At 61.1% G+C, this 57,671-nt stretch carries 47 protein-coding genes (2 of these 47 cut by a window edge); 17 read left to right on the plus strand and 30 right to left on the minus strand.

The window, feature by feature from the left end:
- Positions 1-81, minus strand: the 5' portion of a protein-coding gene (locus BM036_RS12590) for a patatin-like phospholipase family protein (RefSeq protein ID WP_320108773.1). Its footprint begins 2,178 nt before the window's first position; the window shows 81 of its 2,259 coding nt (coding positions 1-81); it begins with the start codon at positions 79-81; its stop codon lies beyond the left edge, outside the window.
- Positions 82-114: 33 nt separating this feature from the next.
- Positions 115-726, minus strand: a complete 612-nt coding sequence (locus tag BM036_RS12595; RefSeq protein WP_091852698.1) for a hypothetical protein — start codon at positions 724-726, stop codon at positions 115-117.
- Positions 727-987: 261 nt separating this feature from the next.
- Between BM036_RS12595 and BM036_RS12600 the strand changes: the two genes are divergently transcribed.
- On the plus strand, positions 988-1,356 hold the full coding sequence (locus BM036_RS12600) for a hypothetical protein (RefSeq protein WP_091852701.1): 369 nt from the start codon (positions 988-990) through the stop codon (positions 1,354-1,356).
- A gap of 13 nt (positions 1,357-1,369) precedes the next feature.
- Here BM036_RS12600 and BM036_RS12605 read toward each other — a convergent pair whose 3' ends face one another.
- From BM036_RS12605 to BM036_RS19915, 9 genes are all read right to left on the minus strand, one after another.
- Entirely contained in the window at positions 1,370-4,150 is a 2,781-nt protein-coding gene (locus BM036_RS12605) for an ATP-binding protein (RefSeq protein WP_091852704.1), read from the minus strand.
- Positions 4,150-5,799 (minus strand): GGDEF domain-containing protein, encoded by a 1,650-nt coding sequence (locus BM036_RS12610; RefSeq protein WP_091852707.1) that lies wholly within the window; start codon positions 5,797-5,799, stop codon positions 4,150-4,152. The genes BM036_RS12605 and BM036_RS12610 overlap by 1 nt, the downstream gene beginning before the upstream one ends.
- Before the next feature lie 92 nt (positions 5,800-5,891).
- Positions 5,892-6,854, minus strand: coding sequence for a tyrosine recombinase XerC (gene xerC, locus BM036_RS12615; protein WP_091852710.1), 963 nt, complete (start codon positions 6,852-6,854; stop codon positions 5,892-5,894).
- 40 nt (positions 6,855-6,894) lie between these two features.
- Positions 6,895-7,605, minus strand: coding sequence for a DUF484 family protein (locus BM036_RS12620; protein ID WP_091852833.1), 711 nt, complete (start codon positions 7,603-7,605; stop codon positions 6,895-6,897).
- Positions 7,606-7,684: 79 nt separating this feature from the next.
- On the minus strand, positions 7,685-8,620 hold the full coding sequence (dapF, locus tag BM036_RS12625) for a diaminopimelate epimerase (RefSeq protein ID WP_091852837.1): 936 nt from the start codon (positions 8,618-8,620) through the stop codon (positions 7,685-7,687).
- Between the two features lie 7 nt (positions 8,621-8,627).
- Positions 8,628-9,881 (minus strand): diaminopimelate decarboxylase, encoded by a 1,254-nt coding sequence (gene lysA, locus BM036_RS12630; RefSeq protein WP_091852713.1) that lies wholly within the window; start codon positions 9,879-9,881, stop codon positions 8,628-8,630.
- A gap of 12 nt (positions 9,882-9,893) precedes the next feature.
- Positions 9,894-10,040: an LPS translocon maturation chaperone LptM gene (lptM, locus tag BM036_RS12635; protein WP_091852716.1), complete on the minus strand. Its 147-nt coding sequence runs from the start codon at positions 10,038-10,040 to the stop codon at positions 9,894-9,896.
- 117 nt (positions 10,041-10,157) lie between these two features.
- On the minus strand, positions 10,158-13,034 hold the full coding sequence (locus BM036_RS12640; protein WP_091852719.1) for a class I adenylate cyclase: 2,877 nt from the start codon (positions 13,032-13,034) through the stop codon (positions 10,158-10,160).
- 393 nt (positions 13,035-13,427) lie between these two features.
- Entirely contained in the window at positions 13,428-13,616 is a 189-nt protein-coding gene (locus tag BM036_RS19915) for a hypothetical protein (RefSeq protein ID WP_143066610.1), read from the minus strand.
- 152 nt (positions 13,617-13,768) lie between these two features.
- On the opposite strand from BM036_RS19915, the gene BM036_RS12650 reads away from it, so the two are divergent.
- Complete coding sequence (locus tag BM036_RS12650; RefSeq protein ID WP_091852725.1) at positions 13,769-14,416, plus strand: EAL domain-containing protein; 648 nt, start codon at positions 13,769-13,771, stop codon at positions 14,414-14,416.
- A gap of 42 nt (positions 14,417-14,458) precedes the next feature.
- On the opposite strand, the gene argH is transcribed toward BM036_RS12650, so the two are convergent.
- A complete protein-coding gene (argH, locus tag BM036_RS12655; protein WP_091852728.1) occupies positions 14,459-15,853 on the minus strand; it encodes an argininosuccinate lyase in 1,395 nt (464 codons plus the stop codon).
- 91 nt (positions 15,854-15,944) lie between these two features.
- On the opposite strand from argH, the gene BM036_RS12660 reads away from it, so the two are divergent.
- From BM036_RS12660 to BM036_RS12685, 6 genes are all read left to right on the plus strand, one after another.
- Positions 15,945-17,018: a sensor histidine kinase gene (locus BM036_RS12660; protein WP_091852731.1), complete on the plus strand. Its 1,074-nt coding sequence runs from the start codon at positions 15,945-15,947 to the stop codon at positions 17,016-17,018.
- Entirely contained in the window at positions 17,015-17,749 is a 735-nt protein-coding gene (locus tag BM036_RS12665; RefSeq protein ID WP_091852734.1) for a LytR/AlgR family response regulator transcription factor, read from the plus strand. Before BM036_RS12660 ends, BM036_RS12665 begins: the two co-directional genes overlap by 4 nt.
- Positions 17,750-17,855: 106 nt before the next feature.
- Positions 17,856-18,797, plus strand: a complete 942-nt coding sequence (gene hemC / locus BM036_RS12670) for a hydroxymethylbilane synthase (RefSeq protein ID WP_091852840.1) — start codon at positions 17,856-17,858, stop codon at positions 18,795-18,797.
- A complete protein-coding gene (locus BM036_RS12675) occupies positions 18,778-19,611 on the plus strand; it encodes a uroporphyrinogen-III synthase (RefSeq protein ID WP_091852736.1) in 834 nt (277 codons plus the stop codon). The genes hemC and BM036_RS12675 overlap by 20 nt, the downstream gene beginning before the upstream one ends.
- 2 nt (positions 19,612-19,613) lie before the next feature.
- Positions 19,614-20,738 (plus strand): uroporphyrinogen-III C-methyltransferase, encoded by a 1,125-nt coding sequence (locus BM036_RS12680; RefSeq protein WP_091852739.1) that lies wholly within the window; start codon positions 19,614-19,616, stop codon positions 20,736-20,738.
- On the plus strand, positions 20,735-21,961 hold the full coding sequence (locus tag BM036_RS12685) for a heme biosynthesis HemY N-terminal domain-containing protein (protein WP_091852742.1): 1,227 nt from the start codon (positions 20,735-20,737) through the stop codon (positions 21,959-21,961). The genes BM036_RS12680 and BM036_RS12685 overlap by 4 nt, the downstream gene beginning before the upstream one ends.
- A gap of 470 nt (positions 21,962-22,431) precedes the next feature.
- On the opposite strand, the gene BM036_RS12690 is transcribed toward BM036_RS12685, so the two are convergent.
- Positions 22,432-23,175 carry a putative 4-mercaptohistidine N1-methyltransferase gene (locus BM036_RS12690; protein WP_091852745.1) on the minus strand — a complete coding sequence of 248 codons (744 nt, stop codon included), beginning with the start codon at positions 23,173-23,175 and terminating at the stop codon, positions 22,432-22,434.
- A 24-nt stretch (positions 23,176-23,199) separates the two neighbouring features.
- On the minus strand, positions 23,200-24,549 hold the full coding sequence (gene senA, locus BM036_RS12695) for a selenoneine synthase SenA (RefSeq protein WP_091852748.1): 1,350 nt from the start codon (positions 24,547-24,549) through the stop codon (positions 23,200-23,202).
- 357 nt (positions 24,550-24,906) lie between these two features.
- Between senA and BM036_RS12700 the strand changes: the two genes are divergently transcribed.
- On the plus strand, positions 24,907-26,298 hold the full coding sequence (locus BM036_RS12700) for a sigma 54-interacting transcriptional regulator (RefSeq protein WP_091852843.1): 1,392 nt from the start codon (positions 24,907-24,909) through the stop codon (positions 26,296-26,298).
- Positions 26,299-26,307: 9 nt separating this feature from the next.
- On the plus strand, positions 26,308-27,372 hold the full coding sequence (locus tag BM036_RS12705) for a transporter (RefSeq protein ID WP_245742614.1): 1,065 nt from the start codon (positions 26,308-26,310) through the stop codon (positions 27,370-27,372).
- A 43-nt stretch (positions 27,373-27,415) separates the two neighbouring features.
- On the opposite strand, the gene BM036_RS12710 is transcribed toward BM036_RS12705, so the two are convergent.
- The 6 genes from BM036_RS12710 to BM036_RS12735 all read right to left on the minus strand — a co-directional run bounded on the left by BM036_RS12710 (position 27,416) and on the right by BM036_RS12735 (position 34,661).
- Positions 27,416-27,913, minus strand: coding sequence for a hypothetical protein (locus BM036_RS12710; RefSeq protein ID WP_091852751.1), 498 nt, complete (start codon positions 27,911-27,913; stop codon positions 27,416-27,418).
- 2 nt (positions 27,914-27,915) lie between these two features.
- On the minus strand, positions 27,916-28,608 hold the full coding sequence (locus BM036_RS12715; protein ID WP_091852754.1) for a C39 family peptidase: 693 nt from the start codon (positions 28,606-28,608) through the stop codon (positions 27,916-27,918).
- A 13-nt stretch (positions 28,609-28,621) separates the two neighbouring features.
- Positions 28,622-28,972 (minus strand): hypothetical protein, encoded by a 351-nt coding sequence (locus BM036_RS12720; protein ID WP_245742615.1) that lies wholly within the window; start codon positions 28,970-28,972, stop codon positions 28,622-28,624.
- Positions 28,973-29,024: 52 nt separating this feature from the next.
- The gene (locus tag BM036_RS12725; RefSeq protein WP_091852757.1) at positions 29,025-29,984 is read right to left on the minus strand and encodes a hypothetical protein; all 960 of its coding nucleotides are present in this window, start codon (positions 29,982-29,984) and stop codon (positions 29,025-29,027) included.
- Positions 29,985-30,366: 382 nt separating this feature from the next.
- On the minus strand, positions 30,367-33,489 hold the full coding sequence (locus tag BM036_RS12730; RefSeq protein ID WP_091852760.1) for an efflux RND transporter permease subunit: 3,123 nt from the start codon (positions 33,487-33,489) through the stop codon (positions 30,367-30,369).
- Entirely contained in the window at positions 33,489-34,661 is a 1,173-nt protein-coding gene (locus BM036_RS12735) for an efflux RND transporter periplasmic adaptor subunit (protein ID WP_091852763.1), read from the minus strand. The genes BM036_RS12730 and BM036_RS12735 overlap by 1 nt, the downstream gene beginning before the upstream one ends.
- A 152-nt stretch (positions 34,662-34,813) precedes the next feature.
- On the opposite strand from BM036_RS12735, the gene BM036_RS12740 reads away from it, so the two are divergent.
- Positions 34,814-35,437, plus strand: a complete 624-nt coding sequence (locus tag BM036_RS12740) for a TetR family transcriptional regulator (RefSeq protein ID WP_091852767.1) — start codon at positions 34,814-34,816, stop codon at positions 35,435-35,437.
- 23 nt (positions 35,438-35,460) lie between these two features.
- On the opposite strand, the gene BM036_RS12745 is transcribed toward BM036_RS12740, so the two are convergent.
- Positions 35,461-37,233 (minus strand): SLC13 family permease, encoded by a 1,773-nt coding sequence (locus BM036_RS12745; RefSeq protein ID WP_091852769.1) that lies wholly within the window; start codon positions 37,231-37,233, stop codon positions 35,461-35,463.
- Positions 37,234-37,398: 165 nt separating this feature from the next.
- Here BM036_RS12745 and BM036_RS12750 point away from each other — a divergent pair, with 165 nt between their 5' ends.
- Both BM036_RS12750 and BM036_RS12755 read left to right on the plus strand, forming a co-directional pair.
- Positions 37,399-38,697: a YjgN family protein gene (locus BM036_RS12750; protein ID WP_091852772.1), complete on the plus strand. Its 1,299-nt coding sequence runs from the start codon at positions 37,399-37,401 to the stop codon at positions 38,695-38,697.
- The gene (locus BM036_RS12755; protein WP_091852775.1) at positions 38,678-39,769 is read left to right on the plus strand and encodes a M48 family metallopeptidase; all 1,092 of its coding nucleotides are present in this window, start codon (positions 38,678-38,680) and stop codon (positions 39,767-39,769) included. Before BM036_RS12750 ends, BM036_RS12755 begins: the two co-directional genes overlap by 20 nt.
- A gap of 108 nt (positions 39,770-39,877) precedes the next feature.
- Here BM036_RS12755 and BM036_RS12760 read toward each other — a convergent pair whose 3' ends face one another.
- On the minus strand, positions 39,878-41,467 hold the full coding sequence (locus BM036_RS12760) for an isocitrate lyase (protein ID WP_091852778.1): 1,590 nt from the start codon (positions 41,465-41,467) through the stop codon (positions 39,878-39,880).
- A 182-nt stretch (positions 41,468-41,649) separates the two neighbouring features.
- A complete protein-coding gene (locus BM036_RS12765) occupies positions 41,650-43,620 on the minus strand; it encodes a CASTOR/POLLUX-related putative ion channel (RefSeq protein WP_091852781.1) in 1,971 nt (656 codons plus the stop codon).
- A 102-nt stretch (positions 43,621-43,722) separates the two neighbouring features.
- Here BM036_RS12765 and BM036_RS12770 point away from each other — a divergent pair, with 102 nt between their 5' ends.
- Positions 43,723-44,703: a ChaN family lipoprotein gene (locus BM036_RS12770; RefSeq protein WP_091852784.1), complete on the plus strand. Its 981-nt coding sequence runs from the start codon at positions 43,723-43,725 to the stop codon at positions 44,701-44,703.
- A gap of 21 nt (positions 44,704-44,724) precedes the next feature.
- Here BM036_RS12770 and BM036_RS12775 read toward each other — a convergent pair whose 3' ends face one another.
- Positions 44,725-45,792 carry a beta-N-acetylglucosaminidase domain-containing protein gene (locus BM036_RS12775; RefSeq protein WP_091852787.1) on the minus strand — a complete coding sequence of 356 codons (1,068 nt, stop codon included), beginning with the start codon at positions 45,790-45,792 and terminating at the stop codon, positions 44,725-44,727.
- 146 nt (positions 45,793-45,938) lie between these two features.
- On the opposite strand from BM036_RS12775, the gene BM036_RS12780 reads away from it, so the two are divergent.
- Positions 45,939-47,006 carry an acyltransferase family protein gene (locus BM036_RS12780; protein WP_091852790.1) on the plus strand — a complete coding sequence of 356 codons (1,068 nt, stop codon included), beginning with the start codon at positions 45,939-45,941 and terminating at the stop codon, positions 47,004-47,006.
- Between the two features lie 21 nt (positions 47,007-47,027).
- Here BM036_RS12780 and BM036_RS12785 read toward each other — a convergent pair whose 3' ends face one another.
- The 3 genes from BM036_RS12785 to BM036_RS12795 all read right to left on the minus strand — a co-directional run bounded on the left by BM036_RS12785 (position 47,028) and on the right by BM036_RS12795 (position 51,265).
- The gene (locus BM036_RS12785; protein ID WP_218144811.1) at positions 47,028-47,855 is read right to left on the minus strand and encodes a TlpA disulfide reductase family protein; all 828 of its coding nucleotides are present in this window, start codon (positions 47,853-47,855) and stop codon (positions 47,028-47,030) included.
- An 88-nt stretch (positions 47,856-47,943) separates the two neighbouring features.
- Positions 47,944-49,029 (minus strand): ATP-binding protein, encoded by a 1,086-nt coding sequence (locus tag BM036_RS12790; protein ID WP_091852793.1) that lies wholly within the window; start codon positions 49,027-49,029, stop codon positions 47,944-47,946.
- Between the two features lies 1 nt (position 49,030).
- Positions 49,031-51,265, minus strand: coding sequence for an ATPase, T2SS/T4P/T4SS family (locus BM036_RS12795; protein ID WP_091852851.1), 2,235 nt, complete (start codon positions 51,263-51,265; stop codon positions 49,031-49,033).
- A 225-nt stretch (positions 51,266-51,490) separates the two neighbouring features.
- On the opposite strand from BM036_RS12795, the gene BM036_RS12800 reads away from it, so the two are divergent.
- Together BM036_RS12800 and BM036_RS12805 are read left to right on the plus strand one after the other, a co-directional pair.
- Positions 51,491-52,774, plus strand: coding sequence for an MgtC/SapB family protein (locus tag BM036_RS12800; protein ID WP_091852796.1), 1,284 nt, complete (start codon positions 51,491-51,493; stop codon positions 52,772-52,774).
- A 142-nt stretch (positions 52,775-52,916) separates the two neighbouring features.
- Positions 52,917-54,083 (plus strand): NAD(P)/FAD-dependent oxidoreductase, encoded by a 1,167-nt coding sequence (locus BM036_RS12805; protein WP_091852799.1) that lies wholly within the window; start codon positions 52,917-52,919, stop codon positions 54,081-54,083.
- A 210-nt stretch (positions 54,084-54,293) separates the two neighbouring features.
- On the opposite strand, the gene BM036_RS12810 is transcribed toward BM036_RS12805, so the two are convergent.
- From BM036_RS12810 to BM036_RS12820, 3 genes are all read right to left on the minus strand, one after another.
- Positions 54,294-55,148, minus strand: a complete 855-nt coding sequence (locus BM036_RS12810; protein WP_245742616.1) for a porin — start codon at positions 55,146-55,148, stop codon at positions 54,294-54,296.
- Between the two features lie 35 nt (positions 55,149-55,183).
- Positions 55,184-55,843 (minus strand): YccT family protein, encoded by a 660-nt coding sequence (locus BM036_RS12815; RefSeq protein WP_143066611.1) that lies wholly within the window; start codon positions 55,841-55,843, stop codon positions 55,184-55,186.
- A 338-nt stretch (positions 55,844-56,181) separates the two neighbouring features.
- A protein-coding gene (locus BM036_RS12820; RefSeq protein WP_091852805.1) for a choice-of-anchor I family protein crosses the window boundary here: on the minus strand, positions 56,182-57,671 show its 3' portion. 175 nt of this gene lie beyond the right edge of the window; only the last 1,490 of its 1,665 coding nucleotides appear in the window; its start codon lies beyond the right edge, outside the window — the gene reads right to left on this strand; its stop codon occupies positions 56,182-56,184.

Below are 57,671 nucleotides of genomic sequence, written 5' to 3' on the forward strand. Positions count from 1 at the left end.
CATGGCCGTGAACAAGGCCATGAGCAAGGTGATGGCCAGCACAAGCGGGCCAACCGCAGGCAGACGGGCAGGATGAATCACTTGGTCACTCCCTGATAATCGTCCGGGGCGAAGTCAGTGCTTCCCGGCCTCCGGCGATTCTTCCAGTGACAGGTGGCTGACGTCCGGAACAACCGGTGGTGGCAATTCCCGTTCCACGCCCAGGTCGGAGCCGGCTGGCGCGATGGTCCACTCATCCAGGTGTTCGAAAACCGGCCTCGGGGCTTCCCTTTCCTCCGCCAGGCGGGTGCCGACGGGATCCAGGCCCAGGCTGGATCCGGCCAGGACCTCATCGGCCCTCTCGCCGGCAACCGGCAGACGATCACCAGGCTCAATGCGCGGACCCGGCTGCCTGGCGGGGGCCTGGCCGGCACCCGCAGCGGGTGGCTCTTCGGAGCTCGCTGACGGCTGTTCCATCCGGGCCGGCGAGGCAGCTTCCGCTGACGCTGGTGCTGGCTGCTCCGTCGCCATGGGCTGCACATAAGCCACCATGCCATGGCGGGCGAGAACCGCACGGTATTTTTCGGCCTGCTCCTGCTCCAGCCGGTTCCGGATGACGACCGGACGCCCACTGAACATCCGGTCAACCTGCTCAACGGAAGCCTTGAACAGGGTGCGGGCATTATTCCGCGCTGTCTGTACGTCGGTGCCGGGCTGACACTCACCCCGGAAAATCAGTTGAAACATGGTTGTTCCTTTCAATTTCCGTAACTAGCTGTAGTCTAGCGCCCGTACCCATAAATCGCATGTCCGGACTCTCCACTTTTGGCGCATATACCAGGCGCAAGCCTATTCAGCCATCGATTACCGAGAGGCAATCGAGATCCTGGTCCTGGATTTGTAAAAACTTGAAAAATGCGCAAAAAAATGACGGCGGCCAGCTCCAGCTTCTGCAATACTTCCTGTAACAGAATGTAACACGACACAATCCCTTGAGGAGATTTACGAATGGTCCGCCATTCCGCACTGCTCACCCTGGCCAGTGTGCTGATCAGCTTATCCGCCACACCAGTCCAGGCAGAGAATATCGACCTGCTGATGACCCGGCTGTTTCCGCACAATGAACTCACCTACATCGGTTTCGACAGTGTGGAACGAGAAGACATTCCGGTGGCCTCCGGAGTCGACCGTAAATACCTTATCGTGGACTTCCGCAGCAACGGGGAAAACTCCCGGGAAAAACAGATTGCCCGTGTTCACCGGATCTGCACCACCTTGCTGACCAATAAAGACCTGATCAGTGACCTGTCACAACAGGGCTACGACATGGTTTCAGTCGCCTTTGACCGTCACTCCCAGTACGACTGCCTACCCTGAACCAAACCGGCGCCTATCGATCAGCAGGCGGCTCACTACCGAGCAACCCCGGGAATGACTCCAGCGCGTCGTTGATAGCATCCAGGTTAAACGCGTCCACGTCGGCCATGAGTTTCTCGGCGTAGCGGGTAACCGCACGGGACCGGTAACGCTGGCCCCAACTCAATACCCGCGCCGCAAAGTATCTCATCTGCTCGGGGTCGCCGCTTTCACGCACCGTGGACCATTCATCACCGAAATCTTCCTTCAGCTGTTCCTTGAGCCAGCTGCGCTCTTGCATGTCCAGCGTTTCGGTCATGGGAGTCTGGTCAAGTTGGGGCTGTTCCTCCGGCTCGTCTTCCATGGGTACGATCTCTACATCCGGCAGCACGACGACAAAGGTTGATCCCTTGTCTTCCCGGCTCTCCACGCTGAGCTCGCCACCCATCATGCGCACCAGCTTGCGGCTGATGGCCAGGCCCAGCCCGGTGCCGCCGTATTTACGGCTACTCTGCCCTTCCTGCTGCTCGAAAGCATCGAAGATCCGCTCCTGCTGGTCCTCGGCGATACCAATACCCGTGTCTGTCACCGCAATACTCAGGGTGCACAACTCCCGCCCATCATCCTGCCGGGACTCGGAAACTGAGGCCCTGACCGCTACCCCGCCTTCATGGGTGAACTTGATGGCATTGCCCACCAGGTTGAACAGCACCTGCCGCAAGCGGGTTTCATCCAAGACCATGCCGGCAGGCATATCTGACTCGACGCTGACCTCCAGGCTGACGTTATGCTCCCGCGCCCGAAGATCGAAGATATGCCGTACATCCTGCAGCATCCGGCGCAGGCTGACCGGGCCGAATTCCAGTCGCATCTTGCCCGCCTCGATGCGGGACAGATCCAGGATGTCATTGATGAGCATCAGCAGGCTGCGGCTGCTCGCGCGGATCGCATCCAGGTAGTGCTTCTGTTGCGGGTCGCTGACGGTTTTGCTGAGCAGGTCGCTATACCCGATGACCGCATTCATCGGGGTCCGGATCTCATGGGACATGTTGGCCAGGAACTCACTCTTGGCGCGGTTCGCGCTCTCCGCCTCCCGGGCAAGCCGCTCTGCCTCCAGCTTGGCCGCCCGTAACTCGTCTTCACTGCGGCGCAGGGCATGTTCCGACCGGATGCGCTCGTCCACTTCCCGGGACAGTTTCCGGTTCCAGTACAGGAAGATCAGCACCACTACGACGGCAATCAGGACCACCCGCTTGATGGCGGTGTAATCCTCTTCCTGCGCAAGGTCCAGGTAGACCCAGCGATTGTATATTTCATCCTTTTCGGCGGTGCCAATATTGCCCAGCCCCTTGTTAAGGATCCGCACCAACTCTCCCCGGTTACGGTTCACCGCCATCCGGAACTCGTATTCATAGGGGGTAATGCTGGTAATGCGAAGGTTGGAGAGCCCCAGCTCGGCAACCGTGTAACTGACCCCGGGAATATGGGTAACCATGACTTCAAGATCGCCATTGGAGAGGGCCAGCAAGCCATCCTGCACCGTGTTGACCGGGTAGATATTCAGGTCCGGGTGGTTAATCAGCAGGTAGTCGTGGGCGGCATGCTGGCTGACGACCCCGACCCGCTCTTCCCGCAGTTCCCTGAGATCACCGATAAACCGGCCGTCTTCCCGGATAACCACCACGATGGGCAGCGTCAGGTAGGTACGGGTAAAAAGGAAGTCTTCTTCACGGCGAGGGGTACGCGGCAGCGCAGGCAGGATGTCTATATCCCCGTTTAGCAGCATACGTTCCGCCTCGGTCCAGTCAGACACGGTCCGCTTCTCCAGCCGGCTCCCCAGGTTGTCACCCATACGCTGCACCAGGTCCGGGACCAGTCCCCGGGCACTGCCATTCTCAGTGAACTCGAAGGGTGGCCAGTTCTCCCGATAGGCCACCCGCAGGGGGCCGTGCTGGCGTAGCCACTCCTTCTCAATGGCGCTCAGGGTGAGACCATCGGCCGGGCCCGCCTCTACCACGGCCTCTGGCAGCCAGGCGGAGCGAATTTGACGGTGCTCAGTGTGGGAGATGGCTGCAATGGTCTTGTCGAGAACCGGCAGCAGCTGCGCTTGCTCCTCCCTGACTTCAAGAACCACATCCACCGGATGCTGATCCAGCAGCGCAACCAGCGCCACGCCATTGATCAGCGCAGACTGAAGATAATCCACCACCACCGGTACCGGGCCGACAAAAGCGTCGGCCTGGCCGGACAACACCATGGACACCGCCTCGCTGACCGACGTAACCGGTACCGGGGTAAAGTCGTTGACAGCATCCAGCAGCGCAAACTGGTTGGCGTCCTTGCCCACCAGCGCTACCCGACGACGCTCCAGGTCCGTCAGATTGCGGATGCTTGCATCTCCCGGGTCCGAGAAAACGCCATAGGTAACCTGCATCAGCGGCTGGCTGCGTCGCCAGCCCTCCGGGACGGGTGCATCGGGGCGTCGGGCGCTGATCCGAATGGCAGCTTGCCCCTCAGTCCAGGAAGGCGTGTCCCGGCCCGACGGTAATGGCTCCACCTCCAGGCCCACCCGCAACTTGGCGGCGATCAGCGTCAGGTAATCCACATAGGTACCGGCGAGCCAGCCCTCGGCGGTAGTAAACGCCAGCGGTGTCTGATCGGCGAAGACCGCCACATTCAGGGTTTCGATTTGCTCAACCAGGGCCAGCTGATCGGCACCCAGAACCGGCCAGAGTGTCGGCGGCTGGGGATCGGCTCCGGCCGGGAAGGAAAATGCCAGTATCAGCAATACGGCGAGCGGGGCCTGAAGCTTCATCACCAGGTCAGCCCCCTGGCACCGACAACCCGGTTGCGACCATCGGACTTGGCCTGGTACAAGGCCTTGTCGGCCTCGTCAAACACCCGATCCGGGGCACTGCCTTCCCGGAACCAGGAAACCCCGGCGGAGAAGGTCACCGCCACCGGTCTGCGCTGAAAGTGGAAGGGCATCTCCGCCACATGTTGCCGCAAGCTGTCGATCACCCGGATGGCCTGGTCCAGGGAGGTTTCCGGCAGCAACACCACGAACTCCTCACCGCCATATCGGGCGACAAAGTCGGTCGTTCTGAGGCGTTCCCGCAGCGCCCTGGCCACCAGCTGGATAACCCGGTCACCGGCCTTGTGGCCAAAGGAGTCGTTAACCTGTTTGAAATTGTCAATATCCAGCACCGCCAGGGCGACCGGATGGCCGTAACGTTGCCAGCGCTCGTGCTCAAAGCGAAGCCGCTCATCCCAGGATTCCCGGTTGGGCAGTTGGGTGAGGATATCGGTCAGTGCCCGCGCGCGCTCCTGCGCCAGCTGTTCACGAACCTGCTCACAATGGGTCTCCATGGCCACCAGTTTTTCACGCATGGCTTCCATCTGGTCTGCCAGTTGCTCATCCCGCTCCTGCTCCCGGACCCGGTAAACCTGTACCGTACTGGCAATGCGTTCGATATGGCGCGACACTGACGCGCGCAAGCCTTCCAGGTCTGAGTGCTGCACCAGGGAGTGCCCCAGCTCACTGAGTTCACCCTGTACCGTCTGCTCCATTGCCTCTGCCGCTGACTGCCGGCCGGCCATGGCATCGGTCTGGTCAGTAACGTGCACGTGCAACGACGATAGTCGTTCATCGAGCCGCTGAAGAAAGCCCTGGAATTCCCTCTGGCTATGACTGACGACGGCAATCACAAGGTCCGCCGTCTCGTCCAGGCTCTGGCGCAACAACGCCCAGTCCTGCTGGTCCGACAGGCGGGCCTTCAGTAGCGCCGCCCGGCGATGGGTGTCTGGTGGCAATTCCACCTGATGCATCACCCGCCCCATCAGCTCACCCACACGACGCGCGATTCTCAGGCGCTGGGACTGGTCATCATCCTCCGGGGGAAGGTTATCAGCCGTTTCCAGGTCCAGTTCGCCATCTGGAGGCGCCAAGTCACTGGCCTGGCTCTGCGAGCGTTCTGATGCACCGCGCTGGAAAAACCGCCCCAGCAGCCCCGGGCTACGTTCACCGCCGGTACCATTTCCGGGAAGGGCCTGCTCGACTGCGTCGGCGAATGACTCAATCCAGGGCAGCAACGCTTCCCTGGGTAGCCCCCGCGGGCCCAGCTCCCGGGACAGGCGCTTGAGATCACCGGCACCGGCCAGGCTGCTGCGCCCTGCGGTGTCCAGCAGCCTTCCCAGAACCCTTGCAGCGTCGCGCCGCTCACGTCCGACATGGTCATCCAGGCGCTCCAGCTCACTATCAAGCCGCTCCTGGAACCCCCGCAGGCGATCAGGACTTCGTTCCTGGCCTCGCAGGTACTGTCGCAGCTCCGAAAGCACCTTATCGAGCTGGCTGTCCAGCCCCTGGGACACCAGGCTGGCCCGGGCCAGCAGCCGCTCCACCTGGTAGCGAAGCTCGGCTTCGCTACCATCGTCGGAGGAGGGTTGGCTTTTGTTCGATGTCATGCTCGGTCCTGTGTCGCCTTTACCGGTTGTTGTCACTTACGGGTGGAGTGGTGCGTGGGCCGACTAACCACCCGGGGCACCGCTGGGGAGTATTATGGTGCATCCGGGTCGCCCTGTGCAGCAGGTTCGGTCCGGGAACGCCGGCGGGCACGGGGATGGGCCCGGTCATAGACCTGGGCCAGGTGCTGGAAGTCCAGGTGGGTATAGACCTGGGTGGTGGCAATGTCGGCATGGCCCAACAGCTCCTGTACGGCTCTCAGGTCACCACTGGATTCCAGCAGGTGACTGGCGAAGGAATGCCGTAACAGATGCGGATGCAGGTGCTGGTCAGCACCACAGCGCTGGCCCCAGCGATCCAGCCGCTGCTGGACACTGCGGGTGCTGAGGCGGGAACCCCGCTGACTGACAAACAATGCAGGCTCGCCATTTGCGGCCAGCGCCGGGCGCTGCCCCAGCCAATCGCGAAGGGCCGCCTGGGCCTTGCGCCCCACTGGCAAGAGTCGCTCACGACTGCCCTTACCCAGCACCCGGACTTCCGCTGCCTTCAGGTCAAGGTCCCGCAGGTCCAGCCCGGTCAGTTCAGACAACCGCAAACCGGAGGAGTAGAACAGCTCGAACATGGCCAGGTCCCGCACATCCAACGGGCCTTCCGGACTGGTGTCGAACAGGTGAGCGAGCTGGTCCGCGTCGGCGGCCACCGGCAGGCGCCGGCCGCTGCGGGGAGCTCTCACATCCAGCGCAGGATTACTGCCCAGCCGGTGCTCGCGGATCAGGTAATCAAAGAAGCGCCTGATAGCGGACAGGGCACGCGCAATACTGCGGCCGGACAAACCCTCGCGGTTCAGGGTGGCCGCATAGCGACGCACATCCGCCACCATCAGCTGGTCCCACCGGGTAAGGGTCGCCACCTGAGACGACAGCCAGTCCATCAACCGGGTCAGGTCACGTCGATAGGCGCTGCAGGTATGGGGGGACTGCCGGCGCTCGGCAGCCAGGTAATGAAGAAACGCCTCCACCGGCTCCAACAGCTGGGTTTGCGATTCACTGCCGGTCATTGCTCGGTCCCCGGGGTTAGCCGCTCCCGACCGCACCCCATCAGCGGGATTCGGCCACCGCATCGAGCACCGGCTCTACCTGGCGGTGGCGTTGCAGCATGGGCGGCAGCAATCGGCTCAGGGTATCACTGATGTAGGACAGGAAGAGGGAGCCCATGCTCTGGTCAAAATAGCCCGGCTGACAGCTGCCCACTGCAAACACCCCGATCAGACGGTCCGTACGCAGGGGTACCAGCGCCACCGACGCCACCGGCTCGTCACGGCCGGGGAACAGGAAGTTACGGTCTGCCTCACGGAACTGACCGCACACGGCCCGGTCGCCATCGAGAAGGGCGCCCAGGTTTTTTTCCGCATCCGCTTCGGAAACAACATGCAGTGCCCCCGTTGTACTGCCGGCAGGAAGCTCGCCACCCACCAGCATCACGGAGGCGGCATCCAGGCCGAAATCACCCCGGATGCTGTCGTCGATGGCGGCGGCCATTTCGGTCAGGTTGCGGGCTTCAATCACCTGCATCAGCAGACGTTTGCTCTTTTCAAACAGCCGGTCGTTCTGGCGGGCAATGGAAACCAGCTCTACCAACTCGTGGCGCAGGGTATCCCTCTGTTCCCGGTACAGGTGCACCTGGCGCTCCACGAGGGAAATCGCGCGCCCGCTGTCGTGGGGCAAGGTCAGTGAGCGCAGCAGCTCATCCCGGCCGACGAAGAAATCCGGATTATTCCGCAGGTACTCGGCGACCTGCTCGGCGGTCATGGTTGCATCCACTGGAGGTTCCCCTGTTGTTGCGACGGCCTTCTGGCGGGCCGGTGACTGTGTATCGGCCGACGGGGCACTACCGGTTGCCCGGCGACCTGCGTTCCGGCTGACGACCCGAAGGCCGCCGGTTTCTCCGGCGCTGGTTCGGTTCGGCGGGCAGGCGGATCTGGCCATCAAACACCCGTGCGGTCGGTCCTTCCATCATAACAGGGGCCCCCTCCCCCTGCCATTCGATGACCAGGTCACCCCCCGGCAGTGTGATGCGCACCTGATTATCCAGCAATCCCCGCAACTGGCCGGCCACCACAGCGGCACAGGCACCGGTGCCGCAGGCCAGGGTTTCACCAGAACCCCGCTCGAACACCCTCAGCCGGGCGCGGCCACGATCGATTATCTGAAGGAAGCCGATATTGGCCCGGGCCGGAAATCGCGGGTGACGTTCCAGCAGCGGTCCGAGGGTTTCCACCGGGGCCTTGTCCACGTCATCCACCAGCAGCACGCCATGGGGATTGCCCATGGAGACGGCGGACAATTCCACCGACTGGCCATCCACATCTATGGGATAAACTACCTGACGCTCATCTGCGGCGAAGGGGATGGCTGCGGGATTCAGTTCCGGAACGCCCATATTAACGGTAACCCAGCCCTCACGGCCTACCCGCAACTCAATGACGCCTCCGGCGGTCTGCACACGAATAACCCGACGGTTGGTGAGCCGCTGATCCCGCACAAAGCGCGCGAAACAACGAGCCCCATTGCCACACTGCTCCACCTCGGAGCCGTCCGCATTGAAGATGCGGTAGCGGAAGTCCACGTCCGGCAAACCCGGCGGTTCCACCACCAACAACTGGTCGAACCCTACACCAAAGTGTCGGTCCGCCAGCTTGCGGATCATCTCCGGGCGCAAGCGAAATGGCTGGCTGATGGCGTCAACCACCATGAAATCGTTGCCCAGACCGTGCATCTTGGTGAAGGACAACAGCGGGCCCTGGCTGCGTCTTGCTCCCGTCATCGCATCCTCACTCATCGGGCAGGCAATGTTCGTGGCGAAGCTGGTCCTCCAGGGTTTCCCGCTCGCGAACCACGTAGACCCGGTCTCCGTCCACCATAAGCTCCGGTGGGCGGTTACGGCTGTTGTAGTTGGAACTCATGACAAAACCATAGGCACCAGCGGAGCGGACTGCCAGCAGGTCTCCCGGTGCCAGCGCGAGACGACGATCCTTGCCCAGAAAGTCGCCGGTTTCACAGACCGGACCGACCAGGTCCCAGCTCTGCTCGGCTACATCAGTGCGGGGTTGTACCGGAATAATGGCCTGCCAGGCGCTGTACAGGGCCGGGCGGATCATATCGTTCATGGCACCGTCGATAATGGCAAAGTTACGGTGTTCGGTGCACTTCAGGAACTCCACCCGGGTCAGCATGATGCCGGCATTGGCGGCAATCGAACGCCCCGGCTCAAGCACCAGTTCCAGCTCCCGATCGCCGATACGCCCCAGCATTGCCCGGATATAGTCCCCGGGGGATGGCGGCTGCTCCTGGTCATAGGTGACACCCAGGCCACCGCCCATGTCCAGGTGGCGAATGGTGATGCCGTCTTCGGCCAGGGCGTCAACCAGCGCAAGCACGCGGTCAAGGGCATCGAGGAATGGCTCCACGGTCGTGAGCTGGGAGCCAATATGGCAGTCAACACCCTGCACATCCAGGTGCGGCATGGCTGCAGCGCGGGCATAGACCCTGGGCGCATCGGTAATATCAATTCCGAACTTGTTTTCTTTAAGCCCCGTGGAAATATAGGGGTGGGTGCCCGCATCAACATCCGGGTTGACCCGCAGGGAAACCGGCGCCTTGACCCCGAGGTCGCCGGCTACCGCATTGAGACGATCCAGCTCGGCGTCTGACTCTACGTTAAAACAGCGAACGCCAACTTCCAGCGCACGGCGCATCTCATGGGGCTGCTTGCCCACCCCGGAGAAGACAATCCTGGACGGATCACCGCCGGCCCGGAGCACACGCTCAAGCTCTCCTACCGAGACAATATCGAAGCCGGCGCCCAGCCGCGCCAGCACGTTCAGGACCGCCAGGTTGCTGTTGGCCTTGACCGCGTAGCAGACCAGGTGTGGGCGACCGGCAAGCGCCTCGTCGTAGGCGCGGTAGTGATTCTCAAAGGCTGCACGGGAATAGACATACGCAGGCGTACCGAAGTCCCGGGCAATGTCGGCCACGGCCACCTGCTCGGCAAAGAGCTGGCCGTCACGATAGCTGAACTGATCCATGAAAGGGTCCTGTTAACGGTTTTCGGTGTCGCCGCCGGCCCGGGACTCTATGGCAGCCGGTTCGGCGGGGGGGCGCTCCAGCGGACCTTTCTGGCCGCAGCCGGCGCTCAGCCCCGCCAGCAGCGCCATTACCACCAGGCAAATTGCAGTTCTCGGCATCGCAAATATCCTGCGTCATCCGGCGGCGGGCCCAGCCATCAGCAGGCCTGGCCACACCATGAAAGTAGCCGGCTAGTATACCTGACCGGCGTCCGCCAGAGCGAGCCTCCGGTACAGTCAGGCGCGGGCCAGGGCCTCGGTCAGCTCCCGTTGCAGCCGGTGCCGGTACCAGACGTACTGGCAGGTCTGCAGCTCCTGCTGCCACATCTGCGGGTCCAGGTCGTTGGGCAGGTGCAGGTCCGTCAGATGCACCGGGTAGGAATCACCACCTCTGCGTCGCTGGCGGATGTAATCGGCAACTGCCGCCATCTGGAACTCGCCATATTCCTCAACGGTGAAAGCTTCCTCGTCGCAGTACAGGTCAAACCTGATGCTGCCATCCCCCTGCTGAACGCCTGTGGCCTGAAGTTCCATGGCCTCCAGTGACAGGGACTCCGGTGGCAGCGGTGTACGTTCAAGGCGGGCCTCGCCGGCTTCCAGCACCACTTCGGCACAAACCAGCTCCGTGTCTTCACGGGCGCTGCCCGCCATTTGCCGGAGCCGGCGCTTCTCAGCCAACTTTTCAAGGAACCGCATCAAAGGTACCAGTGCTTGCCGGCGGCTACCGGAACGAGGCTGGCGCCAGCCATACAGTGAGCCGGTTTCATCCGCCACCCAGAACCGCAGCCACTTGCCACTCTGCTGCCAGAACATCTGGACCACATCTGGCTGGCAAGCCCGGCAGACCTCCCTGAAGGCGGGATCTTCCTGCAGCGCGTAGCGATCTGGAACAACCGGCGAGTAGACCTGCTGGGGCCGGGCCAGGTAATCCATGAGTTCCCGGTCGTTTGCCAGCCCGGTGAAACCCGGCTCGTGCCCGTCAAATCGCAGCACAAACCAACGCTGGTCCACCTTGATCAGATAACGCAGGGGGTGCGGTCCTGCGCCACCGGCAAAGAACTGACGAGTCACATCGTCCACCAGTTCCCGGATGCGACGGGTAATCGCTGCAGCGTGGCTGCCCCCGGCACACCAGACCTCGACCCTCGGTGGTCGCGCCGGCGACCTGGCCACCAGCGCAAGCATGTTCTTGAGGCACTGAAGCAGGGCATCACCGGTCAGATAGCGTTGCAGGCTGACTTCATGCCAGGTGTTCAGAGACACCTGTTCGATGGTGGCCACCAGGTTGTCGCGACCACCGCTGAAACCGAGGGAGTCGTGGCGTCCACTCAACTTGTGCAGCCCACGCTCGGTCAGACTGGCCTGTGGGTCCACCCCCACATTGACCAGAAGCAGGTGCACCTCGGGCCGGGCCGGTGCCATCAGGGCGTCCCTGCTTGCCGGCGTCAGGGTACCAAGGTGAGAGCTTACAAACCTGGCCATACTCCGCAGATCGCTGACACTCAGTCGGGTTCCACCACTGTCCCCATCAGGGACTTCCTGGCGCATATTGAGCCTTGTGGCCGGCGTCAGCAGGCGGTTGCAGTGACACCATGTGACCAGTTCCACCAGGCTGCCCGCCTTGCGGATGACAGGCTGCCCGTCCACCGCTGACTGGGTGTCCAGGTTGCGGAACAATCGCCAGCCATCAGCAGCGACTGCCCGCCCCGGCGATAGGCCATGCCAGAAAGCCAGGTTCTCCTCCGCCAGGGACGGGGCAATGCCCGGGTTGACCAGTTCAACCTTGCCGGCCTTGCGCTGGAAGGCGGCATACAGCTTCCGCCCGAGCAGGTTCAGGTCCACCGCGCTGATGGCCGAGGGCGCAGAACCGGTTCGCGCCATACGGGAAAGTAACCGGTAACTGTGGGTAAGCTCGGACACAACGCGGCGGCGCAGGGCCATCACCTGCTCAACCCGCCACTGGTGGCGGTTATCCAGTTCGGTGAGGGTGTCGCGCCCCCAGCCCCACTCCGTGACCAGCTGGTCGAGTATCTGGCCCTGCCAGTGACCCGACATCTCCGCCGCACGGGTCAACGGAAGCCCGCTTTTCAGGTATAACGCCCGCCGGACCAGGTCCAGCCGGCCCGGCGCTTCCATTGCCAGCAACCATTGCTCCAGGTGGCGGTACAGCATCACATAGGGGTCTGTAGCGTCGATATCCGCACTGCCCTCGTAAACCGCCCGCTTGAACCGTGCGGACAACAGGCCCTGATCCCGGTCCCTGGCGTAGCATTCGATCAGCAACAGTTTAAGCAGGGACTTCCAGGGCGACTCAATTCCCTTGTAAAGCTGCCAGACACCGGCACCCAGAAACTCACTTACCGGAACCGAGGGCACGGCCCCGAAATCCAGGTATTCATCAGAGCGTACAAAGCGGTTATCCAGCAGGAACCGGGTGAGCTCCTCATAGCGCCCCTCCTCCTGCGCCGGGATCAGCCACCAGAGCGGATAACGTCCACCAAGGTGTATGGCAGTGCGGTAGAACTCATCCAGCAGCAGGTAGTGCTGGGCACTGCCACAGTCTTCGGTACTCACCTCCGCCGCACCCCGGCCCTGACGGAAGTCCTCGGCACTGAAAACGAACAGGTTAAGCTCCAGGCCGAACTCTGCCGCCCACCCGGAAAGCCGCAGTGCTTTCTGGCGAAGCGCCTCCAACCGCTGTGGGGGCAGGTCCGGGCGATGGCAAACCCAGACATCCAGGTCACTCGCCACAGAATGTCCCAGGGAGCCTGGGCTGCCCATCAGGAACAGCCCGGTCAGTTCAGCAGTGGTTTTGCGCGCTCCAGGGCGGAACGAACGGGCAATACGCTGGGCAGCCTGCACGGCCTTCTCAGACGGCTCATACCGGTCCAGCCCATGGGCACACTCGCCGGCATGGTAGCCCGGCAAGGCGGGATGGTTGAGGTGAAACACCAGGGGAAGCAGGTCAAGCACGATTTGCTGGTGCCAGGTCAGCGCAGAGCGGGCACGGTCCAGCCGAATCCGGTTAAGGGCGCAAAAGCGAGAAGTGATCGCTTTCAGTACCTTGCGATCGACACCTTCAGAAAAATCGACAAAAACAGGCTTATCCTGCACGCTTTGACTACACTCCGGAACTGAGACGTTTTCTTTCCGTGTTTAACCTGTACAATGTGACGGGCTTGGCACATGGACAGCCTACCAGACTACGCATCGCAAAGGTCACGGTTGACCCTCAATCAGGTACCCGGCTTTGGGCGCCAGAGAATAATAAGAGAAAATCTTACAGGAGTACTCTGACGTGAATGAGCTCGTCATCTGCCGCCACCGCCCTGGTGCCGGCGAAGGTGTGACGACCGTTCTGACAATCGGCCAGGACGGCAAGGTAACAGGAACGGACCCCAACCTGTCGCTGGTGCTGGGTTACAGCAACAGTGAAATCGACGGCCGCCCCCTTAAACAGTTGATAGCCTCCCCCGAGGACAATCCACTGAGCCCGGACTATGCCAGCTACCATGACAGCGGCCGGCCACTCACCGTCACTTTCCGCCACAGCGGCGGGTACTTCATGGCAGCCAGGGTCGTCGTCCGCAAGGTCAGCCATGGCAGGACGTCGCCACTGGCAGCGTCAGCCACCACCCGGCCCGTGCCGAAAAAGCCTGTCACAGCCGCGCCCCGCCCCTCAGACCGCGAAGACATCGCCCGCACCAAGGCCCTGCTGGCTCATATCAGGGAATGCCTTGCCACGGGAGGATTGCCCCTCGAGTACCAGCCCATAAGGGCCATGAATCATCCTGACATCGGGCTGGGCCTGGAGATACTGGCACGGTTGCGGGGCACTAACCGGGACGATGCTGACATGCCCCCCCCGGGAATTCCTGCCCCTGATCGAACGATTCGAGCTGTCCCGCAGGCTGGACCGGCAGGTGATCAAGCAGACACTCTGCCACCTTTACCGCCACCCGGACCTGGCGAGCGCCCTGGGGTACTGCGGCTTCAACCTGTCCCGCGGCTCCCTCCAGGATCGCACCCTGCCCGCCTTCATCGGTCGGGCTCTGGAAAAAACCGGGCTTGATCCGGCGAGCCTGTGCTTCGAGATTCCCGCCCAACATGCCATCAACTTCACGGCAGAGTGCCGGCAGCTCTGTCGCATGCTTCGACAACTGGGCTGCAAAACAGCCCTGGATGGTGCTGGCACCAGTATGGAAAGCTACCGCCTGGCCGGCCGGCTGCCGGTCGACTACATCAAGCTGGCTCCCGAGCTGTTGGACGGACTCCACGATGAGCCCACCCACCTGGTGATGGCGGAAGCGCTGCAACGCATCGCCAACACCACCGGCAAGGTCACCATTGCAACCAGCGTTGAGAACGATATTGCGCGCCGGCGGGTACAGACCCTGGGCGTGCATTTCATCCAGGGGCGCCATGTCAGTGCACCCCGGCCACTGAAGCAGCTTGTCAGCGACACCGGCGGACAGTCAGCAGGCGCCATCGCCTGATTCCACGGGGCGTCCCTGCCCCTTCAATGGCTGTTCCCGGAATCAACCCAGACGTGCGCGTGCCCTGCCTGCGGCCGCGCTGACCTGATCCGGGGCCGTACCGCCGAGGTGATCACGGGCCTGTACCGAACCTTCCAGTGTCAGCACATCGAAGACATCCCCATCAATCGTGCCGGAGAACTGCTGCAGCTCTTCCAGGGTCATTTCCGAGAGGTCTTTTTTCTCTGCCACACCCAGTGCCACGGCCTTGCCTACGATTTCGTGGGCATCCCGGAAAGCGACGCCCTTTTTCACTAGGTAATCGGCCAGGTCGGTAGCGGTGGAGAAACCCCGGCGGGCCGCCTCACGCATATTGTCCGCCTTCGAGGTGATGGCCGGCACCATGTCAGCGTAGGCCCGCAGGCAGCCCTTGACGGTATCGACGGTGTCGAACAGCGGCTCCTTGTCTTCCTGGTTGTCCTTGTTATAGGCCAGGGGCTGGCTCTTCATCAGGGTCAGCAAGCTGATCAGGTGGCCATTGACCCGGCCGGTCTTGCCCCGCACCAGTTCCGGCACGTCCGGATTCTTCTTCTGGGGCATGATGGAGGAGCCGGTGCAGAAACGATCCGGCAGGTCGATGAAGTCGAACTGGGCTGAGGTCCAAAGCACCAACTCTTCGCTGAAGCGGGACAGGTGGGTCATCAGCAGCGCCGCGAAACTGCAGAACTCGATAGCGAAATCCCGGTCACTGACCGAGTCCAGGGAGTTCTCGGTGGGCCGGTCAAAGCCCAGCAGCTGTGCGGTCATGGCCCGGTCGATGGGATAGGTGGTGCCAGCCAGCGCAGCGGCGCCCAGGGGCATGACGTTGACCCGTTTGCGGCAGTCCTGCAGGCGTTCTGCGTCCCGCTCCAGCATCTCGGCCCAGGCCAGCAGGTGATGACCGAAAGTGACCGGCTGAGCGGTTTGCAGGTGGGTGAAGCCCGGCATTATCGTGTCAGCCTCGCGTTCCGCCAGGTCCAACAGACCGGCTCGCAGACGGGTAAGCTCCTCGGCAATGGCATCAATCTCGTCACGCAGGTACAGGCGGATATCCGTGGCCACCTGGTCATTTCGGCTTCGGCCTGTGTGGAGCTTCTTGCCGGTGATGCCAATACGGTCAGTGAGTCGGGCCTCGATATTCATATGGACGTCTTCGAGGCTCACGGACCAGGGAAACTCCCCTCTTTCGATCTCGGCGCGGACCGCTTCCAGGCCTTCGATGATCTGGTCCCTTTCCTCGACGGTCAGCACCCCCACCTCGGCCAGCATGGTGGCGTGGGCGATGGAGCCGCGGATGTCGTGGTGGTAAAGGCGCTGATCAAAGGCCACGGAAGCCGTGAACTTCTCCACAAATGCGTCGGTTGGCTCGCTGAATCGGCCGCCCCAGGGCTTTTCGGAACTCTTGTTCGGATCGGTCATGGTGTATCTTTCCTGCTGACTGCCCGGCAGAATGGTCCGGGTGCGAAAAATGTGAGCGGATTATAACACCCCGGAGAGGACTCTCACCCGCATGACCACCGGCCATAGTAAAAATCCGGACCAGGACAGTTCTAACGGGGGCGTGTCCGGCTTTTTTGTGCCGGACCTCTGCCGGGTACGCTCGGTATTCATGCTGGTAATCAGCAGCGAACTGATGGTGATGCTGCTGGCCATGGCCCACGCCCGGGGCCAGTGGATCGACTGGAACTACTTTGGCCTCGTGTCACTGCTGGTGCAGTGGACCGTTCTCACCAGCGCCGCCCTGATCTGCCTCGCCCGACCCTGGCTGACAGGCCTGACAACCACCCGCGCCACCCTCGCCATGGTGATCCTGGTCATCGCTGACGTGTTGTTATTCAGTGGCGTGGCAACCCGTTTCCTCTACCCCGGGGAAACCGCCGCCCAATGGCAGGCCGTGGGGAAAAGCCTGCTCATTGCGGTGATCGCCACCCTGATGGTGCTGCGCTATTTCTATCTTCAGCATCAGTGGCGCCAGCAGAAACAGGCCGAAATGACCTACCGGCTGACCGCACTGCAGGCCCGCATTCACCCCCACTTCCTGTTCAACAGCATGAACACCATTGCCAGCCTGATCGGCACCCGCCCGGAGCAGGCGGAAGATGCGGTACTGGACCTGTCCGAACTGTTCAGGGCATCCCTTAACACCAGCGAACGGCTGGTCCCGCTGAAGGAAGAACTGGCCCTGTGCCGTCGCTACCTGGCACTGGAGCAGCTACGCCTCGGCGAGCGACTTAGGGTGGACTGGCGCACCGATGATGCCCTGAATGACCAGGCGATCCCGCCCCTGACACTGCAACCACTGGTGGAAAATGCCATCTACCATGGCATCCAGCCCCGCCCCGAGGGTGGCACGGTGGTTATTGAAAGCCAGCGCAGCGGGCAGTACGTTTACCTGCTGGTGCAGAATCCGAAACCGGACAGCGGCGCCAGCAATCATCAGGGCAACCGGGTAGCCATCCGTAACATCCAGGCCCGCATCCAGGCCCTGTTCGGCGAAACCGCGGTGCTCAAGCACAGCCATCAGGGTGAGCTTTACACGGTGACCCTGAGACTCCCCTGGCAAACCACAGGCACAAGCCGATGAACCAGCTACGCGTACTCATTGCCGACGACGAGCCCCTGGCCCGGGAACGGCTGCAACGCATGATCGAAGGGATCGAGGGCTACCAGGTCGTCGCGGAGGCAGCCACCGGCTCCGAGGTGCTTACGGCGGTGGCCGGCCATACTCCCGATGTGGTGCTGCTGGACATTCGCATGCCGGGGGGCGACGGGTTGGACGTGGCCGAGAGCCTTGCCACCCAGACGGATCCGCCCGCCATCATTTTCTGCACCGCTTACGACGAATACGCCATTCGCGCCTTCGAGGTGCAGGCGGCGGCGTACCTGCTCAAACCGGTACGCCAGCAGGCGCTGGCGGATGCCCTGGGGCGGGCGGAGCGCCTCAACCGGGCACAGCTGCAGGCCCTCAGGGCCCGACCGGACGAGAGCCATCACCTGAGTGTGACCAGCGCCCGGGGCACAGAGCTGGTGGACATGACCCAGGTGAGGTATTGCGAGGCTGACCAGAAATACGTCACCCTGCACCATGATAAGGGCGAAACCCTGACGGACCTCAGTCTCAAGGCCCTGGAGCAGCGTTTTCCGGACCAGTTGCTGCGCATCCACCGCAATACCCTGGTGGGCACCCGCTATGTCCGCGCCCTGGAGCGACTCGATGACGGCACATGCCAGCTCCGACTGACCGACCTCACAGACACCCTGCCGGTCAGCCGGAGGCATGTTGCACGGGTCCGTCAGCGGCTGCGGGAGCTCTGAATACGGGACTTTTCGAGGCTGGCGCGTTAGGCTTGTTGGCAGCTTGTCATTGGCTTCGGATTAACCGCTCAGCCACCAATTCTCACCGCTCAAGAACATGGATATCATGGCAAAACGTACACTGCGTATCGCAACCCGTAACAGCGCCCTCGCCCTCTGGCAGGCGGAATTCATCAAGGCCGAACTTGAGCGCCTGCACGACAGCGTGGAAGTGGAGCTGGTGGGCATCAAGACCCAGGGTGACAAGATCCTGGACGTCCCGCTGGCAAAAATTGGTGGCAAGGGCCTGTTCGTCAAGGAACTGGAAGAAGCCATGCTGGACGGCCGCGCCGACCTGGCCGTGCACTCCATGAAAGACGTCCCCATGGGGTTCCCGGATGGCCTTGGCCTGGTAGCCATCTGCGAACGGGAAGATCCTACCGATGCCTTCATCAGCAACGATTATGAAAGCGTTGAAGCGCTTCCCCACGGAGCCGTGGTGGGCACCGCCAGCATGCGTCGTGAAGCCCAGCTGAGAGCCTATCGGCCGGACCTGGACATTCGTACTCTTCGTGGCAACGTCAACACCCGCCTCGCCAAGCTGGACGCCGGCGAATACCAGGCCATCGTACTGGCGTCTTCCGGCCTCAAGCGTCTGGGGTTCCATGATCGCATCCGCTATACCCTTCCCGACACACTGTCACTGCCGGCTGTAGGCCAGGGCGCCCTGGGCATCGAATGCCGCCTGGATGACAAGGAGCTGATCGACCTTCTGGCGCCACTGAACCACAAGGATTCCTGGGACCGGGTCAGCGCCGAGCGCGCCCTCAACCGGCGCCTGGAGGGTGGCTGCCAGGTACCCATCGCTGCCTACGCACTGCTGGAAGACAATGACACCCTGTGGCTACGCGGCCTGGTGGGTGCCGTCAACGGTGAGCAGATTCTCCGCGCAGAGGGCCGCTGCCGTCGCGAGGACGGGGAAAAACTGGGCCGGGAGCTCGCCGAAGATTTGCTCAGCCAGGGTGCTGACCGGATTCTCGCCGATATCTATGGCCACACCCCGAAGTAACACAAGCCAGCCCCTTACCGGCGCCCGCGTACTCATCTGTCGGCCGGAACCTCAGGCCAGCCGGCTGGCAGGCGCCTTTGAAGCTGCAGGCGCCAGCACCCGGGTGCTGCCTGCCATCGAGAGGGTGCCACTGCCGGAAACACCCGAGGCCCGCCAGGTTATCCTCGACCTGGACCTGTACCAGCACGTGATCGCCGTAAGCCCCTACGCGGCCAGCCAGTTGCTGGAGCGTATCGATACCTGGTGGCCCCAGCTACCGGTGGGTGTTCACTGGTATGGTGTCGGGGCCGGCACCGCAGCGGTCATGGCCCGGGCCGGGCTGGCCCCGGAACACCCTCCCACCGGCTTTACCAGCGAAGCGCTGTTGCAACTACCTTCTCTACAGAACCTGGAACACGACAAGGTACTCCTGGCCCGGGGCGACCAGGGTCGCGAACTGCTTCGGCAGACCCTCGAACAGCGGGGCGCGCGGGTCACTGTACTACCCCTTTACCGGCGCCAGCAGCCGACACCTCCGGCAACGGTTGTTGAGGCCTGCCTGGACCACTTCCGGCCCGACGTCATCGTTGCCCTTTCCGGGGAAACATTGAACAATTTCATCGCACTGAGTGAGAATAGCAGCCATAATTACCGGGACAGCCTGCTCCTCGTGCCCGTCGACCGGGTGGCCCGCCAGGCCCGGACTGCCGGTTTTAAACGGGTGGTGTGTGCCACCGGCATGACCGACGAGGAAATCGTGGAACGGGTGATTCACTGCTATCCTCGTCAACAGGCCGGCACCACCCGCCGCCCGGAACGCCCTGACCGTCAGTAAGGATGCCCGTGACAGAATCCAACAATCAGCTGCCCGCCACCGTACCCGATACCAACACGCCTCCCGGGGGCAAGACCTGGCCTCTCTGGATCGTCTGCCTGATCCTGCTGGCCGGGCTGATTGCCCTTGCGTTATGGAGCTGGCAGCAGTGGCAGGTCCAGCAGCAACTTGAACAGTCCCTGGAACATGTCAGCGAGCTGAACCGCCAGCTGGACCAGCGTCTTGACCAGGGCTCCAGTGACCGCAGTGAGCGTCTCCAGTCCGTAGAAAACACCCTGCGCGAGCAGCAGCAAACACTGGGGGAACAGCAGCGGCAGATCGACCACAATGCCCGCGAACTGCTGGATGCGGGCAATCGTACCCGCACCGACTGGCTGCTGGCAGAGGCGGAGTACCTGCTGCGCATCGCCAACCAGCGGTTGCTGATAGAGCAGGATATCCGGGGGGCCCTCGCCGCCCTCAATTCCGCCGACGAGGTACTCCGGGAAACCGATGACGTGGGTGTCTACCCGGTTCGTGAGCAGTTGTCGAAAGAGATCATGGCCCTGCGCAGCGTGACCGATGTGGACCGCACTGGCCTTTACCTTCGACTGGAAGCCGCCCGGGAGGCTGTCAGCCAGCTAACCGACCAGGCCCTGATCGAAGAACGGGCCCCCGGCTTCAGCGCTGACCAATCCAGCCAGGATGACACCGCGACCACTGAAGAAAACACGGCAGCCAGGGCCTGGCAAAGAGCGAAGGACAGCCTGAAAGAGGTGGTATCCATCCGCCGACTGGACGAACCGGTCAAACCCCTGTTGTCTCCCGACCAGAGCGCCTGGGCCCGGCTGAACCTGCAGCTGATGCTGGAGCAGGCCGAACTCGCGGTACTGCGGGGGCATGACGACCTCTACCAACAGGCGATGGAGAAGGCCGTCACCTCCCTCGAGGACTGGTATGACGGCACCGATAACCGGGTAACCGCCCTGCGGGAGACCCTCGCGGAACTGAAAGACCGGGAAATCAACCCGGAACTGCCGGATATCAGCCAGTCCCTGTCCCTGCTCAAGGGGCGTATCGCTGGCCGGCACGTCAACAACGAAGCGCAGATGGACGGCGATAACAGCAACGGAGGCGACGAGTCATGATGCGACTGGTGATTATCCTCGTCGTTGCGCTGTTGCTCGGCCTCGGTCTGAGCCTCGGGCTGCAATACGACCTGGGATACATCCGCATCAGTCTGGGCAACTACCTGGTGGAAACCAATTTCTGGGTAGGCGTGGTGCTGCTGGTGGTTCTTACCCTGGCCCTGATGCTCCTGATCTCTGCGGTACGACGACTGACCCGCGGCACCGGTGCGGTTACTCACTGGCTCGCCCGCAGTCAGAAACGCCGGGCGCGCCGCCGGACCACCGAAGGTCTGCTGGCGCTGGCTGAGGGTAACTGGCCCCACGCCCGCAAGAAGCTCGAATCTTCTGCAGAGCAGGCGGAGACCCCGCTGATCAACTACCTGGCCGCCGCCCAGGCCGCCTCGGAAGCCGGCGACCACGACGCTGTGGATGAGTTGCTGCGCAAGGCCTTTGAAAGCACTCCCGGCTCAGACCTGGCGGTGGGCATTACCCAGGCCCAGCTGCAACTGAACGCCAACCGCCTGGAGCAGGCTCTGGCTACCCTGGTACGTTTGCGAAAACAGGCCCCCCATCACCCGTTCGTTCTCAAGTTGCTGAAGAACACCTACCTGAGACTGGAAGACTGGCGGGAATTGTCCAAACTGTTGCCAGAACTGCGCAAGCGCCAGTTGGGAGATCCAGCAGAACTGGACCGGCTGGAACGGACGGTTTGGCACAACCTGCTACACCGGGCTGCCGAGGAGTGCCGGCGGCAAGGTAACCAGGATCTTTCCACTTTGACCCGGTTGTGGGACGAGCTGCCGAGCTCCATGCGCCGAGACGAGCATACCATCCGGGTGTATACCGAATTGCTGGCGAAAGCCGGCCAGGAGGCCCAGGCAGAGACGCTGCTGCGGAAAGTACTGCGCAATCACTGGAGCGACGAGCTGATTCACCTTTATGGACGCATCTGTGGTTCCAAGCCGGATGAGCAATTGCTGGCAGCAGAGCGTTGGCTGCAGGACCGGCCCAACAATCCGGAGCTGTTGTTAGCCCTGGGTCGCCTGAGTTTGCGTAATGAGTTGTGGGGCAAGGCCCGGGAGTATTTCGAGACCAGCCTGCATTTGCGTCGCAGCCAGGAGACGTTGGCGGAGCTGAGCCGTTTGAATGCCCATATGGGGGATGAGGACGCCAGCATGCGGCTTATGCAGGGCCTGGTCAGGGAAACCGGGCTGCCTGAGTTACCCATGCCGAAGGCCTGATTGTTTCATGCAATCTGGAGTGGGGGTCTGGGACTGCCTGGGTTTTGACTGGGCATTTTGGCTTGGTTGCCTGGGGCTGCGGTGGGGGACCTTTTTCCGCTGCAATTCACGGTACGTCCTGTACCGACCTTGCACCGCGCCATCCATGGCGCTGCTCCAAAAGGTCCCCCACCACATCCCCGTGCGAACTTACAGTTACCGCAACAGAGACAAGAGGCAAGACCGCGAAATATAAAGCCCGACTAAAGCTGCAGGCATTTCCCTGAAGGCAACTCCGTTGTCTGGATGTTTCGGGGTGGGGGTGCTTTCGCAGCAGCGCCATGGATGGCGCGGTGCAAGGTCGGTACAGGACGTACCGTGAATTGCAGCGGAGAAAGCACCCCCACCCCGGAACATTCCACCGAAGCCCCAGCCCCCGATGCGGCTTGTCTCAAGGCCATAAAGGTTTCACAAGATCCCTGGATCAGACGCTAAGCTTTCCGCTGCCAGGCCGTCAGCTCGGCAATGGTGTGCTGATACTTGCGAGCCGTCTCGCGGATAACGAATGGCACATCCACCGGCTCGCCGAGCAGGTCAAAGTGGGGAGCCAGTATGTCCTTCATGCCATCCAGCACCGTGAACGGCTGGCCGTGGCGCTCGAACCCGCCCACCCACTTCCCCCGGGGCGTGAACTCCTCCAGCAGGGTATAGGGTGAGCTGATTACCAGTACACCTTTGTCATTCAGCAGCTTGTGGACACCAGAGAGAAAGGCGCCCGGGTCCTGCAGGCGGTCGATCAGGTTGCCCGCAAACACCAGGTCATAGCCCTCTTGCTCCGGTCCCAGGTTGCACGCATCCGCCACCTCGAAGCGGACCCGCTCAGCACGGTTGGCGAGCTGGTGAGCGGCCAGGGAGGCGGTCGCCTGGGTGCCCAGTTCCCCCTGCTCCCGCAGGAAGTAATCCATCTGACCGTCCCGCTTGAGGGTGTTGGCGGCCTCGATGAAGCGATTGGAGAGATCCAGCGCCACGACCTCGTCAAAGGCCCGGGCCAGTTCGAAACTGGTGCGCCCTACCGCGCACCCGAGGTCCAGTGCCCGTTTTTTTTCTCGCCCGGCCATGTGCTCCAGGCAAATGCTGGCGCAGCGGGCAGGATAATTGCCAACACCGAAATAGCTGTCGCCGTAATGAAAGGCCAGGTATTGGCCCAGTAACTCGTCGGTTTCATACAAGTTCATCGTCGCTCTCCCGGGGCGGGGCGGTTACAGGGCACAGGTGCGGAAACCCGTGTACACGTCATTGCGCTGTGGCAGGTAAGCCTGGCGATAGGTGCCTCGAATCAATACCGACGAGGTGGCACACCCGCCACCACGGGTCACCTTGTGGTCACCAAACTGCAGGGTAGACATGAATGGATACATGTCCACCTTGAAGCCGTCGTAAGGCAGGAACTGGTCGCTGGTCCACTCCCAGCAGGTGCCGATCATCTGCCGGCAGCCAAAGGGGCTCTCGCCAGCTGGCATAGCACTGGCGGGCTGCCGGGCCATCATGGTGGTGTCCATGTCCACGCGCTCCGGGGTGGGCGGCTCGTTACCCCAGGGGAAGCGTCGGAATGCTTCGCCCGGGCGATTCCCCAGGGCGGCCACTTCCCATTCCGTTTCCGTCGGCAGACGTCGGCCTGCCCAGTTGCACCACGCCTCGGCTTCCCAGTATGAGACATGGATCACCGGGGCATCCGGTTCCAGTGGCTGCCACTGGTCAAACAATCGCTCCTGCCACTGGCCCTCATGCAGGCGCCAGTACAGCGGATGTCTTGGCGCCCGCAAGACCGGTTCACGTTCACCGAAGACCAGTGCTACGTCGGTTTCGCTCTGAAGCCACTTGCGACCGCCGAAGGACCAGAGCTCGGGACGGCGGTAACCGCCATCTTCCAAAAAGGCGAGAAACTCAGCGTTGCTCACCGGTGCACGGGAAATGCTGAACGCGTCCAGAGCCACTGTATGGCGAGGTTTTTCGCCATCAAACGCGAAGTCTTCACCGGCGTAGTCGGCTGACTCCCCGGGCATGCCGATCAGCCAGGTGCCAGCCGGAATCCGCGCATCTCCCAGTTGCTCGCCGCGAGCGGAGGCGGGCTTCATCACCCCCGGAGGCGGCGGGTAGCCCACGGTCTGGCGGCACCAGGTCATGGATTCTATATGCATATGCTGGTGGTAGATCGCGTAGCGATAGAGGTACCGCGACCGCTCATCCAGCGGCTGCTCCCGGATGCGTTGGGCGATCCTGTCATAGATGGTGAGCATGTAGTTCCGGGTCTGCTCCCGGCCCGGAAAGTAATCCCGGTTCCAGCGGTCCCGGTGGTCAATATGGAACGAGTCCCAGAGGTCATCCATGGATGGGTCATAGCTCGGGGTACCGTCCAGCAGGTTCAGAACAAATACCTCGTAAAAGAACGAGGAGTGGCCCATTTCCCAGAGCGGCGGGTTTACTCCCGGGTGCCAGGGTACCTGTAGCTGGTCGTCATCCAGGGAATCGACCAGCGCCAGGGTACGTTGCCGGGCATTCTCCAGAAGGCCAAGCATTTCGTCTTTCAGGGCTGTTTCGCGATCTGCCATATTTCTTCTCTTGAAGCTCTCTATGATGTCGCTGCTGACAGTCGAGTGACGATTTAAGTGGTTGTGCCCTGTCTGGAACACTGACGGACTTCACACAAGCTGAACTGTCCGTATATTTTACACGCCGCAGCAGATGCCATTTTTGTGACTTAGTTAACACACTGGTCATGCGGCAGTTCTCATTTTATGGCACATAACCTGTTTGTTTTCCCGCCAGGACCCGATGGATGCCCCGGTCGCGATTCCAGCAGCTACAAAGCAGGCGACCACAGGGGGCATCCCGGATCAGCTTAAGTCCGGCATCCACCAAACACAATGTGCGCCGGGCCCCGGCACGCTGACCTGGACGGTGGCACAATGGATTCCAAACGCAAACTCACCTGGCTGACCCATGGCACCCAAGCTGTCCAGGTGCCTGGTGTCCTGAGCTCAGGCTGGCAGGTACATCAGTTCGATTATACGGTCCCACCCCGGTTTGGACTGCCCGACGGGCATCAGGGACATGTGGGCATACTGGACCTGACTCGTTACCCGAAAGACGGCGTTCCCCACCTGGACCGCTGGTTTGAACAGCTGAATATTCCCCTGTGGATCGGCATCCTGCCAGAAGCGCCCAGCCTGAACCGTCAGCTGGCCTACCTCACCTCACTGCACTGCTCGGACTATCACACGTTACCGATCGACTGGGAAAGGCTGGCCATGGTTGCAGGGCACCTATGGGGCATGGCGGAACTTCATCAGAAGGCCACACCAGCAACCGGCGACGACTACCAGGAGATTGCACTCACCGGGGAGTCAGCTGCCATCCGCCATGTTATTTCGAGGCTCAGGCGGTTTGCGGGCACCAGTGAACCCGTGTTGATCTACGGCGAAAGCGGCACCGGAAAGGAAGCCGCGGCCCGACTGGTCCATGAACAGTCCCTGGCCCGCCATGGCCCACTGATCACCATCAACTGCGCGGCGCTGCCGGTCTCACTGACCCAGAGTGAGCTTTTCGGTCACGAGAAAGGCGCATTCACCCATGCCACGAGTCAGCGTACGGGCCGTCTGGAGGCTGCGGATGGCGGCAGTCTGCTATTGGCGGGTATTGACGAACTTTCCCTGGTTCAACAGTCGTACCTGCTCCGTTTCCTCCAGGAGGGGGTCGTTGAACGTGTTGGCTCTAACCGCCCAGTGCGGATTAACGCCCGGCTCATTGCCACGGCTTCCACGCCATTGTCCGAGCTTGTACGCCACGGCACCTTCCGCCAGGACGTGTTTTTCAGGCTGGGTGAGATGGCAGTGGAGCTGCCCCCGCTGCGCGAGCGCCCGGAGGACATCCCCCAACTGACGGAGGCCTTGCTCCAACGACTACCGCCCCACCTGTCGCCAAAGCCGGTCAGCCAGGCCACCATGCAGCGGCTGATTACCCATAGCTGGCCCGGCAACCTGCGGGAACTGCAGAACCGGTTGCGGCAGGCCCTGCTGCTGGGTGAAAGCCCGCAGATAGAGCCCATGGACCTGGGCCTGTACGGGATTCCTGCCAATGTCCACGATCACCACGACCTGAGCCTGGCCCAGTTCCGGTCCAGGGCTGAGCGACAAGCCCTGCACTGCAGCCTGGCGCTGACCCGGCATAACATTTCAGCGGCCGCCCGTCTGCTACGCATCTCCCGTGCCTCTTTCTACCGTCTGATCGACAAGTACCAACTGCCGTTATCAGACACCATCCACTCAGCCAACACACCCGGACGTCAAACCCGCCGGTAAGGAATGACCATGCGCATAGCCCGGATCCTGCTACCCCTGACAACCGCACTGGGCCTTTTGCCGGTTACGGCGCTCAGCCAACAACCTGCCCCGGACACGACCGTGGGCTCCGAAGCCCGTGAAGCCGCCTCCAACCAGGCCACCGAGGTAGCCTCCATCACCTACGACCGGGGGATCGTAACCTCCCCGGGGCGAATCACCATCGAGCCTTCCGTCTCCTATGCCCACAGCAATTCCACCGTGGTGGCCGTAGAAGGCTATACGGTCATTCCCGCCTTGCTGGTAGGGCTGATCAATATCTCGGAAGTGCAACGGGATATCTTCACTGGGGCCCTGGCCATGAAGTATGGCTTTTCCAGCCGTTTCGAGGCTGGCATACGGGTGCCCTACCTGATCATCAATGAAGACCTGCGGGAGCGGGAGGTTTTTCAGGGCACGCCCCTCGACACCATCCGCGAGTCATCCGGTGACGGTCTGGGCGATGTGGAAGTGTCGGCACGCTACCAGATCAATGATGGCCTGGATGGCTGGCCATACCTGATCGGCAGCCTGCGGGTAAAGGCGCCCACCGGCGAAGGTCCCTATGACGTGGGCCAGAGGATCATCTACGACAGCAACAACAACCCCATCGGGGTAGAACTCAGGGAGCGCCCTACCGGATCCGGCTTCTGGTCCATAGAGCCAGGCATCTCATTTATCTACCCCACCGATCCGGCGGTGCTGTTCGGCAACCTGAGCTACGTCTGGACCATGGAGGAAGATGAGGGTGAACGTAACGGTGGCACCATCGACCCGGGTGACGTTATCCGGTTCGGGTTCGGTATGGGCTTTGCCTTCAACGAACGCACCTCGTTCAGCCTGGGCTATGACCACTCGATCATCGGCGAGACAGACTATGAGCTGGATAACAGCCTGTTTGACACACGGTTTGAGCAGGTACACGTGGGCTCACTGACCTTCGGTCTATCCCAGCGGCTGACCCGGGATACCAGCCTGAGTATGGCGGTGAGCGTCGGAGTGACCGACAACGCCCCCAATGCAGAGATTACCCTGCGGCTACCGATCAACCTCTAGTGTCCTGCCTGGTTGATTCGTTAACTACTGGGTGCTGGCAGGATCAACGGCTCAACAGGCGATTGAGGTGCTCGCCCAGGTGCAGTGGCACCTGCTGGTGAACAGCAAGGTTATTGAGTTCGATATTGAGCCGGTGGATGTTCTGGATCACCGTGGAATTCAGGCTGTTCTGGATGACGGTGGTCCAGCCACTTCCGCCGATACCGGGCCCCACGGCGACCCGGGCGCCCGCCGGTTCATCAGGCTGCATGACCTGCACCACGGTTTCCATACGGTGGGCCACCTCCCCACGCATCTTCTGGTTCAGGTTCGGAATGGTCAGTCGGTTAACAATCAGTTCCTGGCCATTCAGCGCAACGATCTGGTCCAGGCCGATGGAGATCTCCAGCCCGTCCTGCATAAAACCGCCTCGCAGCCGGTCCAGTTCCTCATCGGCCAGCACCGGTCCCGCCAGGTTCAATACCTCGTTCACTGGTGTCGCTGCCAACAGGGGGCCGGGGAAAAGCATCACAGCAACCATCAGTCTGCAAACATTGTTCATGGTCACCACTCCCTTGAAGAGGGCCAGTAAGGCAAGGTATGAGCTCCGGGCAATTCCCGGATTCCGCTTCCTACCGGCGCACGGGCCAGTGCCGGCCAGTCGCCATCGCTGCGAAACGTCGCCCGCCCTTCACGCAGATGGCTTCTTATGACAAAGGCGGTGCCGTCCCAGTACTCCCCGAATTCACCATGACTGTAGGCTTTCAGCCCCCGGGCGGGGTCCCCAACCAGCACTTCCTGGTCACTGATGCCCTTGATCACCACGAAATGCCGGAATCCCCGGATGTTGATCAACACGATGACTGGCAACCGCACCTGCTCCCGCAGACCAGCCAGGCCCATGCGGAAGCCATCGGCCTGGTACCCCTCCAGCTCCAGGTAGCGCTTCATGTCCAGCATGGAGAACCCCTCGCGCCGGACCTTTTCCTCGTCGGCCAGGGCAAACATGGAGCGGAACACCTCCTGTTCGGTCACTTCATGTCCATAGTGATAGGACAATAACGAAGCCACCGCAGCGGACCCGCAACTGAAGTCGTATTGCTGGCGGATCACTTCGCTGAAGGTTTTCTCACGATAGCTTTCCACCGGAATGGCCAGGTCCCCGCCGATACCCGGCACGATGACCGAGCCAGCCTGGGCCTGGGGCCAGAGCAGGCTGCACATCAGCCCCGTTGCCAGCACTGCGAACCTGCCCATGCCCCACCTCCGGTTACTGATTGATGAGTATATTGATCTGGGTGCTGTCCTGGATGACCACCTGGTTGCCGGTGTTCTGGATCACGGTGGCGATACCGTTCATGTGCCCGAAGGCACTGTCTGACAGATAGTTGTCGCCGGTGACCACGTTTCCGGAAAGCACATTGTCGGCGACTGATGCGTTCTGCTCCGTGTCGTTCATCTGCCACTGCATGGTGACGCCCTGACGGCCGCTGGCGCTGGCCAGCTGGTCATCCGTCAGGGGCGAGACATTCATCCACTGTTCTGCGAGCGCCGGTGACAGCCCGCACAGTAATCCCAGCAACACAGATGCCTGCAGAATCCTTCTGGTGACGCTACCCATGGCATTTCTCCTGAAAAACGGGCCGCCTGCGCGAGCAGACGGCCTCATTTCCCTAGTTGCCAGTGGTCAGGTTCGACATGACGCTGACATTGGCCTGAGTCACGCTTCCTGTCCCGACGTTCTGGGCAAATGCACCGACACCGGTGAAGTTCGCAGAGCCACCGGAGACTTCATTATTGTTGCTGACATGGGTATAGGAGCCACCGCTCGCATCCCCATAGGTGGTAGTGACACCAGACACGGTTCCATCCAGCTCCGCAGTGTTCATGAACGCACTGACACTCAGGGTCAGCGTGTTGGTGCTGCTGTTGGAGTTGTAGGAATCAGTGGCATTGGCGGAGTTGTCCGAGCTGTCACTGTTGCCACTGTTGGCCACCTTGAAGGAGTCACTGACTGTGGTGCTGTTGTCAGAGTTGTCGGAATTATCGGAGTTGTCCGAATTATCCGAGTTGTCGTTGCCGCTGTCGGCAATCTTGAAGGAATCGGACACAGCGGTGCTGTTGTCAGAGTTGTCGGAGTTATCCGAGTTATCCGAATTGTCGGAGTTGTCGGAGTTGTCCGAATTGTCGTTGCCACTGTCCGCGATCTTGAACGAATCGGCGACGTCAGTGCTGTTGTCGGAGTTGTCCGAATTATCGGAGTTGTCCGAGTTGTCAGACATGTCGTTCGCTGTATCGGCGATCTTGTAGGAATCGGCGACACTGGAACTGTTGTCTGAATTGTCAGAATTATCGGAGTTGTCCGAATTGTCTGACATATCATTTCCACTGTCTGCAATCTTGAACGAGTCCGCAACATCAGTGCTGCTGTCCGAGTTATCGGAATTGTTCGAGTTATCCGTGGAGTTGTCATTGCCGGAATCGGTATTTCCGGAATAGTCATTGTTGGCGGTGGAGGTATTATCAGCGTTGGTGTTCGGATCTCCGTCACCACCCTGGTCCGCCCAGGCAACCCCGGAAACACCCAGTCCTACCGCAATGGCCATAGCCAGCAAGTTTCTCTTGGTATTCATGATGTCCCTTCCCTTTACGTTATTGGCTCTTGGTTATTCAGGGCCTCCGACACCTGAGCGCTCACAGGTACTCCATGCACCAGGCCCGCAAAGGAGAGAACTGCGATTCCTGTGCCAGAATTTCGATTATTCTTTAAGCGGCTGTTTTTAATGATATTCCCCGGATCAACGGAAAGTGAATAATCCGTGTGCCCGGAGTTTATGTCGCAAGGGTGAGACACGGCGCGGCCTTTGGCAGCGTCGAAAATCCATTAATAACGCCATTTCATACACATAGACCAAAATCTTGACTGTAAAGAGGATCTACAGGTTTCACGCCAGGAAAGCAGAAACACGAAAGCCCGGCGGACCGGGCTTTCGTGAACGCTGCGAGGATGGAACACTAGTCCCCGCTGGGCCTCTTGCGGCTTTGCCGCCAATCACCAAGATCTTCAATGAGCTTGAAGAAAAGCGGCACAAAGAACAGCGCCAGGGTGCTGGCTACGATCATGCCACCGACGACCACGGTGCCAATCTCCTGCCGGCTTGCCGCGCCGGCCCCGGTACTGAAGGCCAGCGGCATGGAACCCACGATAAACGTCAGTGCCGTCATCATGATGGCACGGAAACGCTGGCGGGCCGCCTCACTGGCAGCCTCGGTACTGCTCATACCGGCACGACGGTTCTGGGCCGCGAACTCCACAATCAGTATCGCATTCTTGGCCGCCAGGCCGATCAGCACCAGCAAACCCACCTGGAAGTAGATATCATTGGGAAAGCCCCGCAACAGGGAAGCAGCCGCCGCCCCGAAGACACCAAAAGGCACGGCCGTGGCCACCGCCAGGGGCAGCCCCCAGCGCTCATACTGGGCCGACAGGATCAGGAACACCAGCAACAACCCGAGCCCGAAGGCAATCACACCCGTGTCGGCGCCAGCCTGTAGTTGGTAAGCCTCACCGGTCCAGCCCAGCTGGGTGTTACGGTCAAATACGTCGTTGCCCACCTCCTGTAGCGCCTGAAGGGCGTCGCCGGTGGTGTAACCGGGGCCTGGATCTGCCAGCAGTTTTGCTGACGGGTAAAGGTTGAACCTGTTGAGAATATCCGCTCCGGCACTGCGCTCCAGGTCCACCAGGGAACTGACCGGGATCATCTCGCCGTACTGGGACCGTACAAAAACCCGACGCAGATCCTCCGGGTGACTGCGGAACTCGCCTTCAGACTGAAGGTTCACCTGCCAGTTACGCCCGAGCAGCGTAAAGTCATTTACGTACAGCGAGCCGAAGGTACTTTGCATGGTGATGAAAACCTGGTCCACCGGCACGCCGGCGGCCTGTGCCTTCTCCCGGTCGACGGTGGCCTCGTACTTGGGAATGCCGGTGTCCAGGGTAACCCGCACGTTCTGCAGTTCGGGGCGCTGGTTGGCTGCCTGGGAAAACCGGTCAGCAATGGACTTGAGCTCAGCCGTTGTCCTGCCACCGCGTACCTGCACGTAGCCCTCTACGCCACCAGTGGTGGACAGCCCCCGAATAGGTGGCGGAGTAAAGGCCATAACCCGCGCATCGGGCATACCGGCACCGATACCCATGATCTTGCCGGCAACAGCATCCGCGCTCTGGCCCGGCCCTTCACGCTTCGACCAGTCTTCCAGGGTGACAAAGGAGACCCCGGCATTGGTACGCAAGGCACTGGCGATAATGTCGTAGCCGGCGAAAGCAACCACATTGGCGATTTCAGGCACATCCATCATCTGTGCAACCAGGTCGTCCCGCATATCGGCGGTACGGCTAAGGGATGAGGCCGCGGGCAGCGACGGGGCTACCAGCACGAAGCCCTGATCTTCCTTGGGCACCAGGCCCGACGCCATGCTGTTTAACAGGAATACCGTACCCGCCAGCATAGCCACAAACAGGAATACCCCCAGCACCACATGCCGGAGCAGGAAATCCACGACCTTTACAAAGCCGCTGGTAATGACCTCGAAACCCTTGTCGAACCAGCGGAACAGGATCATCTGCTTTTTCGGCTGGCCACCGAGCAGCATGGCGCACATGGCCGGGGTCAACGTCAGCGCAACCACACCCGAGATGATCACTGACACCGCGATAGTGATCGCAAACTGACGGTACAGCTCGCCACTCAGACCGCCCAGGAAGGCAACAGGGGCGAACACGGCCACCAACACCAGGGTTGATGCCACCACCGCGCCGGAGACCTGTTTCACGGTTTCCACCGAGGCATGGTACGCCGACATTTTCTCTTCCTTCATCAGGCGCTCGGCGTTCTCCATGATGATAATGGCGTTATCCACCACCACCCCGATGGCCAGTATCAGCCCGAACAGGGTCAGCAGGTTGATCGAGAAGCCCAGCGCCTGCATGCCGGCAAAGGTGCCGATCAACGAGACCGGTATCGCCACCAGGGGAATCAGGGTGGCACGGAAGTGCTGGAGGAAGAGGAACGTGACCACGACCACCAGCAGCACCGCAACAATAAAGGTGCTGATGACCTCCTGGATGGATATATCGATAAAGCGCGTGGTGTCATAGGGGATGCTGTAGGAAAGCCCCTCAGGAAAACGACTGCTGATGTCGTCCATGGCCTCCCGTACTGCGGCGGCCGCATCCAGGGCATTGGCCCCGGGCTGCAGGTAGACACCCAGGGGAACGGTGGGTTCGCCGTTAAAGGTGGCGTCAAAGTCGTAGTTCTGTGCGCCCAGCTCAATGCGTGCAACGTCCTTCAGACGCAGACTGGCACCGTCTTCGTCACTGCGCAGGATGATATTGCCGAATTCCTCGGTGCTTTCCAGGCGTCCGGGAACCGACACACTATAGGTAAAGGCCTGACCCTGTGGCGCTGGCTCGGCACCGATACGTCCGGCGGCGAACTGGGCATTCTGGGAGCGAATCGATGCGGCAACATCGGCAGGGGTCAAGTCATACTGGGCCAGCTTGTCTGGCCGCAACCAGATACGCATGGAATAGTCCTGGGCACCGAACAGGGAAGCGTTACCCACCCCCGGCACCCGCACCAGCTCATCCAGCACGTTCAGCAGGGCATAGTTGGAGATCTCCACCACATCCATGCTGCTGTCCGGTGATGACAGCGCCAGAACCTGCAGGATCGACGTGGAACGGGCTTCCACGGTGACCCCCAGGTCCCTCACCGCCTGGGGCAGGCTTGCCGTGGCCTGCTGAACCCGGTTGTTTACGTTGATGGTCGCCTGGTCCGGATCGGACCCGATTTCGAAGGACACGGTAATACGGAAACTGCCCGAGTCCGTGGCGTTGGACTCCAGGTAGATCATGTCATCGACGCCGTTAATCTGTTGTTCCAGGGGGGCTACCACAGCGTCAGAGATCACCTCGGCACTGGCCCCCGGATAACGGCCATCAACCACTACCTGTGGCGGCACCACGTCGGGGTACTGCTCTACCGGCAGACCCAAAAGGGCAATGGCACCACCGAGCAGGATGACAATGGAGATAACCGACGCAAAGATGGGCCGGTCAATAAAGGTGCGCAGCATTACTCGGCTCCTTCCCCGTCTTCTCCGGCCACTTCAACCTCCATGCCATCCCGCAGCGCTACCATGCCGCTGACAACCACCCGGTCGCCGGCCTGCAGACCATCAGTGATTACCTGACGCCCATCAACCACCGGACCCAGCGTTACGTAGCGACTGGCCACTATGCTCTCGTCACCGACCACGAAAACCCGGGCACCCTCGGGTCCCTGGCCGACGGCGCTTTCCGGTACGGTAAAGGCATCTTCCAGGGTCTGCAGCTGGATCCGCACCCTGACGAACTGCCCCGGCACAATGCGATATTCCTTGTTGGGAAACACCGCCCGGGCCATTACCGTGCCGGTACGGGGATCCAGGGTGCTGGCGGTAAAGTCCACGGTACCTTCATGCTCATAGGCTTCACCGTCGACGGTAATCAGAACTGCAGACAGGGTAGTGTCGCCATCGTCGGAAGCGGCCATGGCGGCACGGGCGCGACGCTGGATGGTGGCATCGTTTTCGGGGAGGGCAAACCGAACGTGGATCGGATCGTGCTGGACAATGGTGGTCAGCAGTGTGCCCTGCTGGACGAGGCTACCCTCGGGCAGGTCTTCCAGGCTTGTTGCGCCGGAAACCGGGGCTGTGACCTCGGTGTAATCCAGGTCGAGTTGAGCCTGGGTCAGCCCTGCCTCGGCCACCGCCACATTGGCCCGGGCCAGTTCCAGCGTTGACCGCGCTGCATCCCGATCCCGCTCGCTGATGGCGCCCCGGTCAAACAGGGACGAAATCCGGTTCCACTCTCGCTGGGCCTGGCTCAGCTCGGCACGGGCCACCTGCAAACGGGCCTCGGCACCCTGAACCGCCGCCGCTGCCGGGGCCCGGTCAATGCGGAACAGGGCATCGCCCTGCGCTACCAGCTCACCCTCTTCGTACAGCCGCCCTTCCAGAATGCCCTGGGTGCGTGCCCGCACTTCTACCTCGCGGGCGCCCCTGGCACGACCAGCATATTCCTCGTGTACCTCTACCCGTGCAGGCTCGGCTGTTTCAACACGGACCTGCTGGGGCGGCGACTGGCCTGCCGAGCCTCCCTGCGATGGCGGTGCCTGATCGCCATTACTGCAGGCTGCCAGCAACGTGGCGATGATAGCGATCAGTGCGCCCGTAACAGCGGGCCTGGACCGGTTTTGAGACAGCATCGAGGGACTCCCGTGAATGTGAGAAAAGGCAAGGAAAATAAAAATACATTCATGACTGTATGTATGCAACGAATAACTGGCTACAATGGGCCAACTGACCATTGCCTGACGTCGCCTGCTGGCGGCCAGTCTTTTCTATAACCAGGACCACCATGGCCAGAAAAACCAAGGCGGAAGCCGAAGCAACCCGGGAAGCCATTCTCGATGCGGCAGAACAGGTCTTTTTTGAAAAAGGCGTTGCCCGAACATCCCTGGAGCAGGTTGCCTGCACCGCCGGTGTGACCCGAGGTGCCATCTACTGGCACTTCCGTAATAAACAGGACCTGTTTGAGGCCATGCTTGGCCGGGTCAGCAACCCCATGACAGCCCGGCTGGAGGACCTGCTGGAGAACCGGCGGGACATTACCGCCCTGCGGGCGATCTGTATCGACTCGCTCCGCCAGCTGGCCACCAGTGAACATAACTTCCGGGTATTTTCCATTCTGTTTCTGCGCACCGAATCCGATACCGGACTGGCCGCCCAGGACCGCTTAGCCGGCAGGTCTGTTGAGCTTCTCAAACAGTACTTCAGCACCCCCGGGGTCCAAGACTTGCTGTTGGAGGGGGTCAGCCCGGAACTGGCAGCCATGTCCATGCACACGTATTTCACGGGGATTTACTTCGACTGGCTGAAAGCCCCCAGCCAATGGGACCTCGCTCAGCAGACCCCGGCGCTGGTGGACGTGATCCTGCGCGGGCTGTTTCGGCCAGGTGTAAGCGTGGTGGACCACCCCTGACAGCGCCCGGTCCTGCGCCGGGCTCATGCCCAGACCAGCAGGATCACCGGTACCGAGATAGCGACAACCAGCACCGACAGCGGCAACCCGAGGCGCCAGTAATCACCGAACCGGAAACCGCCCGGCTCCATCACCAGGGCATTGGACTGGTGTCCGATGGGAGTCAGAAAGGCACAGGAAGCACCAACCGCCACGGCCATCAGGGTCGCATCGGAGGCGATACCCAACTGCGACGAGAGACTCAGGGCGATGGGCGCCACCAGTATGGCAGCCGCCGCGTTGTTAACCACGTTGGACAGCAACATGGTGCCAGCCACCAGCACCACCAGCAGCACCGCAGGGGAGAGCCCCTGCCCGACCGCCATCAGCTGATTCGCAATCAGGCCTGCGCCGCCAGTAGAATCCAGCGCACCACCCACAGGGATCATGGCCCCCAGTAGAACAATGATGGACCAGTCGATGGCCCGGTAAGCCTCCGCGGTGTCCAGGATATCGGCCAGCACCATGGTAACCGCCGCGCCAACCAGTGCCACAGGGGCCGACAGCCAACCGGCAAGTATCAACGCGATAGCCCCCAGGAAAATGCTGCCGGCGATCCAGGTACGGCGCTGGGTGCCAAACTGCAGGCCCCGTTCCGCCAGTGGCAGGCAACCAATATCCCGCAGGGCTCCATTGAGAGTGTCGTCCTTTCCCTGAACCAGCAATATATCCCCCGCCCTCAGGGTAATCTGCCCCACCCTTTCCTTCAGTCGATGCCCCTGACGCGCCACCGCGATGATGACCAGGCCCTGGCGTTCCAGCAACCGCAGACGGTTGGCCGTTTGGCCGATGAGGGAGGATTCGGGGGTCACAACGGCTTCTGCAATCCGGTAATCGTCCTGGTCCAGGTCCTCCCGGTTATCGCCATTGTCCTCCCCCAGCTCCAGGCCGGCCTTGTCCACCGCCGCCTGCAGACTGTCCGTATCCGCCTGCACCAGCAGCAGGTCCCCGGCCTGCAGCACCTGGTAAGTGGAGGGAGCCAGCTGGCGCTTGCCGTTGCGAATCAGCCCCACCACTGCCAGGTCAGCGTCATCGCGGTTGTCCGCCAGCAGGTCATGGAGCGGGCGACCGATGTAGTCCGACTCTTCGGGAATCCGCAACTCGGTGAGGTAATCGCCAACACTGAACAGTTTTTCGCCCTCATCCGCCTCTCCTCGCCGTGGCGTCAGCCGCCACCCGATCAGGGCAATGAATGCGACACCGGCAAGGGTAATGGCCGCCCCCACGGGCAGGAAATCCAGCAGCCCGAAATGGCTACCACCTTCCCGGTAGGAGGCGATGATGATGTTGGGGGGCGTACCGATCAGGGTCATGGTGCCGCCGAGCAGGGAGCCAAACGCCAGCGGCATCAGCAGGTAGGAGGGCGACCGTCCGGATTGCCGTGCCATCCAGACCGCCACCGGCATCAGCAGGGCAAGGGCGCCCACGTTATTGATGAAACCGGAACACAGGGCCACCACGCCCGTCAGCGTTGCGACCTGGACGGCCGGCCTGTCGCCGACACGGCCGAGTACCCGGGCAATGCTGTCCACCACCCCTGCATTCACCAGCCCCTGACTGATCACCAGGACCGCTGCCACCGTTATCACCGCCGGATGGCCGAAGCCTGCAAAGAGCTCCGCCGACGGCACCAAGCCCGCTATCGCCACCACCAGCAGTGCCAGCATGGCAACCAGGTCGAACCGGATCCGGTTCCAGATGAACAGCCCGAGGGTGGCCAGCAATACCGCAAACACTATGCCCTGATCTGTGGTCAACTTCCCTGATCCTTCCCGATTTGTCAGTAAAACAGAGGCTTAACCCGGAATCATGTCAGAAAAATGTGTCTGACATCACGGCCGCATTATGACAGTCAGTTAATATATCGTTCATCATAAGGGTTTACCCTCCCAGCACCCAACAACTCTCAGCAAGGGAATGCCATGTCAGAGCAGCAGTTCAAGATCGTATTCGAAGGACGTGTCGCGGAGGGCGTTTCGCCGGACCAGGCCCGAGATAACATCCGGGCACTGTTCAGCCTTTCAGATGCCAGGCTGGAACACCTTTTCTCCGGCCAGCCAGTCGTCATGAAGTCCGGCCTTGATGCGGGTGCCGCAGACAATTATCTCAACCGCATGCAGCGGGCCGGCATCGTAGCGACCCGGGTCGCCATGAGAGCCCCGGCCCCCGCTGCTCCGCCGACACCTCCCGTACCCCCCGTCAAACCGACAGGTTCCGCCGGATCCGGCCGCGAAGATGACGAACCACGTATCGCCGGCTTTCGGTTCAATGGCAATGGCAAGGAATACTTCGGTATCTGGATCGTCAACATCCTGCTGACCATCGTTACCCTTGGCATCTACTCTGCCTGGGCCAAGGTACGCAACCTGCAGTATTTCTATGGCAACACCGAACTGGACGGCGCCAGCTTCCAGTTCCTCGCCAGGCCCACCACCATCCTCAAGGGCCGGCTGATCGCCCTGGCGGCACTGATCCTGTATTCCGCGGCCTTTGCCTTCTTCCCGGTTATCGGCCTTTTGCTCATGGTGTTGCTGGTGATTGGCACACCCTGGATTATCGTGCGCTCGCTGCGTTTCCATGCCATCAACACGGCCTATCGCAACGTACGCTTCGACTTTGAGGGTCGTTACCTGGACGCGCTGATGCTCACGCTGATCTGGCCTGTACTCAACGCGCTCTGCCTGTTCCTGCTGACGCCGCTGATCGCCCGCAAGGGACATCAGTTTCTGGTAGAGGGCAGTCGCTACGGTACAACACCCTTCCAGTGGCATGGAGCCACCGGCACCTACTATCGTTTCTTCGGAATCGGGCTGTTGATTGCCATCGGTGTGATTGTGGCAGCCATCGTCCTGTCCATGATAAACCCGGTTATTGGACCGATCATCGGTGCTGTGGGTTACCTGGGACTGTTCGGCTACTTCAAGGCCGGGCTGGCGAACCTGATGATCAACCACGCCGAGCTGTCTGACCACCAGCTCACCTCCGAGCTGGAGCCCGTCCGCCTGGCCTGGATCTTGGTCAGCAACAGTTTCCTCACCGTTATCACCCTGGGCCTTTACCTGCCCTGGGCCAAGGTGCGCCTGGCCAGGTATCGGGCCGATCGCACCAGCATGGCAATCCAGGGGGACCTGGACCACTTCGTGGCCGCCGAGAGCCGCCGTACCAGCGCCCTAGGTGAAGAACTCGGGGAGGCATTCGACGTTGGCTTCGCCGCGATCTGAGCCCGGTCTCACCATACATGGCCGGTTCTACACCGGCACCGACTCGCGCAGCCGCCCTGCCCGCCTTTCGCTGGCGGAGGGTCGGCTGCAGCTAGATACTGGTCCCGCGGAACACCGCCGTGAGCTCACATCCCGGGAGGTCACCCTGAGCCCCCGGGTGGGCAATACCCCCCGCTATCTTTACCTGCCGGACGACGGAGTGTTCGAAACCACCGAGAACGACCAGGTGGACATTCTCTCCCGGCGGATTCATCAGGGCCTGGGTGCAAGGCTGGTCCACCGGCTGGAAAACCACCTTGGACTGATCCTGGCTGCCGCACTTGCCACCACTCTGGTCACGGTACTGACGTTTACCCACGGCATTCCTGCGCTGTCGTCGCTGGTCGCCCGGGCCCTGCCAGATGAACTGGCAAGCCAGATGTCTCAGGAAACGCTGCAGCAGATGGACGATTTCATGCTGTCTCCGTCCGGGCTTCCAGCCGAGCGCCAGCGGTCACTCCAGGCCCATTTCACCCCGCTGCTGGCCAGCGAACCGGAACACAGCTTTCAGGTGATGTTCCGCAGCGGTGAAGGTATCGGCGCCAACGCCTTTGCCCTGCCCGACGGCACCATCATCTTTACCGACGACATGGTGCAACTGGCGAAACACCCGGACGAGCTTTCAGCGGTGCTGGCCCATGAGATGGGGCATGTCGTGGCCAACCACGGCCTTCGGGGCGTGGTGCAATCGTCTCTGGTTGGCTGGATGATCGTGATGATGACCGGCGACCTCTCCGCCGCGTCGGACATGGTCGTGGTTGCCCCGGCGCTACTGATGAACCTGTCCTACTCAAGGGGTATGGAGCGTGAAGCAGACGCCTACGCCCTGGAGCTGATGCTGGCTGAGGGCCTGGAACCCAGCCATTTCAGCAACCTGATGCTCCGCCTGGAGGCCTCTCACCAACAGAGAAAAGAGAAAGGAAGCGCGGACACGGACAGTAATGGCTGGGGCGAGCGTATTGGCGGCGCGCTGTCATCCCACCCCCTGACCCGGGAGCGAATCGAGCAATTCGAGCGGGCCTCCGCACAGTAACCCAAACGTCAATACGCAAAAAGGCCGGCAGGATCATCTCCTGCCGGCCTTTTTGTCAGGTGGTGCCAGGCTCCCGCGGGAGCCCGGACCAGACAACGAACGGTTCGATCAGAACTGGTTCATGGTGTTGTCTTTACCACCGGCCTTCAGAGCCGCTTCACCTGCGAAGAACTCCTTGTGGTCATCGCCGATATTGGAACCGGCCATGTCCTGGTGCTTCACAGTCGCGATACCCTGACGGATTTCCTTACGCTGTACGCCAGCAACGTAGGCCAGCATGCCTTCGTCACCGAAGTAGCCCTTGGCCAGGTTGTCGGTAGACAGGGCCGCAGTGTGGTAAGTCGGCAGGGTAATCAGGTGGTGGAAGATGCCCGCTTCGCGAGATGCGTCGCGCTGGAAGTTCTGACACCACTCGTCGGCCAGCTGAGCCAGCTCGGTGCTGTCGTACTCTTCGCTCATCAGGTTGGCGCGGTCGTAGGCAGATACGTCCTTGCCTTCTTCCTTCCACGCGTCGAATACCTGCTGACGGAAGTTCAGGGTCCAGTTGAAGGACGGGCTGTTGTTGTAGACCAGCTTGGCATCGGGCACAACTTCACGGATGCGGTTAACCATGCTGGCGATCTGGCCAACGTGGGGCTTCTCGGTCTCGATCCACAGCAGGTCAGCGCCGTTCTGCAGGCTGGTGATACAGTCGAGGACAACACGGTCTTCGCCAGTGCCCGGACGGAACTGGAACAGGCCGGAAGCCAGGCGTTTCGGCTTCATCAGCTTGCCGTTGGACTTGATCACAACGTCGCCGTTGTTGATTTCAGACGCATCCTCGATGTAGTCGCCGTCCAGGAAGCTGTTGTACTGGTCGCCCAGGTCGCCCGGCTCGTCGGTAACAGCCAGCTTCTGGGTCAGGCCAGCACCCAGGGAGTCGGTACGGGCAACGATCACACCGTCATCAACACCCAGCTCCAGGAACGCCAGACGAACGGCGTTGATCTTGGACAGGAAGTCAGCGTGCGGAACAGTTACCTTACCGTCCTGGTGGCCACACTGCTTCTCGTCAGATACCTGGTTCTCGATCTGGATGCAGCAGGCACCGGCTTCGATCATCTTCTTGGCCAGCAGGTAGGTGGCTTCTGCGTTACCGAAACCGGCATCGATGTCGGCAATGATCGGCACAACGTGGGTTTCGTGGTTGTCGATCTGCTTGATCAGCTCTTCAGCCTTGGCGTTGTCGCCAGCGTTTTCGGCTTCTTCCAGGGCGCGGAACAGGTGGTTCAGTTCCCAGGCATCCGCCTGGCGCAGGAAGGTGTACAGTTCTTCGATCAGGCCGGATACGGCAGTCTTCTCGTGCATGGACTGGTCAGGCAGCGGACCAAACTCGGAACGCAGGGCAGCAACCATCCAGCCGGACAGGTACAGGTAACGGCGCTTGGTGCTACCGAAATGCTTCTTGATGGACAGCATCTTCTGCTGGCCAATGAAGCCATGCCAGCAACCCAGGGACTGGGTGTACTGAGAAGTGTCCTTGTCGTAGTTCGCCATGTCTTCGCGCATGATCTTGGCGGTGTACTTGGCGATATCCAGACCGGTCTTGAACTTGTTCTGGGCGCGCATGCGAGCGGCATGCTTCGGGTTGATAGCGTTCCAGGTCGGATTCTGCTTCAGGATAGAAGCAATCTGGTCAACGTCTTTTGCGTAAGGCATGGTCTCAGTCCTTGCAGTTGAGGGTTGATGGTCTTGCAGTGAACCAGCATCCCGCTCAAAATTTGAGCAGATCACCGAAGAGTGGGCCTACTTTAGTCACTAACGAAGCATAATTGAAATTTATATTATCTATTTCCGGCATTTTTCTTATGAATGCAGGAGTGCTTTCATAACACGCTGATTTACAAGATACCGGGGTCCGGTGTATCAACGCTGACGGCCAGCACTACCAGGCGGTCTCCCGGCGTCAGCTCCAGATAATCCCGCCGGGGCGGGTTGAGCTGCAGGCGATGACCTCTTTCATCGGCCTGTTTGCGGTAGATACCCAGGGCCACCTCCCCTTCCGCCGCCAGGGTTTTCTCCAGCAGCAGGAAATCAGCACTGGCCGGCAGGGGGTAATCGGACGGGTCGCGGAACTGGATCTCCGGGCCACCAACGGTGAACAGTTCATCCAGTACCACTCGCAGCTCCCGGCGCAGGGCAACCTGTGCCAATACATGGCTGAGTATCATGGAGCTGATCATCATCTCGCTCTGATGGCCGTAAAGTAGCTGACGGTTATCCGGGTCGCTCAGCTCCATGATCAGCTGTGGTCGGCGACTTCCCTCCGACAGGAGGTCTTCGAGCTGCAGGTACCCCACCATGGCACGGGCGTCCGCCTCTTCCCCAGACGCCAGCCGGTCGCTGCTCACCAGCAGGATGGCGTCATAGTCCGCCGGCGCCACCTGGCGCAGCTCCTCCTCAACCATGTAATCCGCCTCCAGGTGACGGCAACCGACGCCGCCATTCACACCGGGATACCGGCTGATCGCCCGTTCCCGTTCGCTGGCCGGCACAACTGACACGACATCCACTTCAAAGTCACTGTGTCCATAACTGGCCATCTCGGCCACCAGGCTGGGTACACGGCGGTTCCATCCCAGCACCAGGACCCTGTGGCGACTCTTTGCCGGCACCGGGGGCATCCTGGCCGGATTGCGACGGATCTCAGGCAGCGCTGCCTTGTGGCTATCGGCTTCGGTAGCGTCATAGGACCGGGCCATCAGCACGACCCGGTCCACGGCTTCGATCCGGGTGTCGGATGGAGCCACCAGGCGTACCTGCCAGCCTTGGCCGGCCGGCTGTAACAAACCCAGCACAATGGCCTCCGGCCGCTGGGCTGAGAGTTCGCCAAGGGTCATACCGGCAACGGGTTCGCCGCTGCGAACATAGAGCTCATTGCCGCCCTCACCCGCCAGTAGCTCGTTGTACACCTCGGACAGGCCCGGGTGGAGGATATTCTGGACCATCAACCGGCTGATGGTGACATCACCGGCTACCACCTCCACTGCCCCCGGATAGGCGCGCTCGATCACCGGCAGCTTGCGGACGTCCTGCAGCTCTGCCACCACAAAGGGTAATGGCGACTGGAAGTGCCGGGCCTGGGCGGCAATGGATAACAACGCCTTGACCGTCTCCACATCGGAGGTGACCAGGCTGCCCGCCTCATGGACCGAGCTGGGCACAATCACCGCCGCCGCATCCAGGCAGGCCACCCGGTGCAGGGCGTCCGGCTGGATGGCAAGGCCCGAGCGGAGGATGACCTGCCGCGCCCTTGACCCGATACCCGGTTCCATTCGTAATTCATGTACCTGTTCAGCGCTGGCCTCTTCGGCCAGCACGACGAGGTTGAGCCGCGACGCCTCGTGTTTCTCCAGGAACCTCCGCATGCGACCGGTTGAGCCGAGCAGTTCAGACAGAAGCGGCAGGGTCTGGCTGCTCCATCCCAGGACAACAATATGGTTTTTCAGGGTAACCGGTGTCAGGCCCCGCTCCAGCTCGTCCATGCGGGCAATCAACCAGCGGGTCAGGATAGCCACCAGGGTGCCCATGAACACCACGTAGCCGCTGATGGTCAGCAGGGTGGAAACAATCCGCTGCCAGGCGCCAACGTCGTCGCCCAGGTAGCCAGGGTCGGTAAGTCGCAGGAAGGCCCACCAGATGGCATTGCCGATGTGGTCGAAGTCGCCGTCCAGGGGCACCACCAGGATACCCCCGATGAACGAGATAATGGCGATAAAAGCAGCCACCACCAGCAACTGGAAGCCAGCGCCCTTGACCAGCTGGCGTTCAACAAGGAACTTGACGCGATCGACAATACGAAAGGGAAGCATAGAATCTCTGCCTGGTGAACAATGCCCTATAGAATAACGCAGTTAGCGCCTGCTGCCTCGAGACAAAGGCGAAGACCACCTGTACGGGAGCACGATGCGACCATGAAGATTACCGGCCTGATAACCACCGCCTTCCTCGGCCTGCTCCTGCAGGGTTGTACCGCAATGCCACCCGCCGAGGACCCTGGCGCGCCAGTCACCTTCTACGACACCACCGTCAGGGACCACCAGCAACAACCTGTCCCCCTGAGTCGCCTTGTCGACGACCTGGCCACCGCCGACGTGGTCGTCATTGGCGAGTTCCATGGCCACCAGGGCGCCCACCTGCTGCAGGCCCGTTTACAGGCCAGCCTCCATCAACGCCGCCCAGGGCAGGTGCTGGCCATGGAAGCGTTCAACACCGACGTACAGGCGGCTATCGACCGTTACCTGGGAGATAAACTCGGCGAAGATGAACTGATCGAGGATGCCAGCGCCTGGGACAACTATCGGGGGTCTTACCGGCCGCTGATGGAGTACGCCCGTCAGCACAGGATACCGGTGATTGCGGCCAACGCTCCGTCGGAGTTGGTCCGGTGCACAGGCCGCGAGGGCGCCGCCTACGTGGAGTCTCTGCCCGAGGACCGCCGCCAGGCACTGCCATCTGAGCCGTTCCCACAGGTTCCCGGTTACCGCGAACGCTTCTTCGAAACCCTCGGTGGCGGCCATGGCGATCACTCCGCCGAAAACCGTGAAAGGCTGGAAAACACCTACCTTGCCCAGTTATTGCGGGACAGCACCATGGCCGCACAGATCCTGAAGGCTCGGCAGGATTTTCCGGACCACCAGGTGCTGATGATCACCGGCACCTTCCACAGTGAGCAACGTCAGGGGCTGGTAGCCATCCTGGAGCAGCGGGCCCCGGGGCTCGAGGTTCGGGTGCTGACGCCGTTCATGGGGGAAGGAGAAGGCCAGCCTGCCGTCGTGCAAGGGGACTACTGGTACCAACTGTGGCCATTACCACCCAGGTACCGGGACGAGAACCGTGAGCGACAACAGATGATGGAACAATTCCGCAACCGCCCTACCCCCGACTGCAGCTGACGGGGGGTGGCGGCACGCAGGTTACTGGGTCTGAACCATCTCGTCAGTTACCTGGTACTCACCTGCCAACCACCGCAGAATTTCCCGGGCGGCGGGCTGGTCATAGCTCCTGTAAGCCTCGTTCAGGAATGTCAGCCGTTCGGGGCCAATCCGGTGCAATCCGGTGTCCTGGAGAACCAGTAAATCCGCCAGTAGTTGCTGCGCCATGGCCTCTCCCACCACGGTCCGGGCGGCTTCCCGGAAGGCTTCTCCGTAACAATAGTCCTCGCCCCGCTGATAGCTCAGAGCAAGGGTGAGGGCCGGAATGGCGGTCAGCTGCGGCTGCAGGGCCGGGTTGATGGCGTGGCCGCTGACCAGGCCGGCATTGGCGGCCGGACGGCCGGTAAAGCCCCTGAGGTGAAGGTGGCGGGACATGCGATCGCCGTCGTTCACCGGATAGTTGTCCCAAAGCGTCGGCTTGCGCCCCAACTGGCCGGCCACCCGGCGCAGGTGGCCCGGGGAGATTTCCCGGGAACAGACTTCCTCCCCGGTCCAGAAGATATCCACGTCTGGATCAAGGGCCCGGCCCAGATCTTCCAGGTAACCAGACGGACGCTGGCCGAACACCCGGTCCAGTACCGAGTCATCGGAATAGTAGGAAGGGCATACGGCCAGTTGCCGGAAGCCGGTGCGCTGGCTGATCCAGTCGATAATTTCCCCCTGCCGCAAGGCCAGGTCCGGCGTATCCGCCTTCATGTCGTCGAACAGGATGGCGAGGCGACTGACGCCCACGGACTCCAGGAACGACAGTTTGTCCGACAGGGCACGCCTTGCCACCCCGTCGAACTGATTGAAAACCTCCCAGGGGCTAAGCCCGACACCGAAGGCGATCCCCTTGTTATCACACCAGCGGGCAAACCCGTCGATTGCCTCAGCGGCTTCCGGCGGGTGAGGCTCCTGCCAGGCCCGGCGCAGATAGCGATCGGCCTTGGGGGCGTACCAGTAGAAGTTATAGCCATGGGGCTGCAACAGCGCCATCAGTTCCCGCCGGTCCGCCCATTGCCACATGGGCCCATAGAACCCTTCCATTATTCCAAGATCTGGAACCATCCGCGCATCCCCGGTTCATGGTGGTTGTTCAGCCGTTACGGACCTTACGCCAGCGTAAGCCGCAGGCAACCGGATCGTATAGCCAGGCCGTTCGGCGCCCGCCAAGCCTCCGATATACTGCTTCAATCAAAGGGAGGATAACGATCATGGGTGACTCTCAGCAACGGTTACAGGCCCTGGACGCACTGCGCGGCATCGCTGCCCTCGCCGTCGTGCTCTTCCATTACCTGCCCTACTACCATGAGCTCTACGGCCACAGCTTTACACCCTGGGCATGGCTGGAGTTCGGCCGCTACGGCGTGCACCTGTTCTTTATCCTCAGCGGTTTCGTCATTTTCATGACCCTTGAGCGCACCCGCTCCGCGGGCTGGTTCGCCATGGCCCGCTCCATGCGGCTGTTACCCGGCCTCTGGGCCGGCATTGTCATTACCTGGCTGTTCGTCGCCGCCCTAGGCCCCGACGATCGGGCGGTAGGGTTGGGAAGTGCCTTGCTCAATACCACGCTGCTGCACGAGTACCTGGGCTTTCCCCATGTGGATGGCGCCTACTGGAGCCTGGTCATCGAGGCGACCTTCTACGTCTGGATCGGCCTGATGTTTTACACCCTGCGACAGTGGTCCCGGATCCGGCCACTGCTGTGGGCCTGGGTCGCAGTGAGCTACATCGGAGTCCTGTGGTGGAAGGAGATTCCAGCTGCCATGGAATTCCTGGTCAAGGACCTGCTGTTCGTCCGGTATGCTCCGCTGTTCGTGACCGGAATGTTGCTCTACCGCTGGCATCGTTATCATCACCTGTCACTGGCAGACGGGCTGTTACTGGCCCTGAGCATCGGCCATTGCCTGGTGGCCTACAAGGCACCGTTCAGCTACTTTGTCCTGGGCTGCCACGGGGTATTTGCCCTTGCGGTGAATGGCTACCTGGACCGGCTGGCCGTCCGCCCATTGCTGTGGCTGGGCAGCCTGTCCTACGCAGTCTACCTGGTGCACCAGAATGTCGGCTATGGTGTGATCGGCTGGAGTTACGGGCTGGCGTTACCGGGATGGGCCGGTGTCGGACTGGCCCTGCTGATGGCCTTCAGCCTGGCAGCGATAATCCATTACGGCATCGAAAAACCGGCGCTGCGCTGGTTCCGGAAGATGCGTAAGGGCCGGGAGGCAAAACCCGCCGCGCCGATGCCGCTGATGACAGCAAGGGCCCCGGAATCGCTGCCCTGACCCCGGCCCCCACCTGAGCCATTACCGGGAGCCCAGCTTCTCCAGCCCCTGGCGCAGGGTTGCCCGGGACAACTCACCGGTGTGGCTGTTCACCAGCATACCGTCAGCGTTGTAGAACAGGGTGGTTGGCAGGACATGGGCGCCGGTCATTGAGCCCAGACGGTTGTTACGGTCGAGCAGGATGTTCTGCAGTTCGAGGGTTTCCGATCCGAGGAAGTCATTGATGGTTTCCGGCTCTTCGCCCACATTCACGAAGACAAAGTCGATATCATCCCGCTCTGTCTGGGCCTCGGCCAGCACCGGCATTTCCCGGCGACAGGGTGGGCACCAGGTGGCCCAGAGATTCACCACCATTGGACGCCCCGCATCCTCCTGGAACGCCCGCAGATTGACCTGTCCGGCTTCCATGGAGGCCAGCTCCAGCCCGGGCACCGGCCTGGCCTGGTTATCCATCAGCAGGATCAGCCCACTCAGGCCACCCCAGGCCACGACGGCGGACAGCACCGCAGCCGCCAGCGGCCTTCGCAGGGTCTGGCTCCGCCAGCTACGCCAGCACAGCCACAGCAATGCAGCAATCACACCCGCGGTGATATCAAAGCCACCGTCCCGGATATCGATCATGGCGAGCAGGCTATCGTAGCTTTCGCGGTACCGCAGAACGAACACCACCCGGGCAGCCACAAAACCCACCAGGATCAGGGTGAACAGGGCATCACTCACAACCACCCGGTGGCGCCGGCCCAGCAGCGCGCCCACCACCAGTGCCACCATCAGGGCGAACACCATCAACAGCTGGGAAAGGGTAAAGCCGAGGGGGCCAAGGGATACCGTCTGGGACAGAATGGACATACGCGCCTCTGGTCGGATTTGTTCGCAATGAGGCGGCTCTGACCGGATCCGGCGCCCCGGGTTCCCTCCCGGTGCCGACCCACCACAATCAGATCAGGTCTCGATGGGCATAGAGCGCCCGCCAGTGACTTCCAGGGCGTTCGGCTATCTCGGTATCAAAATAGTGCTGCAGCCGGCGCCGGTCTTCCGGGTGATCCTTGAGAGCGGAACCAAGGATGAAGTGCATCAGGCTCTCAGGGGTAACTACGCCGTCGCTGTAGTAGAAGGCATTGACACAGACGGCGTGGGCTACGTTGACCGCTTCCGCCGTAGACATTGCCGCGCCGGCGAGCCGGTCGGTGCTACGGCCACTGAGGGACTGCCCGGTACGAAGCTCGTGGAAGACCGTTACCAGCATTTCGGTGATCTCCGGCGGCAGGCGCACGTCTACGCCGCCCTTGCGGTTGAGTTTGTCCGTTTCCCGAACCACCACGTCCAGCTCGTCCTCGATGCGGTTAATGGGCTGGATGGTCTCAAAGTTCATACGCCGCTTGAGGGCAGCGCTCATCCGGTTCACACCTTCGTCGACACTGTTGGAGGTTGCGATGACATTAAAACCTTCGTTGGCGTAGATGACCCCTCCCTCACCCTCCAGCTCGGGAATCGTAATGACCCGGTCGGACAGCAGCGCAAGCACTGAATCCTGCAGGGGCTGCGGGCAGCGGGCGATCTCCTCAAACCGTACGAACCGGCCCTGCTGCATGCCCCGCAGCATCGGGCTCGGCACCAGCGCCTCCACGCAGGGGCCGCGGTCACGGACGATGGCCTCATTCCAGGTGTACAGCAACTGATTGATGTTGCTCACCGCACCGCCCTGGATAATCAGCGAGGAATCGCCACTGACAGCGGCCGTAATCAGCTCCGACAACCAGGACTTGGCCGTGCCGGGCTCCCCCACCAGCAGCGCGCCCCGGTTGGTGCACAGGGCTACCACAATGCGCTTGATGACCCCCGGCGGGCACACGAACTTGCGGGCTACGCCAAGGGCTTCATTACCCTGGATGAAGGTTTCCACCGCCACCGGTGACATCCGCCAACCCGGCGGCACCGGGTGCTGGTCCTGCTGGCGCAGGCGCTCCAGCTCCTCGTGGAATTCCAGCTCCGCCGGCAGTTTCTGTTTGCGCTTGTTGCTCATGTCAACGACGGCCTCCCCGCTTCTCCGGACTCATCCGGTCTTCCGGCAGAATGCGGGGAAGCTCGGACAATGGAATGTTGCCCTGAATAACATGGTCCAGGGCGCTGTCACGCATGGTAATAAGCCCGGCGTCCAGGGCCAGGCTGCGCATCTCGCCCACAGGCGGCTGCAGGGAAATACCATTGCGGATATCCCGGTTTACTTGCAGGAATTCCACCATCGCGATGCGCCCCCGGGTACCACGGCCCTTGCACTGGGGGCAGCCAGCGCCCTCGAAGCAGCGGAAATCCGCCGGCGCGCCTTCCGGGAACAGCTCCGCCATCACGGTGGGGTCCGCGGTAGCCGGCCGGCGGCAATCGGGGCAGATCCGCTTGGCCAGGCGCTGGGCAATAACGGCCAGTAATTCACTGGCAATGGAGTTGGGGTGAATGCCCAGGTCGTAGAGTCGCTGAAGGGCATCGACGCTGTCATTACAGTGCAGGGTGGAGAGCACGACATGGCCGGTCTGGGACGCGCGAATTGCCTCCAGCGCGGTCTCCTGGTCGCGGATCTCCCCCACCAGGATCACATCCGGGTCCTGGCGCACAAACGAGCGCATGGCGTCGGCAAAACTGAAGCCGATTTCCGGCCGCACCCGGGTCTGCTGGATATTGTCGATGGAATACTCAATGGGATCTTCGACAGTGATGACCTTGCGGCGACCATCATCCGCCAGCTCCTGCAGCCCGGCATACAACGTGGTGGACTTGCCCGAACCGGTGGGCCCCACTACCAGCACCAGCCCCGCGGGATTGTCCAGCAACCGCTGGTACTTGCGGGCGAGCTTGGAGGACATACCCAGCTCCTGCATGGTCATGGCCCGGCCTGTCTGACGGAGCAGCCGGATCACCACGTGTTCGCCATGCAAAGAGGGCTGGGTCTGCACCCGCAGATCAAAGCTGACGTCGCCAAACCTGAGCCGCGAACGCCCGCCCTGGGGCAATCGACGCTCTGCGATATTCAGCTCCGCCCGCAGCTTGATCACATTGACCACGCCCAGCAGCTGTGCCGGTGTCAGCCGGTAGTGGTCCAGGTCGTGAAGTTCGCCGTCAATCCGTAACCTTACCCGTACCCGACTTCCATAGCGTTCGATGTGTATGTCACTGGCCTGCTGGCTCACGGCTTCCAGCAGAATGCCTTCGTAGAGCGAGACCAGGTAGGGGGTAACCTCACCTTCCCGGCCAGCCTCTAGGGACTCCCCCGTGCTGCGGTCAGCCTGGGCCTGGGCTGCAGCCGATACCTCGTTACCCCGCTCGGAAATGGACAGATGGGACCATAACCGACGGAAGTCTGTTGGTGTGACCAGGAGCGGGGAAATCTCGACATCAGTGAGATGCGCAATCGCGTCCAGGTGGGCGTCGGGATTATCACTGGCCACAAACAACTGCCGGTCCCGTTTGTACACCGGAATCAGACGGTGATGCTCAAGGAATGACCGGGAGAAGCGCGCAAACAGGCCCGGGTCGACTTCCGGCAACAGTGTGTCCAGCTCAATCAGGGTCAGGCCGCGGCGGGTGGCCGCCAGCTTGTGGTAGACTTCCCGCTCACTCACCGCCGGGTTCTTCAACGCCTGGCCCAGTGGCGTGGTTCCTGGCGGAACCTGAAGTCCAGCTGCCCCTTCCTGCAACAGGCCGAGGTCAATCAGTGCCTCTTCCGTAGTTCGCCGGAAATCCACACGGCACAGCTGGCCCTGCCGCTGCAGGACTCCGGAGCGAAGCTGGTAGTGAACCAGCCCCGGAGCACTCTCCGGCACGGCTTCCAGGCAGAACAGTGAGCCGCCTTCGCGGAGCAGGGGAACAAGGGCATCGGTGGACCCAAGAAAGGTCGTCACAAGGATGACATCGAAACTGTGTTGCTCCAGGGCCAGGTCCTCTTCGGCATCGCCCTGACGGAAGCCCAGATTGTCCAGGGAAAGTCCATGGACATTGAGGGAGGCCAGTTCAACCATGACGGGGTCCCGGTCAACTGCCACCACCTGGCGGAACAGCCTGGCCAGCACAGCCGCAACATAGCCGGAACCAGCCCCTACATGGAGAACCCGGCTATCAGCGGGCAACGGCGGAAGGGATTCCAGCACATGCCTGACCGTCGCACGGCCGGGAATGCTGTGCCCGGAAAGTTGCGGCTCCAGGTCAGCGGATGAAACGAAGGCCTGGCGAGGGACACGGCGCAGCGCTTCGGCTACGCGGGAGGTCATGGCAGTCACAGCACTCTCCGGACAACAGGTTGCCGGCCGGGCCAGCAACAAAACGGAACAACAGGCAGCTGCCTGGTTTCACGGAACACGGCCTCATCCGTTATGCTTGTCCAGGATTCAGGGCCGGGCGGCCCGGGCAATTAGCACCAGACCGTTTTATCCGAGATTACCATGCCCCGCCCGGATACCCGATAAGCAATTTTACCAGACCGGACCTGACGCGCTGTGGATGATGTTGCAAGCACCTTCCTGGATAACAACCAGATCGCGATCCAGCTAGCTGTCGCCCTGCTGCTGGGGGCGTTGATCGGTCTTGAAAGGGGCTGGGAGGCCAGGGCCAGGGAGCCTGGCAAGCGAATCGCCGGTATCCGTACCCATGCCCTCACCGGCCTGCTGGGGGCTATTGCAGCGCTGCTCAGCCAGACCCTTACGCCCTGGGCCTTCCCGGTCATGTTGCTGGGTCTTATTGGCGCCACCCTGGTGTCTTACCGGGCCCGCACCCCGGAAACCGGCGACTACAGCATTACCGGCATTATCGGCCTGCTGCTCACCTTCTGCTTCGGCGCCATGGTGGTAGCGGTGGATATGGCCCTGGCGGCGGCAGCAGCGGTTATCACGGCGTTGATTCTCGATAACAAGGAAGAAATACACGGGGCCCTGAATAAACTCCAGGCACACGAACTGGACGCGGCCCTGAAACTGCTCCTGATTAGCGTTGTCATGCTGCCCCTGCTGCCGGATCGGGGTATGGGGCCGGGTAACGTCCTCAATCCCTACGAGATCTGGTGGATGGTGGTGCTGATCGCATCGGTGTCGTTCGTCGGCTATTTCGCCATCCGGGTCGGCGGGACTGAAAAGGGAATCCTGTTTACCAGCCTGTTTGCCGGACTGAGCTCGTCCACGGCCCTGACCTTGCACTTTGCCCGTCAGTCACGTCGCAACGGGGAGCTTAGCCCCATCTACGCAGCGGGCATACTGATTGCCTGCGGTACCATGTTCCCCCGCATCCTGATTTACGGCGCCATCATCAATCGCGAGCTTTTGCCTGCGCTGACGGGGCCTGTGCTGACCATGGCGGCCGTACTTTACCTGGCTGCGGGACTGATCTGGGCCAGCCACCGGCACAACATCCGAGTGAATCAGCCCGAGCTGAGCCAGAACCCGCTGGACCTGAAGTCCGCACTGGTATTCGGAGTATTGCTCACAGTGATCCTGTTGCTGGGGGAATGGCTCAGTGAGTGGCTGGGGGATCTGGGTATCTACGTGCTGGCGGCCACATCCGGCATTACCGATGTAGACGCCATCACCCTGTCCCTGACCCGGATGTCACTGGCAAGCATTGCCGGGGCCACGGCAGTGCTGGGCATTGTGATCGCCGCCTCCGTCAATAACCTGGTGAAATCCATGATGGCTGCCTTTATCGGCACCGTGCGCCTGGGATTTCTGGTGGGGCTACCCATGGCGATATCACTGACTGCCGGACTGGCAGTGGCGTGGAGCCTGTTCTGAACAATCAGGTGACAAATTCCGATCATTTTCTATACTGTGTGCGTTAACGAAAGTTAAGACATCACCAGATGTGCCAATAACAATAAAGCTGGAGCCAGCCACATGCTGACATTGCGTCTGCCATGCCACGGGGCCCGTTGAGATGGACTACTACGACCTGATTATCGTCGGGGGTGGTCCTGCCGGTTCGACACTGGCCTGGGCCCTGCAGAATACCGGCAAACGGATCCTGTTGATCGACAAGGCCCGCTTTCCACGGGAAAAGAGTTGTGCCGGCTGGGTAACTCCGGCCGTTTTCGATGCACTTCAGATCACACCTGGAGACTATGGCCGGGACCATGTGCTGGAACCTATCCGTGGCTTCCGCATTGGCATGATCGGCAACCGGGCCGTTGAGAACGACCATGGCGAAACCGTCAGCTATGGCGTACGTCGCTCCGAGTTCGACCATTACCTGCTCAGCCGCACCCGCACGGACCAGGCGCTGAACACACCCATAGAATCCATATACCAGGCCAATGGCAACTGGGTGATCAACCACCGCTGGGAAACTCCTTTGCTGGTTGGTGCCGGAGGCCACTTCTGCCCGGTTGCCCAGTATATTGGCGCCGGCCCCGGTAGCCGGGAAAGCGTCGTAACCGCCAAGGAAATGGAGTTCGAGATGACCCCCTCGCAGGCCGCCGACTGCCGGGCCCGGGGCGACCGTCCAGAGCTCTGGTTCTGCCGTGACCTGCGAGGCTATGCCTGGATTTTCCGCAAGGCCAATCACCTGAACGTGGGCCTGGGACGGGAAGACCCGCGCCGCCTGTCGAGGCACCTGGAAAAATTCATTGCGCATATGCAGCAGCAGGGCCGGATTCCGGCTGACCTGCCCGGACGCTTCAAGGGGCATGCCTACCTGCTATACGACCATGCCGAACGCCCACTGGTAGACGACGGCCTGATTCTGATTGGAGACGCAGCCGGCCTGGCCTTCGGGCAAAGTGGCGAGGGCATTCGTCCGGCAGTGGAGTCTGCCCTCATCGCAGCCAATGTCATCCGCTCGGAACCGGACCTGACCGCCCGCAGCCTGCAGCCCTACGGAGAAGCCATCGCCCGTCGCTTTGGTACTCGCTCCATGAACCAGGATAATGGCGTACTGGTGCCTGACTGGGTAAAGGTCCCCCTGGCCGCCAGCCTGATGAAATCCCACTGGTTTACCCGCAGGGTGGTCGCCGAGCGCTGGTTCCTGCACCAGCAGGTGCCGCCCCTGGACCTGCCAACGCCAGCCCCCGTCGGCCGCGAGACCGCTTACTGGCGCCCCGCCTGAAACAAAAAAGCCGGCCCAGGGGGCCGGCGAAGCGTCGTCAACTCAAGTCAAATGCAAAAGGCACAAACCGGTTGAAGCTCCCGAATCAGAACTTCACCCGCATACCGGCCAGGAAGCCCAGCTCGGCGTCATCACCATCGTCGTATTCCTCATCGCTCTGGGCGATCTCTGCGAATACGCTGACGTTCTTCTGGGCCGGGAACTTGTAGGTTACGTTCGCATACCACTCAGTGATGTCCTCTTCCAGGCATCAGAGTCCTTGTTACCCATACCCAGTGCCACGTCGGTGGTGCTGGCAACCGGGAAAACCGCGGCGACGTTGTACTGGGTCATGTCTTCCTCTTCCCAGGTACCCACATCGCTCCAGTCAGACACGCTGTAGTCGGCGGCCAGGTTCATGAAACCGAAGTCATAGGAAGCACTCAGACCCCAGGTACCCACGGAGTCGTCCAGGTCAACCGGGTTCCAAACCTGGTAGGCGGCAGCAAGCTCCAGGCCTGCCAGGTCAGTGGCGACAAACAGGTCATAGAACTCGCCATCAATGCCGTCGTCATCGTCACTGGCATCCATTTCATGGGAGGCAGCGAAGTAGACCTTGTCCAGTTCAACGTCGACACGGATGGTGTCATCGCCGTCGGTTCCGGTGTCGTCAAAACGATCTTCGTCAATGGTCTCAACTTCGATCGCTTCTTCGATACCAAACTCGTCGGTGGCGAAGTTCTGCTTACCAAAAGAAACGGAGGCCACGCCGTACTTAAGGCCTACAAAGGCTTCTTCCAGGTTGCTGCCGTTTTCATCGTCTTCTGCAGCGTCCTTGAAACCAAAGTCCAGGCGACCAAACGCGGCCAGATCATTACCCAGGTCGTAGCTGATGAAGTTTTTCAGCTCCAGGTCGTCATACTCGATTTCGGCACGATTATCATCCTCATGACCCGTTGCCTGACGGAACTGGATCTGGAAATCACCGTTGACCTTGTAGCTGAGGCCACCATTCTCGTAAACAGTAGCGGCGTTGGCAGAACCAGCGGCGACGGATACAGCAGCAGCCAGAAGAAGCTTTTTCATTTATTAATACTCCATTGAGTGGTACGTCGGTTTGTTTATTCGCCGGAATTAATCCAGCGTTTCATTTCACTTTTGGTTTTGTCATCGGCCTTCAAATACCAGTAGCGAAGCATCTGGCCGACCACTTCCTGGTCTTCGGCCACATCGCTGGCTGGCATTGATCGGGGGGACACTGAAAAAGATTCGCGATTATTCTGGTGAGGCATTAAAGCGGCCTCGGAAGTACCATCCCTGTTAAAGTCTGCGACCTCCTCCTCATAATCACGAACCAGTTGAAATCCGGTTTTCTTGAGAACATCCATCCTGAATGAAACGCTATTTCCTTCCTGGTCATTTAATTGCCACACTGGTTCATTATTGAAATCTTCCAGCTCGCTTCGGGATTCGACACCCGGGGCCGAGAGAACCAGTTGCCGGTCGCTCGCCTGGAACAGAAGAACAAAGCTGTCAGAGCTTTCGATGACGCTGTCATCACGGCTTCTTCCCAGCTCAGCCGTGAGATCCACCACAATCTGGTGAGTGCCGTTTTCCAGCGTGATCGGGGACCTGCTGTCGAGAACACCCTGGCCAGACCAGGCCTCGCCATTGAGCGCATGAAGGTTAACGCCATCTCCCAACTGCAAACTCACATCCGCATGGACAGGGGCAATAACCAGCATGGAAGCGGCAATCATTGATATGGAGAATTGCTTCACTAAATTACCCTTTGTTCAGGATCATGTTTTAACTGACACCGATCCTAAAAGGGATTTGTTAAGGAAATATTTCAAAGACCAGAAAAGTAACTTCACAATTCACAAAAAATAAATTGCAATATTATTGCAATACAAATGAAATAATAACGGAGGAATCAGCTTTAAATATGATCAAAAAACAGTCGAGCTGATTTATTTTTAACCAGGCATCCCGGTGTCAATAAATCCACATACAGTCAAAATCGGCGTGCACCGGAAGTCACCGATAAAATGTCCTGCCAGGGTTCAGTACAAAAAAAGGCCCGGAGGGTATATCCGCTCCAGGCCAACCGGAAGGGTTACTTGCTGGCAGGTGTCAGTTCTATACCGTACAGGGTGGTGGTGCCGCTGACTTCGTTGCCAACCGCCAGCACCGGTCCTCCAGTGGGGCTGTCTTCAGCGGCAATGAAGGCCAGCCCTTCCGGTCCCAGGTCGCCGCCACGACCGGCCCTCAGCTCTTCTTCAGAGGCTGAGAAGTCCCGGTTGTTCAGGTACTGCAAGAAGGTCGGGCTCCGGGGATCGGTCACGTTGTACACCATGATGCCCCCTACCCGCTCGAGACCGATAAAGGCGTAGACCTGGCCATTAATCTCACCGGTCACAACCGCTTCAGGCTCCGGGCCCTTGTCGTCCGAGCGATCATCGAAGGCGTTTTCATCGTTACTGCTGTTGAAATACTCCGGCAACTGTTGCGCAGTGATTCGTTCGAAGTCACTGCCGCTGTCGTAGACCTGCTGGCCGTCTTCTGACCAGATGGAGAACGAGCGGCCCCCGTAGGAGTAGAGAGCGTCATACTCGCAATCGGCCTCGACATCCGTGGACGGATCCGTGGGGTCGCAGCCATTGCTGATACCCAGGGTTGTGGTCACTTTCAGGCGGCCCAGGTTGGCTTTCTCCTGAATGTCGGCCGGGAAGACACCCTCGGCCAGGCGCAGGTCGGCGACCCTGGCCTCTTCGCTAAACGCATCATAGTCCCGTGAATCACCCTCGTTCGCGGTGATGTACCAGGTCTGGCCGTCGGTGCCGTAGCTGGTAATGGCGTCGGGCAGGTACATGCCCTTGACCGGCCAGTTACGCAGATGGATGCCGCCATCCTTGTTACTGGCGTCCAGCTCATTTCCGGCAGCCATATGATCCTTGAAGCCCAGGGGAATGATTTCGGTAATTTCAGCCCCGACGATGTCCAGGACTGCCACCGCATTGTTTTCCTGTAGCGCCACCCAGGCCGTTGAGCCGTTCTCTGAAACCGCTATGTATTCCGGCTCGAAGTCCTGTGCCGCAGTGGCGCCCGGGCCGAAGATCCGAATGCCCTGTTGACGAAGCTCTGCCTCTTTCCCGCTCCAGGCCCTGAAGTCCGCTGTTCGTACTGTCGCCTTTTCCACTCCCCGGGACACATCAATGACACTGACCGAGCCCTCCGGATCCACCTTATAGGCCCCATCCGGCTCACCTTCGTTGGCAACCAGCACGTGCTTTCCGTCAGGCGTAAACGTCACCATATCCGGCAGGGCACCGACCGGGACTTCGGCCAGCTTTTCCAGGGACGAAGCGCTGTAGAACACAACCTTGCCGTTGCGTTGCTTGTTGGCCGCCTCGATAGCCACGGCCACCAGTTCGCCGTGTACCGCAACACTGTTGGCAGCGCCGCCCTCGCGGGTCGCGTCGATTGTCTGAACCCGCTGGATATCGGCCGGGTTGCGAATATCAAGTACATCCAGGGTCTTGTTGTTGGCGTTGACCACAAACAGGCGCTGATTCCCGGCGTCATGGGCCACGATCTCGGCGGCAG

This window comes from Marinobacter segnicrescens, assembly GCF_900111555.1.
GTDB classification, from domain to species: domain Bacteria; phylum Pseudomonadota; class Gammaproteobacteria; order Pseudomonadales; family Oleiphilaceae; genus Marinobacter; species Marinobacter segnicrescens.

What these genes read in the sequence shown, in the direction of transcription:
- lptM (WP_091852716.1), bottom strand. Translation starts at nt 10,040, where the DNA reads ATGCCGAGAACTGCAATTTGCCTGGTGGTAATGGCGCTGCTGGCGGGG.
- BM036_RS12730 (WP_091852760.1), bottom strand. Translation starts at nt 33,489, where the DNA reads ATGCTGCGCACCTTTATTGACCGGCCCATCTTTGCGTCGGTTATCTCC.
- BM036_RS12715 (WP_091852754.1), bottom strand. Translation starts at nt 28,608, where the DNA reads ATGGGCAGGTTCGCAGTGCTGGCAACGGGGCTGATGTGCAGCCTGCTC.
- BM036_RS12705 (WP_245742614.1), top strand. Translation starts at nt 26,308, where the DNA reads ATGCGCATAGCCCGGATCCTGCTACCCCTGACAACCGCACTGGGCCTT.
- xerC (WP_091852710.1), bottom strand. Translation starts at nt 6,854, where the DNA reads ATGACCGGCAGTGAATCGCAAACCCAGCTGTTGGAGCCGGTGGAGGCG.
- BM036_RS12680 (WP_091852739.1), top strand. Translation starts at nt 19,614, where the DNA reads ATGCCCGTGACAGAATCCAACAATCAGCTGCCCGCCACCGTACCCGAT.
- BM036_RS12735 (WP_091852763.1), bottom strand. Translation starts at nt 34,661, where the DNA reads ATGCTGTCTCAAAACCGGTCCAGGCCCGCTGTTACGGGCGCACTGATC.
- BM036_RS12605 (WP_091852704.1), bottom strand. Translation starts at nt 4,150, where the DNA reads ATGAAGCTTCAGGCCCCGCTCGCCGTATTGCTGATACTGGCATTTTCC.
- BM036_RS12805 (WP_091852799.1), top strand. Translation starts at nt 52,917, where the DNA reads ATGGACTACTACGACCTGATTATCGTCGGGGGTGGTCCTGCCGGTTCG.
- BM036_RS12665 (WP_091852734.1), top strand. Translation starts at nt 17,015, where the DNA reads ATGAACCAGCTACGCGTACTCATTGCCGACGACGAGCCCCTGGCCCGG.
- BM036_RS12595 (WP_091852698.1), bottom strand. Translation starts at nt 726, where the DNA reads ATGTTTCAACTGATTTTCCGGGGTGAGTGTCAGCCCGGCACCGACGTA.
- dapF (WP_091852837.1), bottom strand. Translation starts at nt 8,620, where the DNA reads ATGACGGGAGCAAGACGCAGCCAGGGCCCGCTGTTGTCCTTCACCAAG.
- senA (WP_091852748.1), bottom strand. Translation starts at nt 24,549, where the DNA reads ATGGCAGATCGCGAAACAGCCCTGAAAGACGAAATGCTTGGCCTTCTG.
- BM036_RS12750 (WP_091852772.1), top strand. Translation starts at nt 37,399, where the DNA reads ATGTCAGAGCAGCAGTTCAAGATCGTATTCGAAGGACGTGTCGCGGAG.
- BM036_RS12620 (WP_091852833.1), bottom strand. Translation starts at nt 7,605, where the DNA reads ATGACCGCCGAGCAGGTCGCCGAGTACCTGCGGAATAATCCGGATTTC.
- lysA (WP_091852713.1), bottom strand. Translation starts at nt 9,881, where the DNA reads ATGGATCAGTTCAGCTATCGTGACGGCCAGCTCTTTGCCGAGCAGGTG.
- BM036_RS12660 (WP_091852731.1), top strand. Translation starts at nt 15,945, where the DNA reads ATGACCACCGGCCATAGTAAAAATCCGGACCAGGACAGTTCTAACGGG.
- BM036_RS12720 (WP_245742615.1), bottom strand. Translation starts at nt 28,972, where the DNA reads ATGGGTAGCGTCACCAGAAGGATTCTGCAGGCATCTGTGTTGCTGGGA.
- hemC (WP_091852840.1), top strand. Translation starts at nt 17,856, where the DNA reads ATGGCAAAACGTACACTGCGTATCGCAACCCGTAACAGCGCCCTCGCC.
- BM036_RS12610 (WP_091852707.1), bottom strand. Translation starts at nt 5,799, where the DNA reads ATGACATCGAACAAAAGCCAACCCTCCTCCGACGATGGTAGCGAAGCC.
- BM036_RS12775 (WP_091852787.1), bottom strand. Translation starts at nt 45,792, where the DNA reads ATGGTTCCAGATCTTGGAATAATGGAAGGGTTCTATGGGCCCATGTGG.
- BM036_RS12810 (WP_245742616.1), bottom strand. Translation starts at nt 55,148, where the DNA reads ATGAAAAAGCTTCTTCTGGCTGCTGCTGTATCCGTCGCCGCTGGTTCT.
- BM036_RS12675 (WP_091852736.1), top strand. Translation starts at nt 18,778, where the DNA reads ATGGCCACACCCCGAAGTAACACAAGCCAGCCCCTTACCGGCGCCCGC.
- BM036_RS12725 (WP_091852757.1), bottom strand. Translation starts at nt 29,984, where the DNA reads ATGAATACCAAGAGAAACTTGCTGGCTATGGCCATTGCGGTAGGACTG.
- BM036_RS12760 (WP_091852778.1), bottom strand. Translation starts at nt 41,467, where the DNA reads ATGCCTTACGCAAAAGACGTTGACCAGATTGCTTCTATCCTGAAGCAG.
- BM036_RS12600 (WP_091852701.1), top strand. Translation starts at nt 988, where the DNA reads ATGGTCCGCCATTCCGCACTGCTCACCCTGGCCAGTGTGCTGATCAGC.
- BM036_RS12650 (WP_091852725.1), top strand. Translation starts at nt 13,769, where the DNA reads ATGCTGACATGCCCCCCCCGGGAATTCCTGCCCCTGATCGAACGATTC.
- BM036_RS12765 (WP_091852781.1), bottom strand. Translation starts at nt 43,620, where the DNA reads ATGCTTCCCTTTCGTATTGTCGATCGCGTCAAGTTCCTTGTTGAACGC.
- BM036_RS12740 (WP_091852767.1), top strand. Translation starts at nt 34,814, where the DNA reads ATGGCCAGAAAAACCAAGGCGGAAGCCGAAGCAACCCGGGAAGCCATT.
- BM036_RS12780 (WP_091852790.1), top strand. Translation starts at nt 45,939, where the DNA reads ATGGGTGACTCTCAGCAACGGTTACAGGCCCTGGACGCACTGCGCGGC.
- BM036_RS19915 (WP_143066610.1), bottom strand. Translation starts at nt 13,616, where the DNA reads ATGTCTTCGCGGTCTGAGGGGCGGGGCGCGGCTGTGACAGGCTTTTTC.
- BM036_RS12700 (WP_091852843.1), top strand. Translation starts at nt 24,907, where the DNA reads ATGGATTCCAAACGCAAACTCACCTGGCTGACCCATGGCACCCAAGCT.
- BM036_RS12770 (WP_091852784.1), top strand. Translation starts at nt 43,723, where the DNA reads ATGAAGATTACCGGCCTGATAACCACCGCCTTCCTCGGCCTGCTCCTG.
- BM036_RS12710 (WP_091852751.1), bottom strand. Translation starts at nt 27,913, where the DNA reads ATGAACAATGTTTGCAGACTGATGGTTGCTGTGATGCTTTTCCCCGGC.
- BM036_RS12685 (WP_091852742.1), top strand. Translation starts at nt 20,735, where the DNA reads ATGATGCGACTGGTGATTATCCTCGTCGTTGCGCTGTTGCTCGGCCTC.
- BM036_RS12690 (WP_091852745.1), bottom strand. Translation starts at nt 23,175, where the DNA reads ATGAACTTGTATGAAACCGACGAGTTACTGGGCCAATACCTGGCCTTT.
- BM036_RS12790 (WP_091852793.1), bottom strand. Translation starts at nt 49,029, where the DNA reads ATGAGCAACAAGCGCAAACAGAAACTGCCGGCGGAGCTGGAATTCCAC.
- BM036_RS12785 (WP_218144811.1), bottom strand. Translation starts at nt 47,855, where the DNA reads ATGTCCATTCTGTCCCAGACGGTATCCCTTGGCCCCCTCGGCTTTACC.
- BM036_RS12795 (WP_091852851.1), bottom strand. Translation starts at nt 51,265, where the DNA reads ATGACCTCCCGCGTAGCCGAAGCGCTGCGCCGTGTCCCTCGCCAGGCC.
- argH (WP_091852728.1), bottom strand. Translation starts at nt 15,853, where the DNA reads ATGACCGATCCGAACAAGAGTTCCGAAAAGCCCTGGGGCGGCCGATTC.